At 71.7% G+C, this 45,325-nt stretch carries 37 protein-coding genes, 1 tRNA gene and 1 pseudogene (1 of these 39 running past the window's edge); 17 read left to right on the top strand and 22 right to left on the bottom strand.

The annotated features are described in order from the left end of the window. Together ACFWPI_RS21275 and ACFWPI_RS21280 are read right to left on the bottom strand one after the other, a co-directional pair. Positions 1 to 371, bottom strand: partial view of a hypothetical protein gene (locus ACFWPI_RS21275; RefSeq protein ID WP_380424972.1) — the 5' portion only. Its footprint begins 187 nt before the window's first position; the window shows 371 of its 558 coding nt (coding positions 1-371); the start codon lies at positions 369 to 371; its stop codon lies beyond the left edge, outside the window. A 14-nt stretch (positions 372 to 385) separates the two neighbouring features. Beyond that, entirely contained in the window at positions 386 to 841 is a 456-nt protein-coding gene (locus ACFWPI_RS21280) for an ATP-binding protein (protein WP_380380141.1), read from the bottom strand. Between the two features lie 160 nt (positions 842 to 1,001). On the opposite strand from ACFWPI_RS21280, the gene ACFWPI_RS21285 reads away from it, so the two are divergent. From ACFWPI_RS21285 to ACFWPI_RS21310, 6 genes are all read left to right on the top strand, one after another. Continuing rightward, positions 1,002 to 1,952, top strand: coding sequence for a Scr1 family TA system antitoxin-like transcriptional regulator (locus tag ACFWPI_RS21285; protein WP_380380139.1), 951 nt, complete (start codon positions 1,002 to 1,004; stop codon positions 1,950 to 1,952). Next, a complete protein-coding gene (locus ACFWPI_RS21290; protein WP_380380143.1) occupies positions 1,906 to 2,046 on the top strand; it encodes a DUF397 domain-containing protein in 141 nt (46 codons plus the stop codon). The genes ACFWPI_RS21285 and ACFWPI_RS21290 overlap by 47 nt, the downstream gene beginning before the upstream one ends. A 21-nt stretch (positions 2,047 to 2,067) precedes the next feature. Further along, entirely contained in the window at positions 2,068 to 2,316 is a 249-nt protein-coding gene (locus ACFWPI_RS21295) for a DUF397 domain-containing protein (protein WP_380380137.1), read from the top strand. Positions 2,317 to 2,448: 132 nt separating this feature from the next. Continuing rightward, a complete protein-coding gene (locus ACFWPI_RS21300; RefSeq protein WP_380380135.1) occupies positions 2,449 to 3,777 on the top strand; it encodes a hypothetical protein in 1,329 nt (442 codons plus the stop codon). Positions 3,778 to 3,838: 61 nt separating this feature from the next. Continuing rightward, a tRNA-Leu gene (locus ACFWPI_RS21305) sits at positions 3,839 to 3,922 on the top strand. A gap of 409 nt (positions 3,923 to 4,331) precedes the next feature. Then, the gene (locus ACFWPI_RS21310) at positions 4,332 to 5,006 is read left to right on the top strand and encodes a hypothetical protein (protein ID WP_380380133.1); all 675 of its coding nucleotides are present in this window, start codon (positions 4,332 to 4,334) and stop codon (positions 5,004 to 5,006) included. A gap of 53 nt (positions 5,007 to 5,059) precedes the next feature. Here ACFWPI_RS21310 and ACFWPI_RS21315 read toward each other — a convergent pair whose 3' ends face one another. Then, on the bottom strand, positions 5,060 to 5,695 hold the full coding sequence (locus ACFWPI_RS21315) for a TetR/AcrR family transcriptional regulator (RefSeq protein WP_380380131.1): 636 nt from the start codon (positions 5,693 to 5,695) through the stop codon (positions 5,060 to 5,062). A 114-nt stretch (positions 5,696 to 5,809) separates the two neighbouring features. On the opposite strand from ACFWPI_RS21315, the gene ACFWPI_RS21320 reads away from it, so the two are divergent. After that, complete coding sequence (locus tag ACFWPI_RS21320; RefSeq protein WP_380380129.1) at positions 5,810 to 6,862, top strand: alpha/beta hydrolase; 1,053 nt, start codon at positions 5,810 to 5,812, stop codon at positions 6,860 to 6,862. 186 nt (positions 6,863 to 7,048) lie between these two features. On the opposite strand, the gene ACFWPI_RS21325 is transcribed toward ACFWPI_RS21320, so the two are convergent. From ACFWPI_RS21325 to ACFWPI_RS21335, 3 genes are all read right to left on the bottom strand, one after another. Then, positions 7,049 to 7,363 (bottom strand): hypothetical protein, encoded by a 315-nt coding sequence (locus tag ACFWPI_RS21325; RefSeq protein ID WP_380380127.1) that lies wholly within the window; start codon positions 7,361 to 7,363, stop codon positions 7,049 to 7,051. A 180-nt stretch (positions 7,364 to 7,543) separates the two neighbouring features. Then, positions 7,544 to 7,834, bottom strand: coding sequence for a hypothetical protein (locus tag ACFWPI_RS21330; protein WP_063349432.1), 291 nt, complete (start codon positions 7,832 to 7,834; stop codon positions 7,544 to 7,546). A 190-nt stretch (positions 7,835 to 8,024) separates the two neighbouring features. After that, on the bottom strand, positions 8,025 to 9,104 hold the full coding sequence (locus tag ACFWPI_RS21335; protein WP_380380125.1) for an alpha/beta hydrolase family protein: 1,080 nt from the start codon (positions 9,102 to 9,104) through the stop codon (positions 8,025 to 8,027). A gap of 530 nt (positions 9,105 to 9,634) precedes the next feature. Here ACFWPI_RS21335 and ACFWPI_RS21340 point away from each other — a divergent pair. Beyond that, positions 9,635 to 10,531: pseudogene (locus ACFWPI_RS21340) on the top strand (tyrosine-type recombinase/integrase); the annotation flags it as partial. Positions 10,532 to 10,898: 367 nt separating this feature from the next. Here the strand turns inward: ACFWPI_RS21340 and ACFWPI_RS21345 are convergent. After that, positions 10,899 to 11,375 carry a hypothetical protein gene (locus ACFWPI_RS21345; RefSeq protein ID WP_380424974.1) on the bottom strand — a complete coding sequence of 159 codons (477 nt, stop codon included), beginning with the start codon at positions 11,373 to 11,375 and terminating at the stop codon, positions 10,899 to 10,901. Then, on the bottom strand, positions 11,366 to 14,869 hold the full coding sequence (locus tag ACFWPI_RS21350) for a polymorphic toxin-type HINT domain-containing protein (protein WP_380380121.1): 3,504 nt from the start codon (positions 14,867 to 14,869) through the stop codon (positions 11,366 to 11,368). The genes ACFWPI_RS21345 and ACFWPI_RS21350 overlap by 10 nt, the downstream gene beginning before the upstream one ends. A gap of 190 nt (positions 14,870 to 15,059) precedes the next feature. On the opposite strand from ACFWPI_RS21350, the gene ACFWPI_RS21355 reads away from it, so the two are divergent. The 3 genes from ACFWPI_RS21355 to ACFWPI_RS21365 all read left to right on the top strand — a co-directional run bounded on the left by ACFWPI_RS21355 (position 15,060) and on the right by ACFWPI_RS21365 (position 18,040). Next, complete coding sequence (locus tag ACFWPI_RS21355) at positions 15,060 to 15,257, top strand: hypothetical protein (protein WP_380380119.1); 198 nt, start codon at positions 15,060 to 15,062, stop codon at positions 15,255 to 15,257. Between the two features lie 215 nt (positions 15,258 to 15,472). Beyond that, positions 15,473 to 16,531, top strand: coding sequence for an RNA ligase family protein (locus tag ACFWPI_RS21360; protein WP_380378713.1), 1,059 nt, complete (start codon positions 15,473 to 15,475; stop codon positions 16,529 to 16,531). A gap of 456 nt (positions 16,532 to 16,987) precedes the next feature. Then, positions 16,988 to 18,040: an alpha/beta hydrolase gene (locus tag ACFWPI_RS21365; protein ID WP_380378711.1), complete on the top strand. Its 1,053-nt coding sequence runs from the start codon at positions 16,988 to 16,990 to the stop codon at positions 18,038 to 18,040. A gap of 95 nt (positions 18,041 to 18,135) precedes the next feature. Here ACFWPI_RS21365 and ACFWPI_RS21370 read toward each other — a convergent pair whose 3' ends face one another. Beyond that, positions 18,136 to 18,840, bottom strand: a complete 705-nt coding sequence (locus ACFWPI_RS21370; protein ID WP_380378709.1) for a tyrosine-protein phosphatase — start codon at positions 18,838 to 18,840, stop codon at positions 18,136 to 18,138. Positions 18,841 to 19,044: 204 nt separating this feature from the next. Here ACFWPI_RS21370 and ACFWPI_RS21375 point away from each other — a divergent pair, with 204 nt between their 5' ends. From ACFWPI_RS21375 to ACFWPI_RS21385, 3 genes are all read left to right on the top strand, one after another. Next, positions 19,045 to 19,974, top strand: coding sequence for a diiron oxygenase (locus ACFWPI_RS21375; protein ID WP_380378708.1), 930 nt, complete (start codon positions 19,045 to 19,047; stop codon positions 19,972 to 19,974). Positions 19,975 to 20,041: 67 nt separating this feature from the next. Beyond that, positions 20,042 to 21,784: an FAD-dependent oxidoreductase gene (locus tag ACFWPI_RS21380; RefSeq protein ID WP_380378706.1), complete on the top strand. Its 1,743-nt coding sequence runs from the start codon at positions 20,042 to 20,044 to the stop codon at positions 21,782 to 21,784. Between the two features lie 276 nt (positions 21,785 to 22,060). Further along, complete coding sequence (locus ACFWPI_RS21385; RefSeq protein ID WP_380378704.1) at positions 22,061 to 23,140, top strand: restriction endonuclease; 1,080 nt, start codon at positions 22,061 to 22,063, stop codon at positions 23,138 to 23,140. A gap of 61 nt (positions 23,141 to 23,201) precedes the next feature. Here the strand turns inward: ACFWPI_RS21385 and ACFWPI_RS21390 are convergent, their stop codons facing one another. The 4 genes from ACFWPI_RS21390 to ACFWPI_RS21405 form a co-directional block, all read right to left on the bottom strand. Next, the gene (locus ACFWPI_RS21390) at positions 23,202 to 28,073 is read right to left on the bottom strand and encodes a DNA repair ATPase (RefSeq protein ID WP_380378702.1); all 4,872 of its coding nucleotides are present in this window, start codon (positions 28,071 to 28,073) and stop codon (positions 23,202 to 23,204) included. 72 nt (positions 28,074 to 28,145) lie between these two features. Next, entirely contained in the window at positions 28,146 to 30,164 is a 2,019-nt protein-coding gene (locus tag ACFWPI_RS21395; RefSeq protein ID WP_380378700.1) for a flotillin family protein, read from the bottom strand. A gap of 107 nt (positions 30,165 to 30,271) precedes the next feature. Further along, entirely contained in the window at positions 30,272 to 31,006 is a 735-nt protein-coding gene (locus ACFWPI_RS21400) for a hypothetical protein (RefSeq protein ID WP_380378698.1), read from the bottom strand. A 155-nt stretch (positions 31,007 to 31,161) separates the two neighbouring features. After that, positions 31,162 to 32,277 (bottom strand): PucR family transcriptional regulator, encoded by a 1,116-nt coding sequence (locus ACFWPI_RS21405; protein ID WP_380378696.1) that lies wholly within the window; start codon positions 32,275 to 32,277, stop codon positions 31,162 to 31,164. Positions 32,278 to 32,638: 361 nt separating this feature from the next. Here ACFWPI_RS21405 and ACFWPI_RS21410 point away from each other — a divergent pair, with 361 nt between their 5' ends. Beyond that, complete coding sequence (locus tag ACFWPI_RS21410) at positions 32,639 to 33,406, top strand: tyrosine-protein phosphatase (protein ID WP_063349445.1); 768 nt, start codon at positions 32,639 to 32,641, stop codon at positions 33,404 to 33,406. A gap of 20 nt (positions 33,407 to 33,426) precedes the next feature. On the opposite strand, the gene ACFWPI_RS21415 is transcribed toward ACFWPI_RS21410, so the two are convergent. Together ACFWPI_RS21415 and ACFWPI_RS21420 are read right to left on the bottom strand one after the other, a co-directional pair. Continuing rightward, a complete protein-coding gene (locus ACFWPI_RS21415; protein ID WP_380378693.1) occupies positions 33,427 to 34,290 on the bottom strand; it encodes an ABC transporter permease in 864 nt (287 codons plus the stop codon). Next, entirely contained in the window at positions 34,287 to 35,201 is a 915-nt protein-coding gene (locus tag ACFWPI_RS21420) for an ABC transporter ATP-binding protein (protein WP_063349447.1), read from the bottom strand. The genes ACFWPI_RS21415 and ACFWPI_RS21420 overlap by 4 nt, the downstream gene beginning before the upstream one ends. A 134-nt stretch (positions 35,202 to 35,335) precedes the next feature. Between ACFWPI_RS21420 and ACFWPI_RS21425 the strand changes: the two genes are divergently transcribed. Together ACFWPI_RS21425 and ACFWPI_RS21430 are read left to right on the top strand one after the other, a co-directional pair. Further along, positions 35,336 to 36,511 carry a sensor histidine kinase gene (locus tag ACFWPI_RS21425; protein ID WP_380344702.1) on the top strand — a complete coding sequence of 392 codons (1,176 nt, stop codon included), beginning with the start codon at positions 35,336 to 35,338 and terminating at the stop codon, positions 36,509 to 36,511. Beyond that, positions 36,508 to 37,170, top strand: a complete 663-nt coding sequence (locus ACFWPI_RS21430; RefSeq protein ID WP_063349448.1) for a response regulator transcription factor — start codon at positions 36,508 to 36,510, stop codon at positions 37,168 to 37,170. Before ACFWPI_RS21425 ends, ACFWPI_RS21430 begins: the two co-directional genes overlap by 4 nt. Positions 37,171 to 37,203: 33 nt before the next feature. Here the strand turns inward: ACFWPI_RS21430 and ACFWPI_RS21435 are convergent, their stop codons facing one another. From ACFWPI_RS21435 to ACFWPI_RS21465, 7 genes are all read right to left on the bottom strand, one after another. Further along, entirely contained in the window at positions 37,204 to 37,779 is a 576-nt protein-coding gene (locus tag ACFWPI_RS21435; protein ID WP_063349449.1) for a hypothetical protein, read from the bottom strand. Between the two features lie 130 nt (positions 37,780 to 37,909). Then, a complete protein-coding gene (locus ACFWPI_RS21440; protein WP_380378690.1) occupies positions 37,910 to 38,929 on the bottom strand; it encodes an N-acetylglucosamine kinase in 1,020 nt (339 codons plus the stop codon). Positions 38,930 to 39,082: 153 nt separating this feature from the next. Further along, positions 39,083 to 40,372, bottom strand: a complete 1,290-nt coding sequence (locus ACFWPI_RS21445) for a 6-phospho-beta-glucosidase (RefSeq protein ID WP_380378688.1) — start codon at positions 40,370 to 40,372, stop codon at positions 39,083 to 39,085. After that, positions 40,372 to 41,280 carry a carbohydrate ABC transporter permease gene (locus tag ACFWPI_RS21450; protein WP_063351434.1) on the bottom strand — a complete coding sequence of 303 codons (909 nt, stop codon included), beginning with the start codon at positions 41,278 to 41,280 and terminating at the stop codon, positions 40,372 to 40,374. Before ACFWPI_RS21450 ends, ACFWPI_RS21445 begins: the two co-directional genes overlap by 1 nt. Positions 41,281 to 41,321: 41 nt before the next feature. Next, entirely contained in the window at positions 41,322 to 42,320 is a 999-nt protein-coding gene (locus tag ACFWPI_RS21455; RefSeq protein WP_079135906.1) for a carbohydrate ABC transporter permease, read from the bottom strand. 23 nt (positions 42,321 to 42,343) lie between these two features. After that, a complete protein-coding gene (locus ACFWPI_RS21460) occupies positions 42,344 to 43,699 on the bottom strand; it encodes an ABC transporter substrate-binding protein (RefSeq protein ID WP_380378686.1) in 1,356 nt (451 codons plus the stop codon). Positions 43,700 to 43,879: 180 nt separating this feature from the next. Next, positions 43,880 to 45,070 carry an ROK family transcriptional regulator gene (locus tag ACFWPI_RS21465; RefSeq protein ID WP_244293469.1) on the bottom strand — a complete coding sequence of 397 codons (1,191 nt, stop codon included), beginning with the start codon at positions 45,068 to 45,070 and terminating at the stop codon, positions 43,880 to 43,882. Positions 45,071 to 45,325: the final 255 nt, after the last annotated feature.

Raw genomic sequence — 45,325 nt, forward strand, 5'->3', positions numbered from 1 at the left:
CCGGTGGTGAACCAGCGGGTGAGGCCGTGTTGGTGGCCGGCGCGGATGTTGCCGTGGGCGGCGATGGCGGTGGTGAGGAGTTCGATGATGGCGAGGTCGCGGTCGTCGGGGGTTTTGGGGATGTCGAAGACGCCGAGGGCTTCGAGGAGTTCGCCGGTGTCGTTCTCGGTGCCGGGGCGGGGTGTGGCGAGGAGGGCGTCGTAGCAGTCGTTGAGGCGGCGTTGGGTTTCGGCGGCGGGGATGCCGAGGGCGGTGCAGACGGCGCGGGCGGATCGGAGGGGTTCGCGGGTGTGGCGGGCGAGGGTGGCGTAGGTGTCGGCGGGGGTGGAGCCGGTGTCGAACAGGTGGCGGGCGGTCAAGGGGAGTCGCATGGTGGGCACCTTGTTCAGACAGTGAGGAAGGTGGCGGGCGTGGGGGCGGGTGCGGGGGCGCACAGGGCCCAGACGAACTTGCCGACGCCGCCGGCGCGGGGGCAGCAGCCCCACTTCTCGGCGAGTTCGTTGACGAGGAGGACGCCGCGTCCGTGTTCGTCGTCGGGTGTGGGGGTGTGGAGGGAGGGGCGGCCGGTGCCGGCGTCGTGGACTTCGAGCCGGAGGCGGTCGTTGGCGAGGGCGAAGTGGACTTCGATGAGGCAGTCGGTGGGGGCGTCGGCGGTGTGCTGGACGGCGTTGGCGAAGAGTTCGCCGAGGAGGAGTTCGGCGGTGTCGCGGTAGCGGTCGCCGGTGGGGAGTGCGGCGAGGTAGGCGCGGAGCAACTGCCTTGCGATGGAGGTGGATTCGGTGCGGGATTCCAGGCGGGCCGCGAACGGGCGGGGGCGGTGGGCGGTACGGATTTTGAGCATGGCGGGGCACCTCAAGGGGGCGGATGGGGGAGCGCGAAGGTAGTGCGCAATCACGCTGTGCATGCAAATGATTGCGTTCCGGTGTCAATGGTCGGGGCTGCGGAGGTACGGTGACGCCAAATCGGCGTGTGGGACGTGTGACGCACAAGTGGGGGCAGCGATGACACAGCGGAAGGTCAAGCGGGGAACGACGGCGAGCTCCGCGATCATGTTCGGCGCGGAGGTTCGCTACGCGCGTGAGTCGGCGGGCTACACGCAGGAGGAGCTGAGCAAGCTCCTGCACTGCGACCGGACGGTGATCTCGCGGACCGAGGGCGGGAAGCGGAAGCCGTCGGTCGAGGAAGTCGAGGAGATCGAGCGGCTGTTGAACACCGGCGACCTGCTGGCGCGGCTGTACGGGCGGGTCGACTGGAACGCGTCGATCGAGCACCCGGATTGGTTTCAGGAGTACGTGGACGTGGAGGCCATCTCCGTCGGGATGCGGGCGTACCAGGATGGCGTGATGTACGGCCTGTTGCAGTGCCGGCAGTACGCGCATGCGCTCTTCGCCAACGGCGCTGCGGCGGGGAACCCGGAGGAGATCGAAGAGCAGACCCGGGCGCGACTCAGTCGGCAGAGCCGCTTCCTCACCCCGGAGGGTCCGCTGTTGCTCGTCATTCTCGATGAGAGCACCATCCGCATGGTTGTGGGCGGCCCTGGTGTGATGAGGTGCCAGATGGAGCATTTGCTGAAGGTGTCCCAGCTCCCGAACGTCATCATTCACGTGGCGCCGTTTTCGAGTCGTCGGGCTCGCATCAACGCCGCTATGGTGTTGCTGGAGCTGCCGGACGGGCAGCGCTTGGTCTACTCGGAGAGCCTCGATCGAGGGCATCTGAGCGGTGATTCAGCCAGTGTGGCCAAGCATCAGCGTCGCTTCGATCAGCTCCGTGGCGAATGCCTGTCAGAGTGCGACTCGCTTCGGTTTATCGCCGAGGCGCTGAAGGGATTCAAGGATGATGAGCAACGAGCTCGCCGCAGCCGCCTGGAAGAAGAGCAGCTACAGCGGCGACAACGGCGGCAACTGCATCGAGGTAGCCCCCGGATTCCTTCCCGGCGCGGTCCCAGTGCGTGACTCCAAGGACCCGCACGGCCCGGCCCTCGTTTTCCCGGCCGCCGCCTGGGAAGCCTTCGTGTCGGCCGTCCGTGAGGGCGACTTCCCGGCGTAAGTCTCCAAGGGGGCAACTGTGTTGACCTGGCGCAAGAGCAGCTACAGCGGCAACAACGGCGGCGACTGCATCGAGGTCGCCCTCGCCTGGCGCAAGAGCAGCTACAGCCACGACGACGGTGGCAACTGCATTGAGGTGGCCCCCGGGTTCCTTCCCGACGCGGTCCCGGTGCGTGACTCCAAGGATCCCGACGGTCCGGTCCTCGTCTTCCCCGCCGCCTCCTGGGACTCCTTCATCGCCGCCGTCCGGGCCGGCGAGCTCCTGCTCTAACCGGTCATCCCCCGCCACACCCGAACGATTTCGATCAGTTCCGGTGCGTCGGTGGTGCCGCGAGTAACTGAACCCCTACGGTCGATCACTGTGCGCACATGACCTGCTCGCATCGACCGAGGCGGTACTCCCATGGCACAAGAAGCCCGTATCGACGTAGCTCTGACGGCTCTCAAGCAGGGCCAGCCCGAGCCCAGCAAGGCCGAGTTGGCGGAGATCGCCAACTCGATCTCGCCCGGCGTCTGGTTCACCAGCGCGCTGTCCGGCGAGGCCGCCGGCCGCGACGCCGACGTGACGTGGGAGCTGACCGGTTCGCCGTACAAGGGGCAGGTGGCGACCGGGCAGGCGGCGGTCTACTACGCCAACCCGAAGTTCGGCCTGCGGAAGCCCTTCATCTTCGCGGACGGCTTCAACTACGGCCCGAGCGACCTCCCCGGCCTCTTCGCCTACTTCAGCACCGCCGCCGACGGCGGGCCGGGCCTCTTCGACCAACTGCTCAGCCGGGGCTACGACATCGTCCTGGTCGGCTTCACCGAGCGCCACACCCACATCCAGGCCAACGCCGAGGTCGCGATCGCGGCCATCCTCCGGGCCATCGCGGAGCGCAAGGGCGACGAGCGGCTGACCGTCGGCGGGGTGAGCATGGGCGGCATCGTCACCCGCTACGCGCTCGCCAAGCTGGAGTCCGCGACCGTGGACCACGAGACGGCGACGTACCTGTCCTTCGACTCCCCGCACAACGGTGCCTGGATCCCGCTGATCCTCCAGCAGATGGCGTACTTCTTCGAGGACTACACCCCGGCCGGGCCGGACGGCGTCAAGCAGGCCGAACTGATCCGCAGTCCCGCTGCTCAGCAGCTGCTCTGGGCGTGGGTCGAGAACGCCAAGTACTCCGGCCCGGTGGCCACCTCCAGCGACCTGCGCAAGGAGTTCCTCGCCGACCTCGACCAGGTCGGCAACTTCCCGCAGATCCCGCGCAAGCTCGGCGTCTCCAACGGCCGGCGGGACGGGGCCGGTCTCCCGCTGCCGGCGGGCGAGGTGGCGTTCGACTGGCAGGCCTTGATCGCCAGTGCCACGGCCCGCTTCCAGCCGAACAAGGGCGAGGAGCAGCGGATCGGCGGCATGCACCTCGGCCTGGCCGTGCGCCGCAGCACCACCAGCGACGTCCCGGCGCTGGACGCCGTGCCCGGTGGCACCCTGGACTCCTTCGGCAAGGTCGCGGACGCGCTCAAGGCGAAGATCTCCGAGGACTACCGCAGCGGCACCTTCGTGCCGGCCGTCAGCGCGGCGGCCCTGGCCTTCGACCCGGTGAAGTGGGACGTCGACCCGGCCGCCGCGATCACCGACGCCGCTCTGGAGGCCGGACACCTGAACGCCGTGAAGTTCGACGACGCCAACACCGAGCACAGCCACGTCTCCCGCGTGCTGGTCGACTGGATCATCGAGCAGCTCGCCTCCTGACCCTCCCACCTGGTTCGGAGCACCCCCGCGGATGGGCTAAGCTATTCCACATCACCCAGATGCGCGGGTGGCGGAATAGGCAGACGCGCTGGATTCAGGTTCCAGTGCCCGAAAGGGCGTGGGGGTTCAACTCCCCCCTCGCGCACATGTGAACGGCCGGTCGACCCAACAGTCGACCGGCCGTTCTGTTGTCCGGAGACGCCGTCTCGGCGCTTGTGGGCCCAGTGACCGTCCCCGTGTTTGTTCAGGTCGCTTGTTCGAGACGGCCGGTGGGGGCCGGATGTCGAGAGCTTGGTTTTGCGCCGTCGGGTTGGGCGGCGGCGTGGCGGTTGGTCGCCGACGGCCGCCAGATCGCACCGGTCCACGGCGCCGGCACGCGCCGGAACTGGGTGCGGACGACGTAGGCCGGCGCAGCCACAGAAGCGACGCAAAGGCCTCGTTTTGCTAGAACAGGACCAATCATCTGATTTCGGATGAGTATCTCTGCGGATAGAGACCGGTCGATCACAGAAATAGGCTGCTTGCTGACCGAAGGTTGTTGGGAGGGGGAGCCAGTGGGCGATCTCAAGGTTGACCCGGGCGAGATGTACAAGTCCGCAGGTGTGGCGCGGGCCATCGGCGAGGACTTCGCGAAGCCTTGTCAGGCAGTCGCTACTGCCAGTCACACGGCTGTCAGCCAGCTGACGGGTTGGTCGGTGGCCGCACGCCGTGTCGGAGCCCGACGTCTGGGCGCTGCCGCGCTGGCGCCCTGCCTGTCACTGATCCTCGGAGGATGCGCGTCCACGCCAGGCCCCAACGATCCTCTCCCCGTCAAGGCCCGCCAGGACGCCCAGGACTGGGCCAAGCACATGACCGAGGACACGGCGCAGACCGCCGGAGCAGCCCTCGACCCCGGCAGCGTCGAGCCGCTCTTCACCGACTGTGTCGGCAGGAACGACGAGGTCCGGGAGGACGGCCGGTACAAGCTGTCGTACGCGGTCTACAGCTCCACCCCGCTCGAACAGCATCCTGAGGCCGTCCGCAAGGTCCGCACGATGCTCGAACAGCAGGGCTTCAAGATCGACGGCTACCGGGAGAGCGCCAACGGCAAGGTGGACACAGTCCTCGACGCATCCCAGGCATCGAGCCGGTACCTGATCACTGTCGAGACCACGAAGGGAGGACTTCTCCTCTTCCTGGTCAATACCCCCTGCCTGATGCCTCCCGCAGCAACGGAGACTCCTCGCTGACACCACCTTGCCGCGGGGCGGTTCCCTGGCTCCTCCCTTTCAGGCCGTCCCTCTCAGGTCGTCCCTCGGAGGCCGTTCAGCACCATGTCCGTCAGGCGCTCCGGCAGATCCGGCTCGATCGGGCGGTGGCCGAGCAGGCAGCGGGTCTGGAGCGGGGCGCAGAGCAGTTCCAGGGCCAGGGCCGTGTCGGTGCCCGTCGGAAGTTCCCCGCGTTCGACGGCCCGGCTGACGATGACGCCGGCCTGGTCGAGGCGGGACTGCCAGAAGGTCTGCCAGGCCTCGGCGAGGTCGGGGTCGTCGGAGCTGAGCGCGGCCGCCCGGGCGACGGAACGGCCGGTCGGGGTGGCGAGGTACTCGGCCAGCGCGCGGGCGAAGGCGGCCAGGTCGGTGCGGACGGCTCCGGTGTCGGGGACGGGGACGCCCTCGTTGCTGCCGGTGAGCATGGCGTCCAGCACGAGCTTCTCCCGGCTGCCCCAACGCCGGTACACCGTAGTCTCGTTGACCCCTGCGCGGGCCGCGACCCCGGCGATGCTGAGCCGGTCGATGCCCTCCTCGGCCAGCAGCTCCGTGGCGGCCGTCAGGACGGCCTGGCGGACGCGCGCGGCACGGCCGCCCGGGCGGCGGCGGATCGGCTCCGGCGCTGGCTCCTGCGCCGGCTTCTGCGCTGGCTCCGGCTCTTCGTCGGTCATGTGTTGATCACCTCGGCCACCACATTAACGCAAGAGCGCTTGCATTAGGTGCTGCTCGGGCGCATAGTCGTTAATGCAAGCGTCCCGGCTTTAAGTGCAGCAGGAGGCACCACTATGTCCTTCACCTGGCCCCTGGACCCGCAGGACCTGTTCGTCGAGCGTTACCCGCAGATGACCCTCGGCCTCCCCGTCGACGAGGTGGACGCCGTCCGTGCCGCCGTCACCGAGATGTGGCCCGACCGGCCCGGCAGCTGGGTGCACGAGTGGTCCGCCCTCGCCGCCCGGCACGCCGAGGCCGGGCGCCACCGTCTGGCCGCGCAGGCGTACGGCTGGGCCAAGTTCCCCTCGCTCGCCGACGACCCGAAGCGAACCGCGCTCGCCCGCCAGGTCGAGCAGTACGTCCTCGCGGCCCCCGGCTTCCCGGTGGAGTTCGAGCGCCGCACGCTCACCGTCCCGTACCGCGGCGGCACCGCCACCCTGCCGATCCACCTGATGGCCGCCCCCGGCCTGCCCGCCGACGCGCCGGTCGTGCTGGCCAGCGGCGGCGTGGACTCCTGGAAGACCGACCTGCACGGCATGTGGGAGCAGCTCGCGTTCACCCTGCCGGCGCGGCTGCTGCTGTTCGACCTCCCCGGCACCGGCGAGACCGCCCACCTGCCGATGACCCCGGACGGCGGGGCCGAGGTGATCGCCGGACTGGTCTCCTTCGCCCGCGCGGCCGGCAGCGGAAAGGTCGGCCACTTCGGCATCTCGATGGGCGGCTACTACTCCGCCCGGACCGGACTGACCGGGTCGGTGGACGCCTCCGTGGTGCTCGGCGGCCCGGTGGAGCGCTCCTTCGCTCCCGGTCGCGGCTTCGCCTTCGGCATGGACGGCATCGTCGGCAACGCCCTGGGCTTCGACGCCGCGCCGAGTGGGGCCGAGCTGGAGAACGCCTTCGCGGCGTTCGACCTGCGCCCGCTGCTGGACCAGGACACCAACGGGCCGATGCTGGTGGTCAACGGCACCGAGGACGTCCACGTCCCACTGGACGACACCCTGGTGTTCAAGGGTCGCCGGGACACCCGGGTCGAACTGATCCCGGACACCGGCCACTGCGCCATCTCGCGCTTCGGCGAGGCGATGGCCGCGATCGCGCCCTGGCTGAAAGACACCCTGGCCGGCTGACCCGGCGCTCCTGTCGCAGGGAGCTCACCGTGGCAGTCGGTTCAGATGGGCGACGGCTTCCTTCGTCTGGGATTGTGCCGGTTCGCCACACACGGACGGCCGGTCGACTCGACAGTCGACCGGCCGTTCCGGTTCTTCAGTGGGCGATGGGGTGCCGCCCACGCGGGGCCCGGAGCCGACCGCCGATCACGCGGGGATGGGGCGACAGCCCTGCCCGTTCACCCACAGCGAGCCCTCGGCCCAGCCGCTCTGACACTCGTACCCGGCGCGTGACGTCCGGTCCATGACGACGAAGTCGCTCAGCGGCCCCCAGGCGGTGCTGTCGCAGGAGCGGCCCATCACGTTCGGCCCGTTGGCGTTCACCTCATCGCACCGGATCACTTCACCGGCCCGCTTGCTGGGGACGCCGTGCGCGCTCCCGTCGGCCGCACCGGCGGCGCCGACACCGGTCAGGCTCAGGACGGCGGTGGCCATGCCGGCGACGAAGAGCAGTCGTTTCACGAGGAAACCTCCTTGGTGGGGATGGGGCTCCGCAGACAGTTCCCTTGCAGTCCACCTGCGTATCGACCCATTCGCATGAACACGTCATCCCGTTGCGCGCCCTGGCGACGGCAGCGAACCGAAGAGGCCGACCGCCCCGACGTCACGTCGGATCGACCGGCCTCTTCACCGTCCGGAGGGTCAGGCGATTCTCACGCTCGCGCCGAACTCGAACGTCTTGGTCTCGCCCGGGTTCACCACACCGATGACGGGCCCCTCGCAGCCCGGCCGATCGTGGACGTCGGCGGGCTTGTCGGTGAGGTTCTCGACGATGAGGGGCCAGATGTCGCTCTGGTAGCAGCCCGAGGGGTTGTTGTAGGTCTTGAACCCGACCCGCAGCTGACCGGTGGCCGCCTGGGCCGAACCGGGCACCGCCACTGCCACCGCCGCGGCCAGGGCCACCGCGCCGAGCGCCTTGCTGATCCGTCGCATGTCGTCACTCCAGAGTGTCCGGGGAGCCGCCGCGGATGGCGGCTGCGCCGGAGGACTGCCCCGATCCGCCGCAGGTCACAGCCCTGCGGTGGCCGAATCACCTGATCGGGCGCCCCGGGCCGCCGCCGTGCGGTCGGCGGCCCACTTGCCACTCCTCACTTGCCGCTCGCTACTCGCCAATCGCCACCTGCTACTTGGCGAAGCGGACCTCCGGGAAGGCCGCCGAGGGGCCGTCCAGCAGTCGACTCGGGCGGTTGAGCAGGTGCCGGTCGAAGAACGCGCCGAGGTACGCCCGGGTGGCCGCGAGGGCACGGTCGCCCTTGATGGTGCCGTACTGCTCCGGGGTGGTGTCGGGCGGCAACTGGTCGCGGACGCCGAGGGAGTCCACCAGCCAGTGCATGTCGCAGAACGACAGGTGGCCGGCCTCCGGCAGGTCCAGCCAGCGCTTCCAGCCGGTCAGGTGCTGCCAGGTCTCGTCCCAGTTGGCCGTCGCGGGCCTGCCGGCGTGCCGCTGGGCGCCGAGCAGCAGCACCGGGCGGGCGAGGCCGTCGGCGGGCAGCGGGGCGAAGAAGTCGCCGTCCAGGTTGGCGGCGGCGCGGATCCGCCGGTCCTCGCTCATCGCCTCGACGGCGCTCGCGCCGCCGATCGAGTGGCCGGCCGCGCCGATCCGGGAGCGGTCGACCTGCAACCCGCGGACGAGCCCGGGCCCAGGCGCGGTCAACTGGTCGATCAGGAAACTGATGTCCTTCGCCCGGCTGCGGGTGACCTCGGCCGCCCGCTGGTCGTCCACGTGATCGCAGATCAGGCAGGTCTCCACCCGCCCGTCGGGGAACTGCACGACCGTCTCGTACGTGTGGTCCAGCGCGGCCACCACGTAGCCCCTGGCCGCGAGGTCCTCGGCTAGGGCGGTGAGCGAGGTGCGGCTGTAGCCGTAACCGGGGGAGAGCACCACCACCGGGTGCCGCCCGGGCGCGGGCACCGTACGGGCCTTCACGCCCGTCCGCACCTCGCTGACAGCCGGGGTGCCGAACAGCGCGGACGACACCTCGGGCGAGATGTACGGCAGTTGCTCCCCGGGCTCCCCGTGCTCCCCGCGCGCGGGCTGCGCCGGGTACCAGAGGGTGGCCATCAGCTCGCGGCTCGCGGCGTCCGCCCGCCAGGGGTCGTGCCGGGCCTTGTCCACCAGGTGCACCGACGTGGCACCGATCGTCCGTCGCGTGGTCGGCGCGGGCACCTGCGGTACCTGCGGCACCTCCGTCGCCGCACTCAACGAGAGCGTTCCGGCCGTCGGGGAAGCCGCCAGCGCGGCCTGCGGACCGGCCAACGAAAGCAGGACGGCAATGGGCACGGCGAGCAGAACAGCACTCCGCCACCGAGAAGTTGTCGACATACCGCCACGCTAGGCCCGCCCCCACCCCCACCGCGTCCTGCCCACGACCTAACCCCCTCCACCCCAGGTCGCACCCGCCACGCCGCCCCCACCCCCCGCCCGGACACCCCCACCTCCACCCGCCCGCCCTTGCGCAAGCCCCCCCACCTTTGCGCAGAGTTGGCCGCCCGCCGGCCCTGCCCGCCCTGCAGCGCATCGGAGCCCACACCGGCCGCGCCTTCGACTCCGGGCGCCTGCTGGCGGTTCTTTCGACGCCGTAGATACACGAACCCTGAACCCCGCCCGGGCTCACCGATCTTCGGTTCGAGGACAACCCATACGGCAGTGCGATGTCCCCCCGCCGTCCGACGACACCCTGCCCGAGCCGACTGCTGGACCGTGGCCCTGGATTGCACCCATCTCGCGAGGGCCAGTGCCGCACCACCCGCCAGCGCTGCGCCCGTGGCCTCGACGCCGCCCGCGACCAGCCCCGCTTCTGCGCCATTGGTACGTGCTGCGGCAAGCGGCTCTCCCCGCTGAGCCTCGCCTACGTCCACTCCGTCCTCAAGTCCGCCCTGGAACATGCCGTCCGAGAGGAGGAGATCCCCCACAACGTCCGCATGGGCACACCCCGACCCCGCCGCTTCGAACCCCTCACCGCGCAGGAAGCCCGCGCGTTCCTCGCCGCTACCCACGGCCACCGGCGGCACGCACTGTTCGAACTCGCTCTGCGAACCGGGCTCCGCAAGGGCGAACTCCTCGGCCTGCGCTGGAAAGACCTCGACCTGGCCGGCGGAACCGCCAGCATCCGCCGAACCCTCCAGCGCACCAACTCCGGCGGCCTGATCGCCCTGCCGACCAAGACCCAGAGTTCGGAGCGGCGCATCGCACTGCCTACCCCATGCCTGCGCTCCCTCGCACAGCACCGCGACCAGCAGCGCCAGGAACGCCAAGCGGCGGGCGCGGACTGGAAGGACAGCGGCTACGTCTTCACCCGGCCCAACGGCGCCCCGATCGAGGGAGCTACCCTCACCCGCCACTTCACCGCACTGCTCCGCCGGGCCAGGCTCCGCCGCATCCGCTTCCACGACCTCCGCCAGTCGGCGGCCACCCTCCTCCTGGAACAGGGCGTCGAACTCGTGGTCATCAAGGAACTGTTGGGTCATGCCCACATCGGGGTGACCGCGACGGTGTACGCCCACGTCCGGCTCCGCCTCCAGCGCGACGCCATCGACCTCCTCGGCAACGCCCTTCGCAACCCCGACGAGCCCGCCACCCGACCCGACGACGGCGTCGAACCGCCGCTTTGTGCAGCACCCGTCCGCTGACGTTGCCGTCAACTACTGCCGTCAGACACCCCAGAGGCCCCACCGGAAACAAATCCGGTGGGGCCTCTGACTTTCCATCCTACTCGCCGAGCAGCGACTCAAAGAATCCCAGCCCTGCGTCATCCGAGAAATAGGAGGTGGCAATGATCTGAAGCTACTCCAACCGCTCTTGACGACACATTGTCGCCCACTTCGGGTGTCGAATAGCGCAGGCCGCGATGAGTTCTACATGGCGCTCGATATTAGACACTTGATACAAGCCGCGCCAGCTCGCCGCGCGACCCGAATCCCCAACCGAGGCGCCAGCTCTTCCGCGCCCTCCCCGCCGCCCGCACCCGCGTTCGAGCAGTCACCCATACCAGGTTACTCAAACACCACCCGATTGATCACCAGGATCTCCAAGCTGATCATTTTCAAAACGAAGCTGATCGACGATGTCGAGATCCCCTTCGGTACTAACGACTACAATCCATGATCGATCCACGGCAAGGAAATAGTGGTGCTCAGGAATTTCGAGCAACTCGGCAACAATCGAAGCGCAGATGGCGTTCGTGAAACGCACCCCATAGGGAGAGAGGCCATCTCCGACGTGCTCAACCACCGAATCCGGGAGGGCACGCAGACATACTTCCTTGGTCGCCATTGCAGCTAGCTGCATTTCATCGGCAATTCGCCAGTGCGCATGCCTGCCTGGCACGCGAGCCCAGTCAATCTTCGTTCCAATGGCCGGAAATTGAAGACTTAGCCAGTTGAAGATGGCCGAATCATCACAACGCTCCAGGCCCTCAAGCGGCGGGGCCCCGTATACGGTATTCGCCCAGTAATTTTCAGTCATCATCCACATCCGAAACGGCCTTGGATTTTCGTTACAGTTGACTCGGTAGCATCGAAATTAAAGTGTGGCCCCTTTTCCTTTCCACTCCAGACATTGATATGAGCGCCATTGCGCTCGTCGAACTCGATCCTGAATCCCGTCTTTCCATCACTGGTCTGCGTGCCGATCGGCTTGCCTTGAATTGTGCCAAATTTGCCGATTGTAGGCCTTTCGGCCTTGAATCCACGCTGCTCAAGCCATGCCAGTGCCTTATTCATCGCCTGGTTGTAATCATCGCCATCGTCATTGTGCACCAGCACCGGCGTATTGCCAGCCAGCACATAGTACGTGTGGAGGTTGGCGACGGTGAGGTTGTAGGTCGATTGGGGATTGGTGTGGTAGGTGCTGACCTGGAGAACGGAGACGGTCTTTCTGTCTGCAGTCAGCAGTTGCTCGCTGGTCTTGACGTCTCCTGCTTCGGTCCAGCGTCGGGTGGTTTCATCCCAGTAAGGGTGCCCTTGGGTGGAGGTGATGGTTGAGGTCTTGGTGGGATCGGCCAGATCTGCGACTGTCAGATCAGTGAAGTCACGGTCGTCTGATCCTGTGATGGTGTTGGTTACCGGTTCGGCGTTTGTGCTGCCGGATTCCGGATCGGTGGCGACGACCTTGTCCCCGGGCTTTACTTCGCTGATGGGCTTGGAAGTTCCGTCGGCGAGGAGAACTGGTGTGTCGGGTGTGAAGCTGTTTTTTCGACCGCCGCAAGCCAGCATCCGCGCCGCTGTTGCGGTTGTGGCTATTCCCGCGCCGGCGAGGGCCGTGCTGCCTGCCGCAGCTTCTCCCGAAGCAACGTCAGCGACCAGGGCACCGCACTCGATGATGGCTGCGAGGCAAGCCGGGGCCGCTTCGACGGCAATAGGAGCGGCGATGAATGCGAGGCTGATGATCCCGACTGCGCCGACGAAGACCTTCTGCCAGCTTTCCAGTTTTCCCCTGTCGATTTTCATGTAGGTCGACGGGTAGTTCCAGTTCGGCGACGTGGACACGTCTGGCCCGCAGTTGTACTTGGCCCCCATGGCGTAGTAACAGGTGGGCTTGGCCTCTTTCGGCTTCGCGACCCGGTCCTGGGCAATGGCGGATGCGGCCGGGTGGCTGAAGTTGATGTACTGGGTGGTGATGACGTAGTCGTCTTTGTCCTCCGCCACCTTGATGTTGGCGTATTGGTAGTTGCCGGGGCCGCCTGCCCAGAGGTCGATGCTGCCGTCGACGTTGGCGCAGTTTCCGCTGCACTTGCCCTCAGGGCGAAGGCCGCTGGGGTCGGAGAGGTTGACGGGGTTGTTGTTGCTGTAGGCGTAGCCGTTCCACTGTTGGGGGTCGGCTGTGTCGAGGATGGGGTCGGGGCTGATGAAGCGTCCGCGGATGGGGTCGTACTGGCGGGCGCCGAGGTTGGTGAGTCCGGTGGTGTCGTCCTTGCTGCCGCCGACGAAGCCCTTGGTGCCGGCCCACTGATTAGCGGAGGGCTGGGTGCCGCGGGGGTTGCCGAACGGGTCGGTGGGGCGGCGGGTGACGGTCTGGGTCGCGTTGGTGTTGACCTGGAGGCCGCTGGTGCCGTGCGGGTCGGCGGCCTGGATCAGGACGCTGCCTCCGCCGATGGCGGCGGTGACGCGGGTGTAGGTCAGTCCGCCAGGGGCGGTGATGGAGCGGACGTTGCTCGTGGATCCGCTGGCCGTGTCGAGGGTGAGCTCGTCGGTGGGCAGGTTGAGCGTGGTCTTGCCGGGGTTGCGGCGGATGAGTTGGTTGCCGTCGGCGTCGTACAGGTAGGTGGTGGCGGCGGCCTGGCCGGTCTTGGTGACGGAGTCGAGCTTGTCCTCGCCGTTCCAGGCCAGGGTGGTGGTACCGCCGGTGTCCGTGATGGCGGTGGTGTTGCCCTTGGCGTCGTACTGGTAGCTGACGGCCTTGGTACCTGCCGGCCCGCTGGTGGTCGAGGTGAGCAGGGCGTGGGGCCCGCCGGTTCCGCCGCCGGTGTTGGGGGCGCTGGTCGGGGAGTTGGTGCTCTTGGCGGCTCCGAAGGTCTGGGCCGTGGTGATGTCGTTGAGGCTGTTGCCGGTGATGTCGTGCTGCACGAGGCCGGTGCGGTTGCCGGTCGCGTCGTAGGTGTAGGTGTTCCAGTAGGGCGCCGGTCCGCCGACGGTCCGTCCACCGGGGTTGACGGTGGCCGGGCCGTTCGCGTTGTTGCAGCCGCCGACGCCGGGCACGGTGGTGGAACTGCCGGTGCCGTGGACCTCGCCCGAGGAGTCGGTCCAGTCGGCGGTGGTGAAGGTGCCCGCGGTGTCGGTCCAGGCGCCGGTCAGCCGGCGGAGGTGGTCATAGGTGAAGCACTGGGTGTCGGTCGCCGAGGCGTCCTGGATGGTGGTGGCCGAGGTGATCTGGCCGGACTGGGTGTAGGTGTAGCTGGTCTGGTCGACCGAGACAGTTCCGACCTGGCGGTCGGTGAAGTTGTTGATGACCCGTCCGGTGGCCCAGTCGTACTGCTGGGTGGAGACGACCTGCTTGCCGTACTGACCGACCGTCGTACGCACCGGGCGTGCAAGGGCGTCGTACTCGACCTTGGCGATGACGGCCTTGCTGAGGCTGGCGGCCGCGGTGAGCAGGCCGGTGATGGTCCGGCCGTAGCTGACGGTTTCGGCCGGCAGGCCGCCGGCGGCGGGGACACTGACCGTCTTCAGGGAGCCGATGACCGGGCTGTAGGTGTTGGTCGTCGTGTAGGTACCGGCGAGTGCGCCCTCGGCGGACGGGATGGTGATCGATGAGCCGAGAGGACGGTAGGCGGTGTCGTAGTCGGTGACGGCCTTGGTATAGGCGGTGCCGCCTGCGCCGCCGACGTAGCGGGTGGAGGAGGTGGGCTGGCCCTTGACGAGGGTGTCGTAGCTCCAGGAGGCCAGCTGGTTCGCTGGTGCCACGGCACCGTTGAACGTGCCGGTCTTACGGCCGAGCAGGTCGTAGGTGTAGGAGAGGGTGTTGTTCTTGGCGTCGAGGGTGTGGTCGACGCGCGAGTTGACGTCGTAGAACGTCCGGGTCACTCCGGTGTCCGGGTCGGAGGCCGAGGTCTGACGCCCGAGCAGGTCGTAGGAGTAGTTCCAGGCGTTGCCGCTGCTGTCGGTCCGGGACGTGGTGAGACCGGTCGGCGTGTATCCGTAGCTGGTGACGTCCGCGTCGGCCAGGTTCCCGGTTGCAGTTGCCGTCCGGTACTGCCCCAGAGCGGTGGTGCGGCCTCGGGCATCCGTCACGGTCGAGGTTGGCGTGGAGCCCGAGGGAGGGGTGACGTCGGTGCGGTCAGCGCCAGGGTAGGCGGTGCTGGTGGCCCACTGGAGGTTCCCGTAGGAGCGGAACTCCGAGCGCACGACGCGCCCGTTTCCGTCGTAGGTGTTCCACGTCTGGCCCGGGACCTGGCCGTCTGCTGCCGGGACGAAGACGGAGTTGGTGGGGAATGACCCCTGTTCGTAGTACGGGTCCGAGGTCTTGATCACCCAGCCGTGGGTGTCGTAGACGGTGTCGGTGATCAGGCGCCCGGTCGGCTTGGCGGCGCTGGTGCTCTGGGTCTGCCGCGGCCGTCCCAGGCCGTCGAAGATCTGGACGCTCGCGGAGTAGGTGACCGCGTCGTCGTTGATCGACTCGGTCGTGATGGTGGGCGGTGCCTTGGAGCCGTTCAGGAGGTAGGTGAACTTCCGGCTCGGCAGTTCCTCGGTCGGCCGGATCTACCTCCCCGCCACCGTCACTGCGGACAACCCCGGCGGCCGCTGCCTCGAACTGCCCGGATGGGCCACCGAGCAGGGCACCCGGCTCGGGATCTGGAACTGCCCCGGTCTGCAGGCCAACCAGCAGTGGAGCCTCAACTACGAGCAGCACGCGCCCTGATGGCGCTCGCCGTGGGGCGAGCTGAACCGATCCGAAGAACGTGAACAGCCTGTAGACAGGCCGGTGGGCCTCGACGTTGCGTCGAGGCCCACCGGCCTGTGGTGGCTTATCTGGTGCGGGCGCTCTGCGACGGCGGGGGGCTGTGCGTAGCGGGGTTGTGGTGGGAGGTGAAACTCCGTTGTCCGGGGGTGGGGCTCGCGGTGATGATTTCGGGTGTGGCTGACACCAGGTTCGAAGGCTCCGCGTTGCGGCCGTACCCCAAGATCTCGGCGAGGGGCAGGCTCTCTGCCTCCGGGAACCGGGAGTGGGTCGCCGTGGAGAAGGTGCACGGGGCGCACTTCGCCGTGGTCTGCGAGGGGGGTGCGGTCCGTCCGGCCAAGCGGCGGGAGCTCCTGGGCGAGGACGCGCTGGACGGCTTCTTCGGCGTCAGCCGGGTCTGGCCGGCGCTGGCGGTGGCGGCCGCCCGGTTCGCCTCGGCGGTGCGCGAGGTGGCGGGCGGGGGTGCAGGTGGGGGCGCGGGCGCTGTGGTGACTGTTTACGGTGAACTGGCCGGCGGGTGCTACCCGCACCCCGATGTGTCCGCCGTCGCCGGGGTCGAGCCCGTGCAGACCGGCGTCTGGTACGCGCCGGGGTTGGAGTGGCTGCTCTTCGACGCCACCGTCGACACCGCGGAGGGCCGGTTCTGGATCTCCGACCGTGCTCTGCGTGACGCTGCCGGCGCCGCCGGCCTCGGCTGCGCCCCCTCGATCGGGCGCGGCGCGCTCACCGTGCTCCAGGAACTGCCGGCCGCCTTCCCCACCCTGGTCCCCGCGCTCCTCGGGCTCCCCGAACTCGCCGACAACCTCGCCGAGGGCTACGTCCTCAAACCCGCCGGCACCTGGCGGGAGACGGGCCCCGAGGGGGTCGGCGCGCGTCCGGTGGTGAAGGTGAAGCAGCAGGCCTTCGCCGAGGACGAGCGCTACGATGGCGCCCGCCCGTACCTGCCGCCGCCGCAGGGCGCGGCCGGGGTCCCCGCCTGGCTCCTGGTCCAGGCCGCGGCACTTTTCACCCCCGCCCGCGCGGCAGCTGCCGTCAGCAAGCTCGGTCCGCGCGCGCCCGAGGACGTCGTGGCGGCGGAGCTCACCCGGGACGTGGCGGAGGAACTCGCGGAGGCGGTGGGGGGATTGGACGGTGACGTCCTACGCGCGCTGGAAGCCGCCCTCGGACCCGGAGCGCGCTCCCTGGTGGCGTTCGACGCCGAGGACCGGCGCTCGCCGACGAGCCGGGCCGGCTGACGGGCTGACGGGCTGACTCGTCGGGCTGGTCAGGCCGGTCGGGCGCGGAAAGATTCCTGAAGAAAGTCGCCCGCCCATGTCGAGGGCCCGTCGCCGACTCCGACCGAAGGGCGGCAGCGCAAGGGTGGGTGGGGGCGTGGATGTGGGTGGGGCGTTCGGGAAAAATATGTCGGTCGGTCTACTGATTCCTTGCCGCCACCCGGGTGGTGTGCGCACAGGAAGTCGGTCTGGCCGACTTCCTGTGCTGATGGAGGCGGTGGAGATGGCGGTGATGGCGGCGATGGAGAAACTGTAGACCGGTCTACATATTTCTTGCCGGAGAGGGCGTCGGCGGTCGAGGGTGGGTGAAGGGGGCGTCGAGGGGGGCTTCCGTCTGGGGTGGGTCGGGCCCATCATGGGCTCCCGGTCCGAGTCCCCGGTCGAGGGCTCCGGGTGAGGCTCCAGGAGGCAGCAGAGATGACGATTCCCTTCCCTGTCCGGATCCAGGCCGCGGTCGTCCGGGGCGCGTATGCGCTGCCGGAGGGGCTGCGGCGGGCGATCGCGGGCGCGCCGGTGGTACGGGACGGTCAAGTGCTGTCGCTGGACGCGCAGTTGATCCTCAAGTTGCAGCGCCTGTCGAAGGCGGCCCTGGTGCTGCCCGCCGGGGTCGGGCCGTCGCGGGAGGCGATGGAGCACGCGCGGTACCTGGTGGGCGGGGCGACGATCCAGCCGGTCGCCGTCCGGAGCGTCGGAATCCCGCAGGAGTACGGCGAGTTGGCGGCCACGCTGTACACGCCGGGCGGGCTGGCGGCGGGTTCCGGGCTGCTGGTGTACCTGCACGGCGGGGGCTGGGTGGTCGGCAGTCGGGCCAGCCATGATCACGTGGTGCGGTTCCTGGCGCAGCGGGCGCAGGTGCGGGTGCTGTCGGTGGAGTACCGGCGCGCGCCCGAGCACGCGTTCCCGGCGGCTGCGGACGACGCGCTGGCCGCGTTCGACTTCGCGTACGCCAAGGCGGCCGACCTGGGCGCGGATCCGGAGCGGATCGCGATCGGCGGCGACAGCGCGGGCGGGAACCTGGCGGCCGTCACCGCACAGGCGGCGGTGCGGCGGGGCGGTCCGGCGCCGGTGTTCCAGTTGCTGCTGTACCCGGCGGTCGACGCCTCCGTCCGGCGGCCCTCGCGCGAACTGTTCGCCGACGGTTTCTTCCTGACCAGCGCGGACATGGACTGGTTCCTGGACCGCTACGCGCCCGCGCCGGCCGACCGGACGGACCCGCGCCTGTCGCCTCTGCTCGCCGCCGACCTGTCCGGGCTTCCGCCCACGTACGTCGGCACCGCGGGCTTCGACCCGCTGCGGGACGAGGGCGAGGCGTACGCCGAGGCGCTGAAGACGGCCGGGGTGACGGTGCGCCTGAGCCGGCAGCCGGACCTCATCCACGGCTACGCCAGCTACCTCGGCATCGGCCGCCGCTTCCGGGAGGCGACGGCGGAGGCGGCCGAGGCGCTGCGGCAGGCGCTGGGCGCCGCGTAGCACGCAACCAGGGGCGGTACGGATCGGAGGCGCTCGGCGCAGCACCGGGCGGGGGCTCGTTCGGAGGACTCAACGGCCCCTGCCCGGCTGCTCGTTCAGGCCGGGATCCGCCGCGCCGCGGCGAGCTCCGACACCTGCGCGCCGTGCGCGAGGAGGTACTCCGCCACCGATCCGTGGTGACTCCGGATCGACAGCAGCGCGCGCCGCAGATGCACCTCGCGTACGGGCAGGGCGTTGTGCGCGGCCCCGGTCGGCGGCGGGCTGGTCAGGCCCAGTTCGTCGTTCGAGCGCAGGAAGTCCTGGAGGACCTCCGCCTCGGAGGCGCCCAGCAGCGTCTGCAGGACGGCGACGACGACTCCCGTGCGGTCCTTGCCCGAGGCGCAGTGGACCAGGACCGGCACGGCCTCGCCCCCGCCGGCGAGCAGGCGGCGCAGGACGGCCACCGCCGCCGCGCCGGCGCGCTCGGCCATCAGCGGGTACAGCTCCAACTGGTCGGCGGGCCAGCGTCGTTCGGTGAAGACCGGTGCGTGCAGGTACCGGGCGTCGACGAGGCCGACGGCATCCGGGCGCTCCGCAACCTCCGGGTCGCTGCGCAGGTCGACGACCGTCCGCAGGCCGAGGCGCCGCAGCGTGTCCGCGCCCTCCGCCGCGAGACCGTGCAGGTCGTGTAGGCCGTGCAGGGCGGCGGAGCGGTACAGCACGCCGCGCGGCAGGGAGCCGACGCCGCCGGCGTCGCGGAAGTTCCGTACGCCGGTGGGGGCGACGCGCTCCGGATCCGCCTCGGGCTGGTCGGTGATCACGTCTCACTCTATCCGGGGGTGGAGGGGGCGGAGAGGGCGGAGGGGGCGGCTGGGGGAGGCCACGGACGAGAGGGGGCACGGGAGTTGTGGTCGTGCGCCCGCCCGGTGCTGCGCAGGGGGTTCTCGGCGGCGGGCTCTTATTGTACTGTCCGTCTAATAAGGGGGTGGGCGGGCACCCGTAGGGGCAGGCATCTGGAGGCAGCCATGGCTCTCACCAACGCGGCGGCAGGGCGGGCGGCGAGTGCGCACGGGCACACCGCGGCCGACGACGACGTCTCGAAGCGGCTGCTGGAGTCCGCCGCGACCCTCTCCTACGACCCCTCGACCGAGATCGACTGGGACGCGCCGCTCCCGGCCGACCACTACGGCCTCAACCCGGAGTGGAGCACCCTCTACGGCACCCGGCTGTGGGGCGAGATGACCGAGCAGCAGCGGGTCACCCTCACCCGGCACGAGGTCTGCTCGATCATGAACACCGGGATATGGTTCGAGATGATCCTCCAGCAGATGGTGCTGCGCGATCAGTACCTGAAGAACCCCGCCAACGCCGAGTTCCAGTTCGCGCTCACCGAGATCGCCGACGAGTGCCGCCACTCGATCATGTTCGCCCGCGCCTGCGAGAAGATGGGCGTCCCCGCGTACCGGCCGAACAAGGTCATCGCCCAGGCCGGGCGCGCGTTCAAGGCCCTGGCGAAGGGTGAACTCGCCTACGGCGGCATCCTGGTGGCCGAAGAGGTCCTCGACGTCATGCAGCGTGACTGGATGCGCGGCGAGAACGTCCTGGACATCGTCCGCGGCACCTCCCGGATCCACGTCGTCGAGGAGTCGCGGCACATGAAGTTCGCCCGGCAGGAGATCCGCGAACGGGTGCGCCACGCCGGCCCCGCCCGCCGCCGCGCCTCGGCCACCGGCATCGCCGTCGGCGCGTACGTCATCGTCTCCAGCATGGTGCACCCCGGGGTCTACCGGGCCGCCGGGCTCGACACCCAGCGGGCGATCGTCGAAGTGCGGGCCAACGAGCACCGCAAGGCGATGATGCGCACCAGCTCCCGGCACCTGATCGCGTTCCTCGCCGAGACCGGACTGCTCACCAGCCGCTCGGCCGCCATCTACCGGCGCATCCACATGTTGTGACTACACGTCAAAAAAGGCTCCAGCTCCCACACTTCACCACCTGTAGCGAGGGGACCCCACCCCGGCCATGGCCTACGCGATCACCCGGACCTGCTGCAACGACGCCTCGTGCGTGTCCGTCTGCCCGGTCAACTGCATCCACCCGACCCCGGACGAACCGGAGTTCGGCACCACCGACATGCTGTACATCGACCCGGCGGCCTGCATCGACTGCGGCGCCTGCGCGGACGCCTGCCCGGTGGACGCGGTGTTCCCCGTCGACCGGCTGCGCGGGCCCGACACCGTGTTCGGCAACCTCAACCGCGACTGGTACCGCGACCACCCCAACGACCACGCCTGGGGCGCGCCCACCTTCCCGCGCAGCCTGCCCGACGGGCTCGGCACGCTGCGCGTCGCCATCGTCGGCACCGGCCCGTCCGCCGGGTACACCGCACAGGAACTGCTGCGCAGCACCGGTGCCGAGATCACCATGATCGACCGGCTGCCCGTTACCGGCGGCCTGCTGCGGCACGGGGTCGCGCCCGACCACCAGTCCACCAAACGCATCGCGGACAGCTTCGCCGGCGTCTTCCACGACCCCCGGCTGCGGATGCACCTCAACGTGGACATCGGTACCGACGTGACCCACGAGGAACTCACCGCCCACCACCACGCCGTCGTGTACGCCGTCGGCGCGGCCGCCGACCGGCGGCTCGGCATCCCCGGCGAGGACCTGCCGGGCAGCCTGCCCGCGACCACCTTCGTCGGCTGGTACAACGCCCAACCGACCGTGCCCGCCGACGCGGTGGAGCTGTCCGGGCCCGGCGCCGAACGGGTGGTCGTCATCGGCAACGGCAACGTCGCCGTCGACATCGCGCGCATCCTGCTCACCGACCCCGACCGGCTCGCCACCACCGACATCGCCGACCACGCCCTCGCCGCACTGCGCCGCAGCCGGGTGCGGGAAGTCGTGCTGCTCGCCCGGCGCGGGCCCGCCGAAGCCGCTTGGACCAAGGCGGAGTTCCTGGCGCTGCGGCAACTGCCGGGCGTCGAGGTGGTGGTCGAGGACCACCCGGAGGTGCGGGCGGCGATCGAGGCGGCGGCCGGGACGATCGCCGCGCCGGACGCGTCGGAGTCGCGGGCCGCGTTGCTCGCCGGGCTGCCGCTGGTGCCGTTCGACGGGGGCGCCGAGCCGGCGCCGGGCCAGCGGATCGTGCTGCGCTTCCTGTCCGCGCCGACCGCGCTCACCGCGTTCACCCCGCCCGGTGAACCCGGCGGGCCCAGCGAGCCCGGCGCGTCCACCGGGGCCGGGCGGGTGACGGGCCTGACCGTCGCCCGGACCACCCTTGCGGATGGCCGGGCAGCCGAACCGACCGGGGAGACGGACACGCTGTTGGCCGGCCTGGTGGTGCGTTCCATAGGGCGCCGGGGCGTACCGGTGCCCGGGCTGCCCTTCGACGAGCGGACGGCGACGGTCGCGCACCGGGGCGGGCGGGTCGTGGACCCGGCGACGGGGCGGCCGCTGCCCGGGACGTACGTGGTGGGGTGGGCCAAGCGCGGGCCGTCCGGCGGGATCGGCGCCAACCGGGCGTGCGCCCGCGAGACCGTGGACGCGCTCCTGGACGACGCGGCGGCCCGCGCGCTGGCCGCCCCGGCGGCGAGCCGCGCGGACTTCGACCGCCTCGTCCGCCACCGTCGCCCGGACGCCGTCGGGCTCAAGGGACTGCGGGCCGTGGAGCGGGCGGAGCGCGCCCGGGGCGAGGCCGAGGGCCGCCCCCGCGTCAAGCTCGCCACCGTCCCCGAGCTGCTGGCGGCCGCCCGCCGACGGTAGGCGGGCAGCGGGTTGGCGCTGTTCGGCGCGAAAGAATATGTCGGTCGGTCTGCTTAATCTGGGAGAGTCGTGCACAGGAAGTCGGACAGGTCGACTTCCTGTGCGCAGTTCCGGCAAACAGTTAAATGTAGACCGGTCTACATATTTTGTTGCTCGCTTCGGCCGACGATCCGATCAGCTGCCTGATCGCTCGGTCGGCCAGTCGGCAGGACGGCACCGCTCGCAGTGTCGGACCCGTTGCCTAGGCTGCCCCCGGTGGCTCACGGGAGGGGCGGAATGTACGAGTACGAGGACGACGAGCACGGCGACCTGCGGTGGTTCGTGGACCAGGCGGTCGAGGCCCTGGAGCGGTGGCTCTCGTACGAGCGGGACCGCGACCGGTTCGGCGATCGGTACCGCAGTGAGTCGATGGTGCTCGTCCGGCACACCGTCGGCGCGAAGGGGCTCCGGCGCTCGCTCCGCGACACCGTCGATCTGATCGAGACGGTGATCGACACCGTGGACCTGGTCGAGCGGGCGGCCGCGCGGGCCGAGGAGCTCAGCCTCTTTCCGGCGCCCCCGGACCTGGAGCGGTGGTTGGGGTCGCTGACGCTGCGGATCCGGGGGTGGCAGCGCGACCTGTGCGGCCTGCGGAGGACTCTCGGCGGCCTTGAGCGCCAGTACTGGGCCGGACGCCCGGGCGAGGCGGCGGCGGAGAGCGGTGGCGAGGCGGCGCCCCCGTGGGACGCGGACGGCCTCGGTGAGATCGACCGGGAGGCGCGGGCCGTCGCCGTCGAGGTGGTCGCGAAGCTCGGCCGCCGCCAGTGGCACATGGACGACGACGGGACGGCGGACGGAAGGACGTTCGACGAGCGGATGCTCGACGAACGAATGTCCGCCGAGGCGTTCTCCAAGCGCAGCACGATCACCCTGGGGCAGATCGACGACGGTCACTTCACGACCTTCGAGCACACCGTCGCGGCGCTGCTGGAACGGGACGGGTTCACCGTCACGCGGGTGCAGGGCGGCGCCGGTGACATGGGCGGCGACGTCCTCGGGGTCACCGACCTGAACGTCCCGTTCATGGTGCAGTGCAAGCACTCCGGTGACCCGAGGGCGACGGTCGGCCAGCCGGTCGTGCAGCACGCGCTCGGCGGCGCCAGGGCGGTGTTCCAGGCCGGGATCATCCTCATCGTGACGAACCGCGGGTTCTCGAAGCCGGCGCGCGAGTTCGCCGCCCTGCCGACGGTGGGCGCGACCTTGATCGACCGCGAGATGCTGGTGTCCTGGGCGGAGCAGCGGACCCCGCTGGCCAAGGTGTTGGCCCCCCAGCGCGGCGCCGAGGCGTTGGCCCCTCAACGCGGCGCCGAGGTGTAGACCCCGTAGCGCGGTGCAGAGGAGCCGAACCGGCCCCTGACGTGGGGAGCGCCGCCGGCCGTCACCCCCGCCGCGTGTGCTTGAGCTCCTCCCAGCGGGTGGCCTGGGCGGGGGTGAGGCAGCCTCGGAGTTCGGCCAGCTTCAGCAGCTGTGCTTCGGCGTCGGCGCCGAGGGGTTGGGCTTCGGCGCGGTAGTGGTCGGTGAGGAGGGCGTCGAGTTCGGGGCGGGTGAGGGCCGGGTCGAGGCGCTGGGCGAGTTTGGCCATGTTGCGGTAGGAGCCCTGGAGGAGGAACGCGGGTTCGGTGCGGGTGCGGTCGTCCTGGGCGGCGGAGGCCAGGTAGGCGCGGTTGACGGCGAGGACGGTGCCGCGCAGGTGGAGCAGTCCGGCGAGGACGGCGGTCATCCGTTCGGCCTCGGCGGCGGGCCAGGCGCCGGTGAGGGGGCCGCCCGGGGTGCCGGTGGCGCGGGCCAGCAGGGTGTCCAGGTCGGCGCGCTCGGCGGTGGCGAGCGGGGCCAGGTGCGGGTTGGCGGGCAGGGCGTTCTCGACGAAGCTGAGCGCGAAGAGGTCCTCGCGCCCGGCGATGACGTCGCCGAGGTTCCAGACGTCGGCGCGGTTGGCGAGCATGTCGGGCAGCCGGAAGAGGCGGCCGGACTCGGTGTACGGGTTGGCGGCCATGACGACGGCGAAGCGCTTGCCGCGCAGGTCCCACTCGCGGGCCTCGCCGTCCCACACCCCGTCGATCCGGCGCTGGGCGTCGCAGAGCGGGATGAAGCGCTGGAGGAGCTCGGGCGAGGTGTGCTGGACGTCGTCGAGGTAGAGCAGCACGTTGTCGCCCGCGTGCAGGGCGAAGTTGAGCTTCTCGATCTCGCGGCGGGAGGTGGCGTCGGGGGCCTCGGCGGGGTCGAGGGAGGTGACCCGGTGGCCGAGCGCGGGGCCGCTGACGGTGACCAGCAGCAGGCCGAGCCGTTCGGCGAGGTACTCGACGAGGGTGGTCTTGCCGTAGCCGGGCGGGGAGACCAGGAGCAGCAGGCCGCTGCGGTCGACCGGTCCGCCGGCGTCGGCGGTGCCGAGCTGTTTGGCGAGGTTGTCGCCGACCAGCGGCAGGTAGACCTGGTCGATGAGTCGGTTGCGGACGAAGCCGTTGAGCGGGGCCGGCCGGTACTGGTCGAGCCGTAGCCGGGTGTGCTCGGCGGCCAGCAGGTCGGCGCGCAGTCGCTGGTAGGCGCGGTATCCGGGGGCCTCGGTGGCGGCGAACTCCGCCACCCGGGACAGGAGTTCGTCGAGGCGCAGGTCGAGCGCGCCGCCCGGGAGCCGGGGGTGGTCGCCGAGCAGGCCGGTGAGGCGGGTGGTGGCGGTGCCTTCGGCGGGCCGGCGCGGCAGGGACGGGCAGAGGAGCGCGGCGGCGGCCTCGGCGAGGTCGCCGGGGTCGGCGTCGAAGGCGCTGGACTCCAGCCAGGCCTGGGCGAGTTGGTGTCGGGCGGGCAGCAGTGCGGGCTCGGCGGGCAGTGCGGCCAGCGCTTCGGTGAGACCGGCGGACTCGGGTGCGGCGTGGAACTTGTCGAGCAGGGTTGCGGCCCCCGGCGCGTAAGCGAACGTGGGTGTGGCGGCGGCGAGTTCGGCCACCAGGTATGGGCCGGCGGGTTGCGGGCACGAGGTGAACTCCGTGACGGCGGAGCTCAGTTCGTCGGACAGGTCGGACAGCGCGGTCAGGGCCGCAGGTGCGGCCGGGGCTGGCGCGGTCAGGGCCGTCGGTGCGGCCGGCAGGCCCAGTCGTGGCGCGGCGCCGAAGGCCTGCCGGGCGAGGGCGCGAGCGAGGGCGAGCGAGCGGGCCCGGGTGTGCCAGACCAGTCGCTGCCGCTCGTCGGCGCCGTGCGCCCAGTACAGCTGAGCGGCCGCCCGGGCGGCCGCCGGGTGGCGCAACAGGCCTGCCTCGGCGTGGAGTTCGAGCAGAGCGCGGAGCAGCAGCGCCGCGTCGTGGTCGTGGACGCCGCGCTGGTAGCCCTCGTCCGGGCGCTGTTCGGCGGCGCGGCGGACGAACTCCAGCAGGTCGCCCTCGGCACGCAGGGTGTCCAGCCCGTCCGGTTCGGCGGCCAGCAGCAGACTGGCGGCGAGGTATTCGGACCGGTACAGCGCGGGGGTCTCGGAGGGCAGCGGCCGGCCCCAGTAGCGCTCGGTGGCGGCGAACGCCGGGTCGGTGACGGGGGAGCGGTAGTCGGTGCCGGTGAGGGTGAAGGCGGGGCGGCCGCGCCAGGGGACGAGGGTGAGTTCGGGCCGCTGGGTGGTGACGGCGAACAGGTGGCGGCCCAGTCGCAGGGTGCCGGGGCCGTCGCCGGCGAGTTCGGCGCGGTCGCGTCGGGCCCGGTGGGCGCGGCTGCGGGCGGCGCGCAGCCGTCCGGTCAGCTCCTCGGCCCGGACCCGGTCGCCGAGTGCGGTCAACTGGGCGGCGAGGTCGCGGAGTTTGACGGCGGTCGGGTCGGCGGCGAGGGCGGCGTCGATCTCGGCCGCGGTGTCGAGGGCGGTGAGCCGCCGGTGCAGGGTGTCGAGGATGCGTTCGGCGGAGGCGGCGATCCGGTCGGCGCGGCGGGCGCGTTCCTCCAGCAGGTGTTGGCGGCGGGCGGTGAGGGCGTTGTGGATTCCGGTGCGCCGGTCGGCGAGCTGTTCGCCCAGCGCCGGGTCGGCGTCGGCGAATCGGGTCTCCAACTGCTCGATCCGCAGCAGGAGTCGGCCGAGCTGGTCGTCGCAGGCCTCGGGGGTGTCGGCGGCGGCGAGCGCGGCGGTGGTGGCCTGGGCGAGCAGGGCGGTTTCGGCGGCGAACTCGGCGGCGGCCTCGCGGGTGCGCAGGTCGCGGCGGCGGACGGTGAGGGCGGCGCGGGCGCGGTTGAGCAGTCCGAGGACGTCGGCGAGCCGGTCGAGGATGGCGGTGCGGGTGGTGGCGTCGGCCAGGTCGAGGGTGCCGACGAGCTCCGAGACGGTCTGCAACGCCTCGCTCTGCTCGGAGATCCGCAGGCCCAGCGGCTCGGCTCCGGCGGCGGTGGCGAGGGCGGCGCAGCGGTCGGCGAGTTCGCCGGCGCGCCGGCGGTGCGGGGCGAAGGCCTCGGGTTCGGCGAGGTGTCCGACGGCGCGGGCGGCGGCCTCGGTCAGGCCCTCGGCGAGGTGGGCGGCGAGCGCGTCGATCCGGGCGGGCTCGGCGCGCGGCAGGTCGCGCAGCGCCTCGACCCGGCCCTGGGCGCGGCGCAGCCCGGCGAGCCGGTCGACCCATTCGGCGGCGTCGGCGAGGGTCTCGCCGCGGGCGGTGCGCAGCAGGCCTTCGACGTGTTCGGCGGCCTGTTCGGTCTGCCGGGCGGCGTGCGCGGTGAGTTCGGCGACGGCCTCGTACTCGGCGATGACCTGCCGGGCGGTGTCGCGGATCTCGGCGAGCGGGGCGGCGAGGTCGCCGAGGCCGGGCTGGCCCAGCCAGTGGTGCCGGTCGGCGGTGCGGGTGCAGGCGGCGAGGACGGCCTGGTGACCGGCCGGGGTGTCGGCGCCGGCGGCGGCGAGCCGGGCCAGGGAGAGGCAGTCGGCGAGGCCGCGGACCAGGTCGGCGTTGCCGATCCGGGCGAGCGGGCCGGTGCCGGGCGGCTGCGCGGCGGCGTGGCGCTCGCTGGTGAACGGGGTCTGCCACAGCTGGACGGGGTGCAGTCGGGTGGGCCCGTCCTCGGCCGGGCGGAGGGCGATCAGGGTGCCGTCGGCGAGCAGCGCGTAGCCCTGGCAGGGCAGCGGGGCGGCGGCCTCCTGGCGGACGCTGTTGTACGGCTGGAGCAGGGCGCGGCCGTCGGCGGGGGAGCGGAACTCGTACAGCACGTCCTCGCCGTTGGGCGAGACGAGGGTGCGCTCGTAGGCCAGGCCGTCCACCGGCTGGTCGTAGCTGCGCACGGTGCCGTCGGTGAGGTGGCAGCCGCCGGGGAAGGCCACGCCCTGGTCGGCGGGCAGCCGCAGGCAGGCCTGGCCGAGCGCGTCGATCCGGGTGACCCGGCCGGTGGGCAGGTGGCAGACCAGGTGCCGGACGGTCTCCTCCTGGTACGGGCGCACGCGCACCAGCAGCAGGGTGCCGAGCCGGGCGTGGGCGATCTGGGCGTCGGCGAGGGTCTGCAGGGCCTCGGCGAGGGGTTCGTGGTGCAGTTCGCGGCCGTCGGGGGCGGTGACGGTCAGCCGGCCGCCGTCGATGCCGAGCCGGAGTTCGCCGCCGAGGTCGGCGCGCGGCGGGCTGCCGGGGGCGGCGGGCAGCTGGTCGTCCCGGGTGAGGGGGGTCCAGGCGAGCTGCTGGCCGTCGGCGGCGGTGTGGTCGCGTTCGCCGCGCCCGTCCTGGTAGGCCGGGTGCCCGTCGTCGGCGAGGTCGTCGACGGGGCGCCAACGCAGCACCCGGACGTCGGCGGCGGCGGGGCCGGTGCGGAAGACGGCGAGCAGGCGGCCGCCGACGGGGCGCAGCCGTTCCAGTCGGGCGTCGCGGAAGTAGCGGTGCAGGTCGGCGAGGTCCTGGCGCAGGCGCGGGTCGTCCAGCAGGGTGCCCTCGGCGGGGACGGGGGTGAGGTCGGGGTGGTGGACGCTCAGGACCTCCCCGAGCGGCCCGGCGCCCGGGGAGCCCTCGGCCGGGGCGCCGGCGGAAACGGAGGCGGAGACGGCGGAGGCGGAGACGGCGGCGTCGGGCGCGCCGCCCGGGCGGGTGCCGAGCAGGAGCAGCCCGCCGGCGGCGGTGAGGTCCTGCGGGAGGCAGGCCCGGCCGGTGGTGAGCCGGCCGGTGCCGACCAGCCGCAGCTCCCCGCCGCCGAACTCCCCGACCCGGCGGGCGTTCAACGCCTGTGCGCGTTCGGCGAGTTCGGCGGCGGACCGGGCGAGTCGGCCGCGCAGGACCTCGTAGGTGCCGGCGTCGAGCCGGGCGTCGAGGGCGTCCACCACGTCAGTTCCTCAACTACTCAGTTTCTCGACTGCTCAGGAGATCGGGTACTCAGGCGACTCAGGCGTTCACGTTCACCTGGAGCCGTTGACCGACGTCAGCGCCCCGATCGACGTCTCGGCGATCCCCAACTTCTGTGCCGAGGTGAGCAGTTGCCGCAGCTGCCCGGCCTGCTCGCCGCCTCCGGCGCCGATCATCCGCATCAGCAGCGCGGACACCGTCAGGTTCTGCACGTCCGTCGTGGACACCGAGGACAGCACCCGGGTCAGGTCCTCGGTGAAGCTGGCGCTGCCGTCGAGCCAGGGCCCGGCCAGGGCCTGGGCGGTCTGCGAGTGCCCGACGAAGGCGTCGACGCTCTTGGCGGCCGTCACCGACTGCACCAGGCGGTCGAAGAACACCCCGTCCCCGCCGACGATGTCGATCTTCGCTTTCTCCAGCCCGGCCGCGACCAGCGCGGCCTGCGCCTCGGCGATCTGCCGCTGGGTGTCCAGCCCGGCCAGCCGGACGTCCTTCTCGGCGGCCAGCCGCAGCCGGTACTCCTCGTGCCCGCGCGAGGCCTCGTCCAGCTTCGCCATCGCCGCGGCCTTCTCGGTGAGGCCCTCGGCCTCGGCCTTCAGCTTGGCGCCGATCTCCAGCGCGGCGGCCTTCGCCTTCTCGGCCTGGACGGCGGCTTCGGCGCGGCCGACCTTCTCCACCGCCGCGGCCTCCTGCTCGCGCACCTGCACCTGGGCCAGCCCCTCGGCGGCGGCCTCCGCCCGGATGCCCTCGGCCATCCGGATCTTGGCGGTGGCGTCCAGTTCGGCGGTCTGCTGGCGGGCCTCGGCCAGCACCAGCGACTCGCGGGCCTTGTGCGAGGCGGCCTGCTCGGCGGCCTCGGCGGCCTTGATGTCCTTGACGAGCTTCTCCTGCGCCTGCGCCTCGGCCTGGATGATCACCGCGCGGCGGGTGCGCTCGGCGTCCTCGGTGGCGCGCAGCGTCTTGACGGCCTCCTCCTGCTCGGCGACGGTGCGCTCCACCGCCACCCGCTCGCGGACCACGTCGGCGACCTCCCGCCGGCGGGACTCGACCTCCTTCTGCTTGGCCATGGTGGCGAGTTCGGTCTCCCGGTCGCGGCCGATGACCTCCAGCAGGCGGTCCTTCTCGATCCGCTCGTTCTCCACGGCGATCACCCGCTCGCGGTTCTTCTGCGCCACCGCGACCTCGCGGGCCTGGTTCTCGCGCTGCACGCCGAGCAGTTCCTCGGTCCGGAGGAAGGCGGTCTGGGCGTTCAGCCGCTCCTCCTCCTGGACCCGGGCGATCACCGCGTCCTCCGTGGCCCGCAGGGTCTCGATCTCGCGGCGCTGGCGGATCTCGGCGTCGGCCTGGCGGCGCTGGAGTTCGAGGACGGCCTCCCGGGCGTCCACGTTCTGCCGGGTGATCTCCTTCTCCTCGGTGCGCTGGTACTCGTTGGTGCGCACGTGCTCGATCGCCGTCAGCTCGGTGATCTTGCGGATGCCCTGGGCGTCGAGGATGTTGTCGGAGTCCAGCTGGTTCATCGGGGTCTGTTCGAGGTGGTCGATGGCCGCGTCCTCAAGGGTGTAGCCGTTGAGGTCGGTGCCGATGACCGCGATGATCTGGTCCCGGAACTCGTGCCGGTGCGTGTAGAGGTCGGTGAAGTCGAGCTGCTTGCCGACGGTCTTCAGCGCCTCGGCGAACTTGGCCGCGAAGAACTCCTGGATCGCGGACGGGTCGCTGGCGCGGGCGGTGCCGATGGCCTGCGCGACCTTGATGACGTCCTCGACGGTCTTGTTCACCCGCACGAAGAAGGAGATCCGGATGTCCGCCCGGATGTTGTCCCGGCAGATCAGCCCGTCCCGGCCGGCGCGGTGGATCTCCACCGTCTTCACCGAGATGTCCATCAACTCGGCCTTGTGCAGCACCGGGAGGACGATCGCGCCGGTGAAGGTGACGTCCACCTTCTTGGTGCGGGAGACGATCAGCGCCTTGCCCTGCTCGACCTTCTGGAACAAGCGGCCCACGAACAGCAGCATGGCGAGCACGATGAGCAGTACGACGGCGACGAGAATGCCGAAACCCACGGCGATGGTGTCCATCACGGAGTCCTTTGACGAGATGACGAGATGGTGCGAAGTCGAGCGGATGAGAGAGAGATAAGCGGAACAAGCGGACGCCTGCGGCCCTCAGGCGCAGCCCGGGGGAGTCAGCCGCCCGGTAGCGCCGGGTCGAACGGCGCCACCAGGAAGTGCTCGCCGTCGGCGTCGTAGTCGAAGATCAGGGCGGTGCGGCCGGCCGCCAGCCCGGGCTCCTCGGTGAGCGTGCGGACCTGGACGGTCGCGGTGGAGCCGTCCTCGGCGGTGACCTCCGCCTGCCCGAAGTCGGCCGTCACCCGGCCGGTGCGGATCACGCAGACGCGGCCGACGAAGTCCCCCCGGGTCGCCGGACGGTCCTCGGGGAACAGTCGGGACAGCGGCCGGACCAGCAGCCGGGTACCCGCCCAGGAGGCGACCAGCGCGACGGCGAACACGCCGCCGCGCGCCGGTGCCCCCGAGGTGAGGACGGTGCCGGCCAGGCTGACGAACCAGGCGAGCGCGACCAGCAGCGACACCGCCACCGTCACGGGCACCCCGCCCAGCCCCAGCGCGCCCAGCACGCCTCCGTGGTGGTGGGCGCCCCGGCCGTCGGCGCCGTGCCCGTCCTGGGCACCGGGTCCCCCGTGTCCCCCGTGGGTCGCGTGCCCCCCGGCACCGTGGCCCAGGTCGCCCGCGTGACCGGCATGGCCGACGTGACCGGCATGCCCGACGCCGTGTCCCCCGTGCAGGGCGTCGAAGCCCAGGCCGCCGACCAGCATCAGCAGCCAGTACCCGACCACCACCACCAGCGCGAAGCTGAACAGCGCCGTCGGAAAAGCCAGCGCGGCCGCGACGAATCCCCCCATCCCGGCCACGCTCCCCCGCTGTTCCCACGGCGCCGCACCTCGGCGCCATGGAGATCGTGACAGCGGAGGGGCCGTTCGCACATTGCCAGGATCCGGCAATCTTTACGGCCCTTTGACACCCTGGAACGCACGGCCCGGGGGCGTTTGGCCGCCGTCTACAGCGGCTGCTCCGGCCAGTTCAGCAGCCGGGCCCCCATCGCCGCCGTCTCCAGGGTGAACCGCTGCAGGGCGTCCGACGGGTCGTAGCCGGTCAGCGCCTTGATCCGCTCCAGCCGGTAGCCGAGCGTGCGCACGCTCAGCCCCAGCCGCCGGGCCGCCTCCGCGTTCACGTACGCGGCCTCCGCCTGCACCGCGATGGTGTCCAGCAAGGGGCGGGCGCCGCCGCGCGCCTCGGTCAGCGGGCCCAGCACGCTGCGCACCAGGTCGGCCATCGCCGCCCGGTCGCGCATCAGCACGGGGAAGACCAGCAGTTCCTCGGCCTTCAGCTGCTGTGCCGGCAGGTCCAGCCGGTCCGCGTAGTCCAGCGCGCCCAGCGCCTCCTCGTAGCTGCGCAGCACCCCGCTGGCCCCCGAGTGCCGGCGCCCGGTGGCCACCCGCAGCACCGGGCGGTAGCCGGGGCCGGGGCGCAGCGTCAGGTCGGCGAAGGCCTCCAGGACGGCGCGTTCGGTGTCCGGGGCGATGCACACCAGCCGGCCGTCCTTGCCGGCGAGCAGGACGTCCCGCTCGCCGAACCGCCCGACCAGCTCCCGTTCCACCCGGTGCACCAGCGGGTGGACGTCTGCGTACGGCGTGTCGCCGACGGCCACCGCCACCGCGTACGCGCCCGCCAGCCGCAGCCCGAACCGCTCGGCGCGCTCCGCCAGCAGGCCCAGGTCGCTGCGGCCGTACAGCAGGTCGTCGATGAACTCGCGCCGCGCGGACTCCTGTTGGCGGACCGCCATGCGTTGCGCGCGTTCGTGCCCCTCGCCGAGTGCGGCCAGTGCGGCCTCGGTCGCCGCGAGCACGGCGTCGCCGATCCGGCGCAGTTCCCCGACGCCGCCTGCCGCGGTGATGCCCGGCAGCGTCTGCCAGGCCCGCCGGGTGGCCGACAGGCAGTGCGCGACGACGTCGCGCAGCCCGTACCCGGCCTCGGCGCAGTGCTCGCCCAGCGTGCGCAGGCACTCCAGTTCGTCCCGGCGCAGCAGCCTCCCGGTGCGGGAGGCGTCGGCGAGCAGCCCGAGGTAGACCTCGGCGAGTTCGGTGGGTATGTCGTGCTCGGTCCCCTCGGACACCGCGGTACTCCGCCCCCCGTGACGCGTGATGATCCGGCGCGGAACTTTAGCAGGATCGATACGGTGCCGAACGGTGCGGGGTGGGCGGCTGACCTGGCGCTATCGCGGGCCGGGCGGAGGTCCGGATCACCGTGTCCATCCGGGACGGCTCGGCCGCCGCCTGCCCACCGCCGGTTCCCCGCCCTCCTTCTTCCCGTCCCCTCCCTCCGGTCGACGGGGCCGGTCGGCGGGGGTGGGATGGAGGGGTGCGGGCGACCGTGGTTTGCTCCGCACCCCGGGGAGGGACTAGACATCTAGACGTCCAGATGGACGTCTGGATGTCAGGCCCCCTCCCCCCACGGCCCCACCGAAAGGCCCGCGCATGTCCCTGGTCAACTTCCGCGACCCCGCCGTCCTCGGCGACCCCGAGGGCCGGCGGATCCGCCCCGGCGTGCTGTACCGCTCCGCCCAGCCGTTCCCGGCCGCCGACGAGGCGACCGTCGCCCAGCTGCGCGCCTGCGACATCCGCACCATCGTCGACCTGCGCGACACCCGCGAGACCGACCCCGCCGACTGGGCCGCCGCCGAGGCCGCCGGGATAGCCGTCGTCGCGGCCCCGGTGAACCCCACCGGCGACGGCCTCGCCGCCCGGATGCGCACCATGGCCACCGCCGCCGACCTCGGCGACTACTACGTGCTGCTGGCCGAGTCCGCGCCCGAGGCCGTCACCGCCGCCGTCGAGGCCGCCGCCCGCCCGGGCGCCGTCCTCCTGCACTGCGCCGCCGGCAAGGACCGCACCGGCCTGCTGACCGCCCTGCTGCTGGACCTCCTCGGCGTGCCCGCCGAGCGGATCGTCGCCGACTACGCCCGCACCGCCGACGCCCTGCCGCAGATCTTCGCCGGCCTCTCCGAGCGCCACCGCACCGCGCTCAACGCCCGCGGCGCCCGGGTCACCGACTCCGAGGGCCGCGAACTCACCATCCCCGCCCCGCTCCTCGACGCCCCGGCGGAGGCCATGGCCGTCTTCCTCGACCGCGTCCGCACCCGCCACGGCGGCGCCGAGGCCTTCCTCCCCGCCTGCGGCGTCCCCGCCGCCACCCTCGGCGCCTTCCGCGCCAAGGCGGCCGCCGCGGCGACCTCGGCCGCCTGACACCCCGGCTTCCGTCGGGGTCAGACGTCCCGCCGCCGCATCAGGACCACCGTCGCCGCCAGCGCGACGGCCGCCCAGGCGCCCAGGGTGATCCAGGAGTCGAGCACGCTCGGCGCGTACTTGCCCATCGTCGTCGAGGAGTTGGGGTTGATCGTCAGCCTCCCCTCGGCGGCGAGCGGCAGGTGGTTGCCGATCTCCTTCAGCCAGCGGTAGCGGTCGCCACCGAACAGCATCGGCACGATGAACAGCAGCATGACCAGCGAGACGATCGAAGCGGTGGCGTGCCGCAGCAGGGCGCCGAGGGCCATCCCGATCAGCGCGCAGACGGGCACGATCGCCGCGTAGCCGAGGACGGCCCGCAGGCAGCCCTCGTCGGTGATGGAGAGCCCGGCGTGCCGGGAGGCCAGCATGGCGTTGCTGCCGAAGAAGGACACCGCGGACACCACCGCCCCGGCGAGCGAGGTGAGGCCGGCGACCAGCACCACCTTGGCCACGGCCACGCCCCGCCGGTCGGGCACCGCGGCGAAGGTGGTGCGGATCATGCCGGTGGTGTACTCGCCGAACACGGTGATCGCGCCGAGGCTGCCGGCCGCGACGGCCATCAGGGCGCCGGAGATGCTGCTGAGGCCGTGGTACAGCGGGTCGTACCGGTACGGCGGGAAGCCGGGCACCGGCGGGCGGGGGTGGTCGATGTAGGTCAGGTCGGTGTGGACGGCGTTCAGGTTGACCACGATCGCGGCCAGCGAGGCCAGCGCCAGCACCCAGTACGTGGACCGCAGCGAGCGCAGTTTGATCCACTCGGCGGCGAGCAGGTCGCCGAACCGGGGCCGCGGCTCGGCCGGGCGGGTGCGGGGGCGGGCGGGGGCGAGGGCGGCGGTACTCATCGGGCATCTCCTGCCAGGTATTCGACGCTGTCGGCGGTCAGCGACATGAACGCCGACTCCAGGGACGAGGTACGGGTGGCGAGCTCGTGCAGCACCAGGCCGTGCCGCAGGGCGAGTTCGCCGATCCGGGCGGCGGGCAGCCCGGTCACCACCGCCCCGTCCGGCTCCTGCGCCTGCCGTACGGCCGCCCCTTCGGCCCGCAACACCTCGGCGAGCGACGGCAGTTCGGGCGCCCGGACGGCCACGCTGGTGACGGCGTTGCGGGCGGAGAACTCCGCCAGGCTCTCGTCCGCGATCAGCCGGCCCCGGCCGATCACCACCAGCCGGTCGGCGGTGTGCTCCATCTCGGCCATCATGTGGCTGGAGACGAAGACCGTCCGCCCCTCCTCGGCGAGGCGGCGGAACAGGCCGCGCACCCACAGCACGCCCTCCGGGTCGAGGCCGTTGAGCGGCTCGTCGAACAGCAGCACCGGCGGGTCGCCGAGCAGCGCGCCGGCGATGCCGAGCCGCTGCTTCATGCCCAGCGAGTAGCCGCCGATCCGGCGCCCGGCGGCCTTGCCGAGGCCGACCTCGGCGAGCACCTCGTCCACCCGGCGGAGCGGGATGCGGTTGCCGCGGGCGAGCGCCGACAGGTGGGCCCGGGCGCTGCGCCCGCCGTGCACGTCCTGGGCGTCCAGCAGGGCGCCGACGTGGCGCAGTCCGCGCGGCCGGTCCGCGAAGGGCACGCCGTCCACCGTGACGGACCCCTCGGTCGGGGTGTGCAGCCCCAGGATCATCCGCAGCGTGGTGGACTTGCCGGCGCCGTTGGGGCCGAGGAAGCCGGTGACGGTGCCCGGCCGGACGGTGAAGGTCAACTGGTCGACGGCCGTGGTGGCGCCGTACCGCTTGGTCAGTCGCTCGATCTCGATCACGGGGACAACGGTGCCGTCCGGGGCCCCGGACGGGCATCGGGCCGCGGGCCACAACCGCCGGCGGCCGCACTGGCCCGGGGGATTACGCCCTCGGGCCAATGCGCCGCCGCGCGGGCCGCCGCTACCATCGGGCGATGATCACCAACCCTCGTCCGCCCCTGTTCAGGCGCCTGCCGCCGGGCGTCTGGGTGGCGGCGTTCTGGGTGGCCGTCATCACGTTCCGCAGCTTCCAGCGGAGCAACGAGCTGGCCCACCTGTTCCGCTACAACGGCAACTTCGAGGACATGCCGTTGCTGGTCACCGCGGTGGTCACGACCCTGATGGCGTCGCTGCTGGTCCGGCTTCCGCTGCTGGCGGTGGCGATCCCGCTGGCCGCGTGCGCGTTCACGATCGGCATGCGGATCCAGGAGACGGCCGTGGTGCAGCTGCTGCTCGCCGAGGCGGCGATCGGCTACTGCACGGCCACCCGCTCCCGGGCCGTGTCGCTGTGCGCCGCCGCGATGCCGGTCGCCCTGGTGGCCGCCCTGGCGGTCTGGCGGGTGGCGAACGACTACCACACCGACTTCGTCGCCCAAGCCGCGTTCGCCTCGACCGCCGCGATCGCCTGGCTGGTCGGCAACACCGTCCGGCAGAGCCGGGCGCACACCGAGGCCCTGCGCGGCCGCGCCACCGAGCAGGCGATCACCGCCGAACGGCTGCGGATCGCCCGCGAGTTGCACGACATGGTCGCCCACAGCATCGGCATCATCGCGATCCAGGCCGGGATGGGCAGCCGGGTCATGGACACCCAGCCCGCCGAGACCCGCAACGCGCTGAACGCCATCGAGGCGACCAGCCGGGAGACCCTGGCCGGGCTGCGCCGGATGCTCGGGGCGCTGCGCCAGGGCGAGCCGGAGTCCGCGCCGATGGAGGTCGCCCCGGGGCTGGGCGAGTTGGACCGGCTGGTCGAGCAGACGGCTGGCGCGGGCGTGCGGGTCGCGCTCACCCGCCTCGGCGAGCCCCGCCCGCTGCCGCCCGAGGTGGACCTCGCCGCCTACCGCATCGTGCAGGAGGCGGTCACCAACGTGGTCAAGCACTCCGGCACCCGGGACTGCCGGGTCACCGTCGACTACGGCCCCGAGGAGGTCGCCGTCACCGTCGTCGACCTCGGCGCCGGAGCCGGCGGGCCGTCCGCCGGCTCCGGTTACGGCATCGCCGGCATGCGCGAGCGGGTCGGCCTGCTGCACGGCGAGTTCAGCGCCGGCCCGCGCCCCGCGGGCGGTTTCCAGGTCGCCGCCCGACTGCCGCTCCCCGTGGAGGTCTCCCCGTGATCCGTGTCGTCCTGGTCGACGACCAGCCGCTCATCCGCACCGGTCTGCGCGTGCTCATCGCCGACACCCCGGACCTGGAGGTCGTCGGCGAGGCCGGCAACGGCGCCGAGGCGGTGGAACTGGTCGGCCGGCTGCGCCCCGACGTCGCCGTGATGGACATCCGGATGCCCGGCATGGACGGCATCGAGGCCACCCGCCGGATCACCGCCGACCCCGGCCTGCCGACCCACGTCCTCGTCCTCACCACCTTCGACGACGACGACTACGTGTACGGCGCGCTGCGGGCCGGGGCGGCCGGCTTCCTGGTCAAGGACCTCGCCCTGGAGACCATCCTCGACGGCGTCCGGGTGGTCGCCGCCGGGGACGCCCTGATCGCGCCGAGCATCACCCGCCGGCTGATCGGCGAGTTCGCCGCCCGCCCGCAGCCCGCCGCCGCCCGGTCCGGCCGGGCGACGGTCGACGGGATCACCGACCGCGAGCGCGAGGTGCTGACGCTGGTCGGCCGCGGGCTGTCCAACGGCGAGATCGCCGAGGAGCTGACCATCAGCGTGGCCACCGCCAAGGCGCACGTGGCCCGGCTGTTCACCAAGCTGGACGCCCGGGACCGGGTCCACCTGGTCATCCAGGCCTACGAGTTCGGCCTCGTCGCCCCGTCCTGAGCCGGTTCCGAGCTCAGCCGGTCCACGGCCGGATCACGGCCCGACCAGCTCCCCGATCCGCATGATCCGCCCGTGCGAGTCCAGCACCACGTCGTACACGTTGCCGTAGCACCCGTACGGCGGGTCGGGTTCGTGCTCGGCCAGGCAGTCCTCCAGGTGCCCGAGCACGTCCTCCAGCCGGACGGGTCTGGTCGGGTCGGCGTGCGGGTGGTCGACGAGCGTGGCCTCGACCCCGGCGGTCGCGAAGCCGTAGCGGGCCGGCGCTCCCGTCCCCTCGTAGCGGGCCTCGTCGCAGGAGTAGCGGGCGGGCTGGGCGGTGACGTCGCCGTCGTCGGTGGCGATGACCACGAGGACGGTGTGCCCGGGGCGTTCGGTCGGGGTCGGGGTGGCGCAGTCGGCGGAGGGGGAGGGGGAGGTGTCCATGCTGGGCTCGGGGCCGGCGAGGTCGTCGTCCAGCAGGTCGTCCTCGTCGTCGTACGCCCCGTCGGCGACGGCGGCGGCGGAGGCGGCGGCGATGGTGGGCGCGGAGTCGGCGGGAGTGCAGGCGGCGAGGGCGGCTGCGGCGGTGCAGCAGAGCAGCGCGGCGAGGAGGGTTCGGGGCACGGCCATGGCACTAGTCTCCCCGGACGGCGGCGGAACTCGTCACACAGGTACACGACTGGTGCACGGGCTGTGGTTCCCGCCGCCGCCGGATGTGCGGATCCGGCGGCGGCGGGAGTCTTGAGGGGCGGCGTAACGGTCAGACGGCGACGGGCCGTTGCGCCTCGTACGCCTCGCGCAGCCGGGCCTGGGCCGCGGGGCCCGCCCCGAGGTGGTCGAGTCCGAGCAGGGCCGCGCCCAGGACGGGCGGCGCGACGACGACCCGCGGTTCGGCGAGCGGCGCGGCCTCGGCCAGACGGACGGTCAGGTTGTCGATCAGCAGCGGCTGCCGGGAGGCGAGCACGCCGCCGCCGAGCACCAGCGGGGTCCGCGTGTCGAGCAGTTCCAGCCGCCGCAGGGCGACGACGGCGAGCCGGACGATCTCGTCGGCCTGGCGGTCGATCAGCCCCAGGGCGACCTCGTCGCCCTGCTCCGCGACGGCGAACAGCACCCGGACGATCTCGTGCAGCCGGCTGGTCGGCAGGTGCCCGAGGTGGACGGCCTCGGCGACGGCGCCGGCGCTGGGCAGGCCGAAGTGCTCGGCGATGGCGCGGGAGAGCCCGGTGGGGCCGCCGCGGCCGTCCTCGTGGCGGACGGCGTGCCACATGCTGGTGACGGCCAGGCCCCCGCCGCCGCCCCAGTCGCCGGTGAGCTCACCGAGGGCGGGGAAGCGGGCGGTGCGGCCGTCGGGCAGCAGGCCCACGCAGTTGATGCCGGCGCCGCAGACGACGGCGACGCCGCGCGGGCCGTCGGTGCCGGCCCGCAGCAGGCCGAAGGTGTCGTTGACGACGGTGTTGCTGGCGCCCCAGGGGTGGGATTCCAGCGCGGCGCGCAGGGCCTCCTCCTCGACGGGCAGGTCGGCGTTGGCCAGGCAGGCGCTGACGTGGCTGGTGAGGACGCCGCTCCAGGCGGGGTGGCCGGCCGCGGCGGCGGCCTGTTCGACGAGCGGGGCGAGGCCGGCGACGGCGGCGGCGCCGCCGATCTTCTGGGGTGCGAAGCCGCCGCCGCGGGCGGTGCCGTGGACGGTGCCGTCGGCGCCGATCAGGGCGACGTCGGTCTTGGAGTTGCCGGCGTCGATGGCGAGGACGCCTGGCAGGATCGGTTCGGGCTGGTGGGTCATCAGGTCCCCGCGGCTCGTACGTGGCCCGGCCGTGGCGTTGTCCCCGGCCGGGGGTGGTCGGTCTCCTCGCAGTGCCCGGCCCGCGACACCCTCATATCGCGGGCCGGGCGGCTTTCCCGGCGGGGCCCGGGGGCGTAGCCGGGCCCCGGGCCGTCAGGCCCAGGCGAGGTGCTCGCGGTTGTGGGCGAGCAGCCGATCGGTGAGCTGGTCGGCGAGTTCGAGCTGGCCGACCAGCGGGTGGGCGAGCAGGGCGTCGAAGACCCGGTCGCGGCCGCCGTGCAGGGCGGCGTCGAGGGCGAGGTGCTCGTACGCGGTGACGGCGGCGATGAGGCCGGCGTACAGCGACTCGACGGCCCGCTGGGGGAGCGGCCGGACGCCGTTGGCGTCGACCTCGGCCGGGACCTCGATGACGGCGTCGTCGGGCAGGAACGGCAGCACGCCGTTGTTCGGCGCGTTGACGACCTGTACGGACGTCCCGCCGCCGGTGCCGAGCAGCGCGGCGATCAGCTGGACCGCCGCCTCGGAGTAGAACGCGCCGCCGCGCTGGCCGAGGAGTTCCGGCTTGGTGTCGAGGGCCGGGTCGGCGTACATCTCCAGCAGCTGCCGCTCGATCTCGGCGACCTGGGCGGCCCGCGAGCCCTGCACCTTGAGTTCCTCGACGACGGCGTCGTGCTGGTAGAAGTAGCGCAGGTAGTAGGACGGTACGACGCCGAGCCGCTCGATGACGGGCTGCGGCAGGTGCAGGTCCTCGGCGATGGCCTTGCCGTGCGCGGCGAGCAGCTCCGGCAGCACCTCCCGGCCCGTCGTCGAGCCCGGGGCGTCGAGCAGGGTGACGCCGCGCTCCCAGGTGAGGTGGTTGAGGCCGACGTGGTCGAGCCGGATCAGTTCCGGGTCGACGCCGAGGTGGGTCGCGAACTTGCGCTGGAAGCCGATGGCGACGTTGCACAGGCCGACGGCCTTGTGGCCGGCGTTGCGCAGCGCGCGGGTGACGATGCCGACGGGGTTGGTGAAGTCGACGATCCAGGCGTCCGGGTTGGCGCGCCGGACCTTCTCGGCGATGTCGAGGACGACCGGGACGGTGCGCAGCGCCTTGGCGAGGCCGCCGGCGCCGGTGGTCTCCTGGCCGACGCAGCCGCACTCCAGCGGCCAGGTCTCGTCCCGGTTGCGGGCGGCCTGCCCGCCGACGCGCAGTTGCAGCAGCACGGCGTCGGCGTCGGCGACACCGGCCTCGACGTCGACGGTGGTGGTGACGACGGCACCGTGCCCCTGCTTGGCGAAGATCCGCCGGGCGAGCCCGCCGATCAGCTCCAGCCGGTCGGCGGCCGGGTCGATGAGCACCAGCTCGCCGATCGGCAGGGTGTCGCGGAGCCGGGCGAAGCCGTCGATCAGCTCCGGGGTGTACGTCGAACCGCCGCCGACGATTGCCAACTTGAGTGCGGACATCAGCCCTTGACCCCTGTCAGTGTCACGCCTTCGATGAAGGCCTTCTGTGCGAAGAAGAAGAGGATGATCACCGGTGCCATCACGAGGAGGGTGGCGGCCATGGTGAGGTTCCAGTTGGTGTGGTGGGCGCCCTTGAACGACTCCAGGCCGTACGAGAGCGTCCAGGCCGCGTGGTTGTTGCTGGCGTAGATCTGCGGGCCGAAGTAGTCGTTCCAGCAGTAGAAGAACTGGAACAGGGCGACGGCGGCGATGGCCGGCTTGGCCATCGGCAGCACGACCTTCAGCAGGGTGCGCAGGTCGCCGCAGCCGTCGATCCGGGCGGCCTCGATGTACTCCTTGGGGATGGTCAGCAGGAACTGGCGCAGCAGGAAGATCGAGAACGCGTCGCCGAAGGCCATCGGGATGATGAGCGGCCAGAGCGAGCCGCCGAGGCCGAGCTGCTTGGCCCAGAACAGGTACATCGGGATGACGGTGACCTGCGGCGGGAGCATCATCATGGCGATGACGGCCATCAGCGCCAGGTTGCGGCCCCGGAAGCGGAACTTGGCGAGCGCGTAGGCGACCGGCAGGCTGGAGACGATGGTCAGTACGGTGCCGAGGCCCGCGTAGAGCAGGGTGTTGCGCCACCAGGTGAGGAAGCCGGGGGTGTCCCAGACCTTGCCGTAGTTGCCCCACTGCCAGGAGGTCGGCCAGTAGTCGGTGGTGAGCGCCTGCTGGTCGGTCATCACCGAGGTGAGGAAGGCGAAGACGAACGGCAGCAGGAAGAACAGCGCGGCGGCGATGGCCAGCGAGTGCACGGCCACCCAGTGGAGCATCGCGCGGCGGCGGGCCGCCCGGGCGGCCGGGCCGGAGGCGCGGGAGGGGCCGGCCGGGGCGGGCGCCTTGGTGAGTGTGGAGCTGAGAGTCATGATCGGGTCCTCATCGGTCCGCTGGGTCCGCAGCACACGGACTAGTCGTCGCTCGCCATGAAGCCGGACTTGCGGCGGAGCAGGAGCGAGGTGACGGCCATCGAGATGGCGAACAGCACCAGGGCGACGACGCACGCCGCGCCGTAGTTGAAGCGCTGGAAGCCGAGGTTGTAGACCATCTGCGGCAGGGTCCAGGTGGAGCCCTGCGGGAAGCCGGGCTCGAACTGCTGGCCGGAGTTGCCCGCGATGCCGCCGGCGACCTTCCCGGCGACGATCGCCTGGGTGTAGTACTGCATGGTCTGGATGACGCCGGTGACCACGGCGAACATGATGATCGGCGAGATGTTCGGCAGCGTGACGTACCGGAACCGCTGGAAGGGTCCGGCGCCGTCCAGTTCGGCGGCCTCGTACTGCTCCTTGGGGACGTCGAGCAGCGAGGCCATGAAGATGACCATCAGGTCGCCGATGCCCCACATGGCGAGCATGGTGAGCGCGGGCTTGGACCAGTCGGCGCTGGCGAACCAGCCGGGCTGCGGGAGGCCGAGCTCACCGAGGAAGTGGTTGACCGGGCCGGTGCCGGGGTTGAGCAGGAAGGCGAAGGCGACGGTGGCGGCCACCGGCGGTGCCAGGTACGGCAGGTAGAACGCGGTGCGGAAGAAGCCGGCGCCGGTCTTGACCTTGGTGATGAGCAGGCCGATGCCGAGGCCGAAGGCGACCCGCAGGCTCACCATGATGAAGACCAGCCACACGGTGTTGCGCAGGCCCTGCCAGAACGCCGGGAGGTCGTTGAAGACGTAGTCCCAGTTCTTCAGGCCGCTGAAGGTGGGGGCGCCGAAGCCGTTGTACTTGGTGAAGGAGAAGTAGGCGGTGGAGATCAGCGGGTACAGGAAGAAGACACCGAAGCCGATCAGCCAGGGGGAGAGGAAGGCGAGGGTGCGGGCCGCCTCCCGGCGGCGCTTCCGGCGCAGCAGGTGCTGCGTGGAGGGCGCCGCCGGGTCGGTCGATCCGGTGCCCTTGCGGGTGCCGAACGCGAGTGACATGGGAGCTCCGTGGACCGTTTCCGCTACTTCGCCTGGGCGATGGCGGCGTCGATCTCCTTGGCGGTGGCCGCGAGGCCGGCCGCGAGATCGGGCTGCTTGCCGGACTCGTAGTCGTAGCCGAGGTTCTGCAGGGAGGCGATGTAGCCGCTGCCGTTGACGGCCGCCGGGGTGGTGCCCGAGTACTGGTTCTTGGCGACGTCGATGAAGGTCTTGAAGTTCGGGTCGTTCGTCAGCTTCGGCGAGTTGAGCGCGTCGAAGGTGCTGGGCACGTTGTGGATCGCGTTGGCGAAGCCGACCACCGCGTCGGTGTCGGTGGTCAGGTACTTGACCAGCTCCCAGGCCGCGGCCTGCTTCTTGCTGCTGCTGGCGATGCCGACGATGGTGCCGGTCTGGTAGCCGCGGCCGTAGGTGTCGGCCTGGTCGTCCGGGACGGGGAACGCGGCGGTGGCCCAGTCGAAGTCGGGCTTGTTGTCGGCGAGGGCGGCGGTGCGCCACTCGCCGTCGATGGCCATCGCGACCTTGCCGGTGAGGAAGGGGTTCTTGGCGCTGAACTCCTCGCCGAAGGTGGCGCGGTACTTCTCCAGCTTGGTGTAGCCGCCGAGCTGGTCGACCATGCCCTTCTGCCACTTGAGCATCGCGGCGACCTTCGGGTCGGCGGCGATGTTCGACTTGCCGTCGGCGCCGAAGTAGGTCGGGCCGTACTGGCCCAGGAAGTGCTCGGTGGTCGACTCGTAGCCGTGGTACAGCGGCATGAAGCCGAGCTGCTTGTAGCCGTCGCCGTCCGCGAGGGTCAGCTTCTTGGCGTCCTCGGCGAACTCGCTGAAGGTCTTCGGCGGGTTGGCGATGCCCGCGTCGGCGAAGGCCTTCTTGTTGTAGTAGAGGCCGTAGGCGTCGCCGAGCAGCGGCAGCGAGCACTGGTTGCCCTGGAACTGCGTGTAGTTGAGCATCGCGGCCGGGAAGGTCTTGACCGGGTCGATGCCGCTCTTCTGCAGCAGCGGCTTGAGGTCGGTGAACGCCTTGGTCGAACAGAACATGCCGACGTTGTTGGTGGTGAAGGAGGAGACCACGTCCGGCGCGTCGTCGCCGCCGGCCCGCAGGGCCTGGTTGACCTTGTCGTCCGCGATGTTGTCCACGGCCTTGACGTGGATGTTGGGGTGGGCCTTCTCGAAGGCGGCGATGTTGTCGTTGATCGCCTTCACCTCGTTGTCCTGGCTCCAGCCGTGCCAGAAGGTGATGGTGACGTCCTTGCCGCTGGCCGAGTCGTCGCTGCCGCTGCTCTCGCTGCTGCCGGTGCAGGCGGTGGCGAGCAGGGCCAGGACGGCGGTGCCGGTGACGGCGGCGATCGTGCGACGGCCTCTGCGGGAGGTGGTGGAGTGCACTTCGAGGTCCTCCTGGGGGTGCGCGGGCAGGCGTCATTGCCTCGGGGCCCGCGTTCGGGGGTGGGGAGAGGTGGGTGCAGGGTGCGTGCGGGGTGGCGGGCGACCGGGGAGCGTCGGCGGGTGGGCGTCGGTGAGCGTCGGTGAGCGGCTGTCGGTGGGTGGCTGTCAGTCGGGTGGCTGTCAGTGGGTGGAGAAGACCGCCTCGCGGGCGTCCGCCAGCGCGCGTTGCAGGGCGCCGAGCAGGACGGGCGAGCCGGGCAGGGCGCTGCTGCGGACCTCGGGCCGGGCGATGGAGAGCCTGGCCAGTTCGTCCTCGACGAGGGCGCGCAGGCGCTCGCCGCCCGCGGTGGGCACCGCGCCGGAGAGGACCACCAGCTGGGGGTCGACGACGGCGACGATCGCGGCCAGTCCGACGGCGAGCCGGCCGGCCAGTTCGACGAGGAAGGCGTCGCCGGCGCCCGGGGTCTCCAGGGCCTTGGCGATCGAGTCCTCGGCGGTGGGCGCGCCGAGCCCGTGCTCGCGGGCCAGGGTCCGGACGGCGGGTGTGCCGACCAGCTCCTGGAACCCGCCGAACTTGCGGCGGCGCACGTCCCGCGCGACCGGTGAGCCGGGCACCGGCATGTAGCCGACCTCCCCGGCGCCGCCGGTGAAGCCGCGGTGCAGCCGGCCGGCGATGACGATCGCGGCGCCGGTGCCCGCACCGGCCCAGAGCAGGACGAAGTCCTCGGAGCCCCGCGCCGCGCCGGAGGCCTGTTCGGCGACGGCGGCGAGGTTCACGTCGTTCTCGATCGACACGGGCGCGCCGATCGCCTCGGACAGCTCCTCGACCAGCCGCGGCGAGTGCCAGCCGGGCAGGTGGGAGGCGTAGCGCAGCTTGCCGGTGACCGGGTCGGGGGCGCCGCCGACGCCGATCGCGGCGGTGCGCAGGCTGCCCGCGGCCAGCCCGGCGGCGCGGACGGTCTCGGCGACGGCGGCGGCGACCTTGGCGACGGTCTCGGCGGCCGGCACGCCCTTGGTCGGCACGGCGTGCTCGGCCAGCGTGGAGCCGGTGATGTCGGCGACGGCGACTCTGATCTCGCTGTTGGTGACGTCCAGTCCGGCGACGTGGCCGGCGGCCGGATTCACCTCGTACAGCTGCGCGTTGGGGCCGGGGCCGCCGGCGGTGGTGCCGACCGGCAGGACCAGTCCGGCCGCCTCCAGGCGGGCCAGCAGCTGGGAGGCGGTGGGCTTGGAGAGGCCGGTCAGGGTGCCGATCTGGGTGCGGGAGAGCGGTCCGTTCTCCAGCAGCAGTTCGAGGGCGGCGCGGTCGTTGATGGCGCGCAGCAGGCTGGGGGTGCCGGCGAGGGGGGCCTTGGCGGTGGTCTTGGTCACGCGCGAAATCCTCCTCTTCCGGCTGGTGGGGGGAGCGACGAGGGTGAACCCTCGGGTTCGGGGAGCCGAACTGTTAGGAAAGTTTCCAGTCGCTTGGGAAGGACCGTACGGGCCCCGTCAGCGGGGTGTCAATGGTCCGTGGCCCGGAGGATGCCGAAGCGTTACCGGGCAGCACGAAGCCCCGTTTCCCAAGGGTCTTGGGAAACGGGGCTTCGTGCCGCCCGGCCTGGAAGTACTACGGCTTGGCGAGGTCGT

It is taken from the genome of Kitasatospora sp. NPDC058492 (genome assembly GCF_042720685.1).
Classification (GTDB): domain Bacteria; phylum Actinomycetota; class Actinomycetes; order Streptomycetales; family Streptomycetaceae; genus Kitasatospora.

Excerpts from the sequence above, each read along its gene's own strand:
- ACFWPI_RS21285 (WP_380380139.1), top strand. The coding sequence starts at position 1,002 with ATGACACAGCGGAAGGTCAAGCGGGGAACGACGGCGAGCTCCGCGATC.
- ACFWPI_RS21450 (WP_063351434.1), bottom strand. The coding sequence starts at position 41,280 with ATGACTCTCAGCTCCACACTCACCAAGGCGCCCGCCCCGGCCGGCCCC.
- ACFWPI_RS21385 (WP_380378704.1), top strand. The coding sequence starts at position 22,061 with ATGTACGAGTACGAGGACGACGAGCACGGCGACCTGCGGTGGTTCGTG.
- ACFWPI_RS21280 (WP_380380141.1), bottom strand. The coding sequence starts at position 841 with ATGCTCAAAATCCGTACCGCCCACCGCCCCCGCCCGTTCGCGGCCCGC.
- ACFWPI_RS21330 (WP_063349432.1), bottom strand. The coding sequence starts at position 7,834 with ATGCGACGGATCAGCAAGGCGCTCGGCGCGGTGGCCCTGGCCGCGGCG.
- ACFWPI_RS21415 (WP_380378693.1), bottom strand. The coding sequence starts at position 34,290 with ATGAGTACCGCCGCCCTCGCCCCCGCCCGCCCCCGCACCCGCCCGGCC.
- ACFWPI_RS21365 (WP_380378711.1), top strand. The coding sequence starts at position 16,988 with ATGACGATTCCCTTCCCTGTCCGGATCCAGGCCGCGGTCGTCCGGGGC.
- ACFWPI_RS21345 (WP_380424974.1), bottom strand. The coding sequence starts at position 11,375 with ATGTGGATGATGACTGAAAATTACTGGGCGAATACCGTATACGGGGCC.
- ACFWPI_RS21425 (WP_380344702.1), top strand. The coding sequence starts at position 35,336 with ATGATCACCAACCCTCGTCCGCCCCTGTTCAGGCGCCTGCCGCCGGGC.
- ACFWPI_RS21375 (WP_380378708.1), top strand. The coding sequence starts at position 19,045 with ATGGCTCTCACCAACGCGGCGGCAGGGCGGGCGGCGAGTGCGCACGGG.
- ACFWPI_RS21315 (WP_380380131.1), bottom strand. The coding sequence starts at position 5,695 with ATGACCGACGAAGAGCCGGAGCCAGCGCAGAAGCCGGCGCAGGAGCCA.
- ACFWPI_RS21440 (WP_380378690.1), bottom strand. The coding sequence starts at position 38,929 with ATGACCCACCAGCCCGAACCGATCCTGCCAGGCGTCCTCGCCATCGAC.
- ACFWPI_RS21380 (WP_380378706.1), top strand. The coding sequence starts at position 20,042 with ATGGCCTACGCGATCACCCGGACCTGCTGCAACGACGCCTCGTGCGTG.
- ACFWPI_RS21435 (WP_063349449.1), bottom strand. The coding sequence starts at position 37,779 with ATGGCCGTGCCCCGAACCCTCCTCGCCGCGCTGCTCTGCTGCACCGCC.
- ACFWPI_RS21410 (WP_063349445.1), top strand. The coding sequence starts at position 32,639 with ATGTCCCTGGTCAACTTCCGCGACCCCGCCGTCCTCGGCGACCCCGAG.
- ACFWPI_RS21320 (WP_380380129.1), top strand. The coding sequence starts at position 5,810 with ATGTCCTTCACCTGGCCCCTGGACCCGCAGGACCTGTTCGTCGAGCGT.
- ACFWPI_RS21455 (WP_079135906.1), bottom strand. The coding sequence starts at position 42,320 with ATGTCACTCGCGTTCGGCACCCGCAAGGGCACCGGATCGACCGACCCG.
- ACFWPI_RS21400 (WP_380378698.1), bottom strand. The coding sequence starts at position 31,006 with ATGGGGGGATTCGTCGCGGCCGCGCTGGCTTTTCCGACGGCGCTGTTC.
- ACFWPI_RS21395 (WP_380378700.1), bottom strand. The coding sequence starts at position 30,164 with ATGGACACCATCGCCGTGGGTTTCGGCATTCTCGTCGCCGTCGTACTG.
- ACFWPI_RS21300 (WP_380380135.1), top strand. The coding sequence starts at position 2,449 with ATGGCACAAGAAGCCCGTATCGACGTAGCTCTGACGGCTCTCAAGCAG.
- ACFWPI_RS21445 (WP_380378688.1), bottom strand. The coding sequence starts at position 40,372 with ATGTCCGCACTCAAGTTGGCAATCGTCGGCGGCGGTTCGACGTACACC.